This window comes from Mycobacterium sp. ITM-2016-00316, from assembly GCF_002968335.2.
GTDB lineage: Bacteria > Actinomycetota > Actinomycetes > Mycobacteriales > Mycobacteriaceae > Mycobacterium.
This window is the reverse complement of the sequence record NZ_CP134398.1, coordinates 3,533,675-3,591,345: the sequence shown is the minus strand read 5'-3', so window position 1 is coordinate 3,591,345 and position 57,671 is coordinate 3,533,675. Positions and strand designations below refer to the sequence as shown.

Genomic DNA, 57,671 nt, shown 5'->3' with positions numbered 1-57,671 from the left:
CGGCCGCGGCCTGGCGGACCAGTTCGGTCTCCGCGCCCACCCAGGTGGCCCTGAGGGCTTCGTCGTACACCGGCCAGCGTGCCCCCAGCGGCACGATGACGTCAAAGGCGGTGGGGTCGGGAAAGTCGACGGCGACGGCCGGGTCGGCGGTCCGTGACGAAGGCACGACCTCGAAGGTGTGCACGTCGTAGCCGGCGTCGGTGAACGCCTCGCCGAGCATCGCCTCGGTGGCGATGGGGTCGTTGTAGAGAAAAAGAACTGTCGGGGCCACCGGACAAATCTACTTCGGCGCGCCCGGCGGTGTCGGGGGAGCGTCGTCGGGGGCCAGTTCGGCCCCGACCGCACGGAACAGCGCCTCGGCCGCGTTCGGATAGTCGCCGGTGTCATCGAACGCCTCGGGCAGATAGGTGACCGCGATCGCGATGGCGATCTTCTTCGCCGGCAGGTACGCCGCGACCCCGGACTGGCCGGCGAACAACGGGTTCTGCAGCAGCCAGCCACCGGAGATGACGATGCCGACACCGTAGGTGTAGCCCTCGGTCTGCGGTGCGCAGGTGGGGCAGCCCGGTAGGGCGAAAGTCTTACCGCGCAGGTCCGGCGCGGTCATCGTCTGATACGAATCGCGGGTCAGCAGCGTGCCCGAACCGATGGCGGCGGCGCCGGCCGCCATATCGTAGATGTTCGTGGTCTGCACGGCGCCGCGGGTGATCGTCCAGGACGGGTTCCAGAAGGTGGACTCTTCGTAGAACCGTGTGCCGCTGGGGATGCCGAGCGTTTCACGGCGTTCCGAGGTGAACGCGTGCAAGATCGGCGCGGGTATCTCGGCGGTGAACGAGTTGGCGGTGCTGGTCAGTCCCAGCGGGCCCAGCACCTCGTCGGCCAGCAGGTCGGCCATATCGCGGCCGGTGGCCTTCTCCAGCGCCAGCCCGAGCAGCACGTAATTGGTGTGGGCGTAGTTCCAGTTGGTGCCGGGCGGATAGTAGAGCGGCTTGGCGGTCGCGAACCGTAGTAGCTCCTCGGGCGTCCACTGCCGGAAAGGATTGTTGTAGAACGCTTTCTGGAACTCCTCATTGCCGATCACATAGTCGGCGTACCCGGAGGTCATGCGGGCGAGTTGACCCAGGGTCACCTGATCGGCGTGCGGGATGTCGGGCAGCCACGTCGAGAGTTTGTCATCGAGTCCGACCGTGCCCCGCTCGACCAGCTTCAACAGCACGGTGGCCACATAGGAGATCGCCACCGCACCGTTGCGGAAGTGCATGGCGGCAGTGGCGGGCACACCCGTCATGGATTCACCGAAGGCGCGGGTCAGCACCTCCTGCCCGTCCTCGGTGACCCTGATGAGCACGGCCTTGAGGTGCCCACGTGTCATTGCCTCGTCGACGATCCGTGCCACCGCATCGGCCTGGCTGGGATCGGTGCGGCGGTGAGGGCCGCCCGGGCCGGTCGAGCACCCGGTCAGCACAACAAGGGTGAGCAGCACCGCAGCCGCGCGCCGGATACTCATGGGTGCGTCAACCCGCGGTGCGGTAGCGGCGCTCGGGCCGGCCCACGCCGTACTGCAGACGCAGTTCCAGCGCGCCGGCGGCCAGATAGTGCTCCAGGTAGCGGCGGGCGCTGACCCGGGAGATCCCCACCAGATCGGCGCATTCGGCGGCCGAGACCTCGTCGGCCGCGCGTACCGCGTCGAGCACCAGGCGACCGGTCTCGGCGCCGAGACCCTTCGGCAGGACGTCGGGCGTGGCAGCCGTCGCGGGGCCGCCGAAAAGTGCGTCGATCATCGACTGGTCCGCTCCGCCGTCGGAGGCCAGCGCGTCGGCCCGGGCGGCGAATGCGGCCAGCTTGGTCTGCAACTGGTCGAACTCGAAGGGTTTGATCAGATAGTCGGCCGCACCGCCGTCCAGAGCGCCGCGGACGGTGTCCAGCTCACGGGCCGCGGTGATCATGATGACGCCGACGTGATCGCCGTCGGCGCGCAACCTGTGCAGGACCTCCAGGCCCGTCATATCGGGCAGGTACACATCCAGCAGGATCAGGTGCGGGCGGTGGGCCGCTGCCGCCGCGAGCGCCTCCGCGCCACTGCGGGCCACCGCGACCGGCTGGAAACCCTCGATGCGCTCCACGAAACGGCGGTGGATCTCGGCCACCATGAAATCGTCGTCGACGATCAGCACATCACGCACGAGCCGACTCGCTGCTTCCCTGTCGCTGCCCTCGCCCGGCCGCCAGCGCCGACTCCGGTAGCCGAACCACGAACGACGCACCGCCGCCGGGGGCGTCGTCGATCCGGGCGTGCCCGCCGTGCTGGGCTGTCACCAGCCGCACCAGGGCTAGCCCGATACCTCTTTTCTCGGCGGGCCCACCCGCACCCTCGGACTTCGAGGTGACACCGCGGGCGAACACCAGTTCCCGGCGTTCAGGTGGCACACCCGGACCGGAATCCGTGACCGCCATCAGCAGACCGTCGGTGTCATCGACGCGCACGGTCACCTGGGCGTGCGCGGAGCCCACCGAGACGTCGACGGCATTGTCGATCAGATTGCCCAGCACGGTGATCGCATCGGTGGCCAGCGCCGGCGGCAGCGCGCGCAGGTGACTGTCGGTGTGCAGGCTCAGCGTCACCCCGCTCTCGGCGGCCAGCGATGTCTTGGCGATCAGCAGGGCCGCCACCGCGGGGTCGGAAACCCGTTGGGTGACAGCATCGTTGATCTCGGCGCGGCGCCGGGTCAGGGTGCCCACCAGATCGTGCACCGCGTCGAACTCGCCCAGCTGAACCAGGCCCGAGATGGTATGCAACTGATTGGCGAACTCGTGGGTCTGGGCCCGCAGGGTGTCGGTGACACTGCGGTGCGAGGACAACTGCGCCTGCAGGGCCGCCAGTTCGGTGCTGTCGCGCATCGTGGTCACGGTACCGATACGCCGGCCCTGGCTGCTGGCCGCGCGCCGGTTCAGCGCCAGTACCCGGCTGCGGGTGGCGATGACGACATCGTTCTCGCCTTCGCCGGAGAGCAGGAAGTCCACCACCGCCTGCTCGAGGCCGACGGCGTCGGCGCGGCGGCCGACGCTGTCGGCGCCGATCTCCAGCAGTTCCTGCGCGCTGTCGTTGAGCACCGTGATCACCCCGTCCGGGTTCACCGCCACCACCCCCTCACGGATGCTGTGCAGCAAGGCCTCCCGATGATCGGCCAGGCCGGCGATCTCGGTGACCTCCAACCCGCGGGTGTGCCGTTTGATGCGGCGGGACAGCAGCCAGGAGGCCGCCAGCCCGAGCACGGCACCCAGACCCAGATAGACCAGCAGCCGTTCGCCGGCGCCGCTGAACAGCTGCCATACCGAGGGATAGCCCTCGCTGACCGAGGCGACCGCGAGCACCTCACCGTCACTGGACAGGATCGGGACCTGCCCGATGATGCTGTGCACCCCCGCCACGTCGGCGTCACCGAACCAGGCCCGGCCCTCGTCGGCCCGGCTCGGACCCAGGTCGGTCCGCACCCCGACGCGGGTGGGATCCGAGGACGCCCGCACGGCGCCGTCGGGTCCGAGGATCTCGGCCAGGCTGGCCCCGGACAGGGCCACCGCCCGGTCGACCTCGGCGGCCAGGAACTTCTCGGCGAACGGATCGGAGTACCGGTCCCGCACGATCGGCGTCGAGGCCATGTTCTCGGCGACGGCGATCATCCGCAGCCCGCGGACCTCGCGGAACTCGCGGGTCGACTGCGCCACCGATACCGCCGCCACGGCGACGAGCACCACCGCGACGACGACCAGCTGAAACACCAGGAACTGCCCGGCGAGGCTGCGGCCCCAGCTCGTGTTCTTAATGACCACTACTTCCTTTGCGTCCATATCAGTGACCTGAGTCACTACCGGGGTCCAGTATTGCTGAGCATCACAAACAAGTGATTGGGGACGACATGTTCGAACGGGGTCGGGTGACCACAGGCGTGGTCATCGCCGTGATCGCCGCGCTGCTACTTTCCGCGTGCGGGGTCACCCGCGGCGAGGAGACCGGGCTGCACCGCCTGCGCATGATGGTGCCCAACAGCCCCGGTGGAGGTTACGACCTCACGGCGCGCACCGCGGTCAAGATCATGGAGGACGACGAGATCACCGGCCGTGTCGAGGTGTTCAACGTGATCGGCGCCGGTGGCACCGTCGCGATGGCGCGCCTGATGAACGAGCGTGGCAACGGCGACCTCATGATGATGATGGGCCTCGGTGTGGTCGGCGCGGTCTTCACCAACGGATCGACCGCGCGCGCTTCGGATGCCACCGCGCTGGCCAAGGTCGTCGAGGAGCAGGAAGGCATCCTGGTGCCCGCCGACTCACCGTTCCAGACGGTGCAGGATTTCGTCGACGCGTGGAAGGCCGATCCGGCCAAGGTCACCGTCGGCGGGGGATCCAATCCCGGCGGCCCGGACCACCTGTTCCCGATGGAGACCGCCAAGGCGGTCGGTCTGGACCCGACGAAGGTCAACTTCATCTCCTATGACGGCGGCGGCGATCTGCTGACTGCTCTGCTGGGCAACAAGATCGCGGCCGGCACGTCAGGCCTGGGCGAATACGTCGACCAGATCGAGGCCGGCCAGGTGCGGGTGCTCGCGGTGTCCGGAGAAGAGCGGGTCGAAGGTGTCGATGCACCGACGCTCAAGGAGGCAGGCATCGACTTGACCTTCACCAACTGGCGCGGAGTCCTGGCCCCGCCCGGAATCTCCGAGGACGACCGAGCGGCGATGGTCAAGATCCTGGAGGAGTTGCACGCAACCGACGCATGGAAGGAGGCGCTGGTGAAGAACGGTTGGACTGATGCCTTCATGACCGGCACCGCATTCGAGGAGTTCCTCGACGAGCAGGATCGCCGGGTCGAGACGACGCTGACGGATCTGGGGCTGGTGTGAGTACCGAATTGGATATGGCCGAGAAGTCCCGGCCCGATTACGCGCAATATGTCGTCTGTGCGGTGATGGTCGCCGTCGGCGCCTTCCTGCTCTATGACGCGCTGACCATGCCGGGCGGATACGCCGAGGTGGATCCCGTTGGGCCGCGCTTCTTTCCGATCGTCATCGGCGCGGGGCTGCTGGTGATGTCCATCGTCCTGGCCATCGCGATCCCGCGTGGTCTCAAGGGTGAGGCCGATGCCGGTGAGGACATCGACCCGGATATGCCCAGCGACTGGCGCACCGTCGGGCTGCTGGTCGGCCTGTTCGTCATGCTCATCGTTCTGGTGAATCCGCTCGGGTGGACGATCACCAGCGCGCTGTTCTTCGCCGGGTGCGCCACCGTGCTGGGCAGCAGGCATTACGTGCGCAATATTGCGATCGGTGTGGTGCTGGCGCTGGCCAGTTTCTACGCGTTCTACTCCGGGCTCGGAATCCCGCTGCCCGCAGGCATTCTGGATGGGATTCTGTAAATGGAGAACTTCGACTGGCTCATGCAGGGGTTCGCCGAGGCGGCGACCCCGATGAACCTGCTGTATGCCGCGATCGGCGTGTTGTTGGGCACCGCGGTCGGCGTGCTGCCCGGTATCGGCCCGGCGATGACGGTGGCGCTGCTGCTGCCGATCACCTACAACGTCAGCCCGAGCGCGGCGTTCATCATGTTCGCCGGCATCTTCTACGGCGGCATGTACGGCGGGTCGACGACCTCGATCCTGCTGAACACGCCGGGTGAGTCGTCCTCGGTGATCACCGCGCTGGAGGGCAACAAGATGGCCAAGGCCGGCCGCGCCGCGCAGGCGCTGGCTACCGCGGCCATCGGGTCCTTCGTGGCGGGCGCCATCGGTACGGCGCTGCTGGCCGCATTCGCGCCGGCGATCTCCCGGTTCGCGGTCACCCTCGGGGCGCCGTCCTATCTGGCGATCATGCTGTTCGCCCTCGTCGCGGTGACCGCGGTGCTGGGGTCTTCGAAGATGCGCGGCGTGATCTCGCTGCTGCTGGGCCTGGCGATCGGCATCGTCGGCATCGACTCACTGACCGGACAACCGCGGGCCACCTTCGGTCTGCCCTTGCTGGCCGACGGCATCGATATCGTCGTCATCGCGGTGGCGGTGTTCGCGCTCGGTGAGGCGCTGTGGGTTGCCGCGCATCTGCGGCGCCGTCCGGCCGATGTCATACCGGTGGGCCGGCCGTGGATGGGCAAGGAGGACTGGAAGCGGTCCTGGAAGCCATGGCTGCGTGGCACCGCGTACGGGTTCCCGTTCGGTGCGCTGCCCGCCGGCGGCGCGGAGCTGCCGACCTTCCTGAGCTATATCACCGAGAAGAAGCTGAGCAAGCATCCCGAGCAGTTCGGCAAGGGCGCCATCGAGGGTGTCGCCGGGCCGGAGGCGGCCAACAATGCCTCGGCCGCAGGCACTCTGGTGCCGATGCTGTCGCTGGGTCTGCCGACCAATGCGACTGCGGCGGTGATGCTGACCGCGTTTGTGTCCTACGGTATCCAGCCCGGTCCGACGCTGTTCGACAAGGAACCGCTGCTCATCTGGACGCTCATCGCGAGCCTGTTCATCGGCAACTTCCTGCTGCTGGCGCTGAATCTGCCGCTGGCGCCGCTGTGGGCCAAACTGCTGCGCACTCCGCGGCCGTATCTGTACGCGGGCATTCTGTTCTTCGCCGCGCTCGGTGCGTTCGCGGTCAACCTGCAGCCGCTGGATCTGTTGCTGCTGTTGATCTTCGGATTGATGGGCCTGATGATGCGACGGTTCGGGCTGCCGGTGCTGCCGTTGATCATCGGGGTGATTCTCGGGCCGCGTATCGAACGGCAACTGCGGCAGAGCCTGCAGCTCGGCGGCGGTGACTGGGGCAACCTGTTCACCGAGCCGGTCGCGATCGTCACCTATGTGCTGATGGCACTGCTGTTGCTCGCACCCTTGGTGCTGCGACTGTTCAACCGCAGCGAGGAGAGTCTGTTGATCGTCGAGGACGACAAGGATCAGAAAGCGAAGGCGTCGCAATCATGACGATCGTCATCGGATACACCGCCGACCAGTTCGGGCAAGCGGCTCTCGAACACGGGATCGCCGAGGCGAAGCTGCGCAACACCGGCCTGCTGGTGATCAACTCGACATCGGGGGAGTCCTATGTCGACTCGCGTTTCGCCGATGCGGCCCAGGTGCACGATGTGGAAGCCCGGTTGGCCGACTGCGGGGTTCCGTTCGAGCTCGCCCAACCGGTCGGCGTCGACGCCGTCGAGGAGCTGTTGACGGCCATGGACCGCCCGGAGGCCGAGCTGCTCGTCGTCGGTATCCGGCACCGCAGTCCGGTGGGCAAGTTGCTGCTCGGCAGTGTCGCACAGAAGCTGATCTTGGAATGCCCGAAACCCGTTCTGGCGGTTAAGCCTTCCGAATTCTGACCTCATCCGTCATCGTTCCGTCCGTCGGTATCGGGTGGTGGGAAGAGTTCTTCGGGGTGGAAGTGGTGGTTGAGGGTGTCGGCGCCGGTGTCCATCAGTGGTGGTGGGTGCCAGTGCACGCGGCCGGTGACGGGGTCGATGGTGTTGGTCCAGCCCAGTTCGGCGAGCTGGTTGTCGGGTCCGCAGCCCAGGCCGAGGTCGGGTGCGTCGGTGAGTCCGCCGTTGTTCCAGCTGGGGTTGGCGTGGTGGGCCTGGCAGCGACATGCCGCTTGGGTGCAGCCGGGTCGGGTGCAGCCGCGGTCGCGGTTGTAGAGCAGTAGGCGTTGGGCTTTGGTGGCCAACCGTTTGGAGCGGCCCATGTAGAGCGGTTCGGCGGTGTGGTGGCGGTAGACGATCAGGTAGTGGTGGGCGTGTTCGGCCAGCCGGATCAGATCCCGCATCGGCATGAGGGTGCCCGATCCGGTGACCGCGATCCCGGCGCCGGCTTCGAGTTCGCCCAGGGTGGTGGAGACGACCAGGGTGACGGGTAGGCCGTTGTGTTGCCCGAGGCGCTTGGACATCAGGGTGTCGCGCAGGACCGCTTTGATGGCGTCGTGGTTGCGTTGGGACTGAGTGCGAGGGTCGCGCAGAAACTCGTCGGGGTCCCACTTCACCGGTGGGCCGGCGGTGTCGCACACCTCGGGTTCGGGTTCGGATACGTCGGACATCTCGGGTTCGGGTTCGGGTTCACCGTCACTATCGGCGCCGGCCTTGTCCTCGGGCTCGGCCTGGCCCCGGGCCGGCGGCTGGGGCTCCACACCCTCGTCGTCCACACCCTTGTCGTCCACACCCTCGTCGTCGACAACCGCGTCGTCCGCAGCGTCGTCGTCCAGTGGGTTGGGCACCGGATTCTGCTGGGGTTGCTCGTCATCGGGGTTGTTGATCCCGGGTCGTGCCCAGACGTCCAGGATGGTGCGTAGGTAGGCGGCGAATTCGGCGTCCACCCAGCCCGACACCTTGGCCATACCGTCGACGTCCTGGGGACCGATGCTCAGCCCGCGCCGGTGGCGTGCCGGGTCGGGGCCATCACCGTCGGGGTTGATCAGAGCCAGCGCGTGATCGGCGGCCTTCTGCACCGTTTCGGGGGTATTGGTGGTGGCGATATCGACCAGTGTGGATTCCAGCTGCCCGCGCGCGGTGGCATCCAGGCGGGCCGAGGCCTTGTTCAGCGTGGTGCGGATGATGGCGATGTGCCCGCTGGTGATGGCCCCGGCGGCCAGCGCGGCCGCGCACGCCGCCAGTACCGGTTCCAGGACTTCGCCGGTCATGGTGTGCCGGGGCCCGAGGTCGCGGGCGGCGGTGATGCGCCGGGCGGCTTCGGTGGCGCTGAGGCGGTCGCGGGTGGTCAGCACATCGGTCCAGGTTTTGCCGCCGATCTCGTGCGGGGTGGCCCGGTCCATCAGGGCGGCCAGGATGCGGTGATCGACGGCGGTGTCGGCGCGGGCCTGCTGCTCACGCTCAGAGAGCAGGCCCAGCAGTTCGGCGGTGTCGAACATGGTGAAGTCGGCGTCCAGCAGCGCTTTGACGGATGCGGCGCGGTCGGACAGCGCGTGTTGCACCGTGTCCCGGCCGCCGGCCACATCGCTGTTCATGACTCGAACATACGTGCGACCACCGACAAGAAACCCGAAAAAGTGACCGGTGTGATCAATGGGTCCAAAGAAAATTCTGGGACTGGACTGTCGCTCGAAAGTCACTGACAGCCGGGCACTTTCATGCCCATCCTGTTGACGCGACCGCGGCGTTGCGGGTGGGCGCTAGGGTTCGTCCATGACCAATCCGGATCTCACCGAAGCCACCGCCACCGCGGGAGCCGCCATCGAACAAGCGGTGGCGGTCTTCATGCTGCATCCCCAGACCTACGGCGAGAGTGTCGCCGCCGGCTACCAGAATCCGCTGGCCGGATACGTGGCCGGGCGGGGTGGCGTGCTGGGCGAGGTCACCGGCGCGACCGTCAGCGCGGTCTTCGCGGTCTTCGAGCCCAACGGCCTGTCGGCCATGTGGGATGAAGGTGTCGCCGTGCGCGGCGCTGCCGGTGCGTCCCAGGTGTATTGGCAACAGGCCGCCGAGTTCGGTCGCACCTATCTGGTCGGCGCGGAGGGGCTGGACCGTATCGCAGCGCTGGGGGAGAAGCTCATCGCGATAGCGCCGATCGCCGCCTCGCCCTTGTTCGCGGGCTGGCGGGCCATGCCGCTGGCCGACGACGCGCCCGCCCGCGCCTTGCAGGTGATGTTCGTATTGCGGGAGCTGCGGGCCGGACTGCACTTCAATGCGCTCAGTCTTTCGGGTGTCGCTCCCATCGAGGCGCACATGCTCAACAAGGGCCCGCGCTACGCGGCGATGTTCGGCTGGCCCGAACCGTTCGCCGACGGCGCGGACAAGAAGGACCGCTACGCCGAGGTCGAGCAGGCCACCAATCGCCGGATGGCCGAACTGGTCGGCGCCGCGCTGGATCCTGTCGAGGCCATCGAATTCGCGGACCTGACAACGGCGGCACTGGCCACCCTGAAGGCGAACGTTCCGCGTTGAGCAGTCCCGTCGCGCAGGCGATCCCGATCGACTGGTTACCCTGACGCATGCCCGCGGAAATCGCGATCCATTTCTTCCTCCAGCTCACCGTCATTCTCGCCGCATGCAAGTTGGCCGGACTGGTTGCTCAACGAGTGGGGCAACCGCAGGTCGTCGGCGAGATGATCGCTGGTGTCGTGCTGGGACCGTCTCTGCTGGGACGAATCGCCCCTGATCTACAAGGCGACCTGTTCCCGACCGGGACGCCGAACCTGGTGCTGTACACCGCCGCGCAGGTCGGGTTGGTGCTCTATATGTTCATCATCGGGCTGAACTTCGACGTCGAGCACGTCCGGCAGCGGGCCGGTACCGCGGCCGCGGTGTCCATCACCGGCACGGTTGCGCCGTTGGCCATCGGTGCACTGGCCGCGATACCGCTGCTGAGCGCCGGTGGTTTTTTCGGGGACGGCGTCACGCTGGGGATGGCCATGATGTTCCTCGGGGCCTCGATCGCCATCACCGCGTTCCCGATGCTCGCCCGGATCATCTTCGAAAAAAAGCTGACCGGAACGTCTTTGGGCACGCTGGCGCTGGCGTGCGGCGCGACGGCAGATGCCGTCTCGTGGTGCATCCTGGCCGCCGTGCTGGCCATCCACCGCAACAGCCCGATGCTGGCGGTCATCGCAATCGGTGGCGGTCTGCTCTACACCCTGGTGCTGCTGACCATCGGTCGACGCGGCCTGCGGCCCCTGGGCAGGATGGCCGAAGACAACCAGGGTGTCTCGCCGTCGATGCTCAGTACCGTGCTGATCCTGTTGATGGCCTGCGCATGGTTCACCGACATCATCGGCATCTACGCGATCTTCGGGGCCTTCCTGCTCGGCGTGGCGATGCCGTCTGGGTTCTTCGCCACCAATCTCACCGACAAACTGGAGCCGCTCACCACCAAGCTGCTGCTGCCCCTGTTCTTCGTCTACTCGGGTCTGAACACGCAGATCGGGCTCGTGAACACCCCGGCGCTGTGGGCGGTCACCCTCGGTCTCATCGTCGTCGCCGTCGTGGGTAAGGGCGTGGCGTGCGCGGTGGCGGCGCGGCTGAGCAAGGTGCCCATGCGCGAGTCGGTGGCGCTGGGTGCGCTGATGAACGCGCGCGGACTCATCGAGTTGATACTCCTCAACATCGGGCTCGAAGCCGGGATCATCACCCCCACCCTCTTCACGATCCTGGTGATCGTGGCGGTGGTGACCACCCTCATGACGTCACCGATCTTCGAAGCGGTGTACGGCCGTCACCAGCGTGTTGCGGCGAGTGTGTAGCGCGGGTTGCTGTTCTGCCCCCTACCGTTTCACGGCTGAACTCCACTCATTGTGGGTATGTTGAATTCATGCGGCCCCAACTCTCGCGACTCGATGCGCAGGCCCGGGCGGCCCTCGCGCGCAAGATCAGAAGCCAGCTGCCCGCGGCCGATGTTCCATCGACCGACCACGATGTGGCGATCGCCGGCGGCGGCATCGCAGCCATGGCGCTTGCGCTGGAGATCCGGAACGCGCGTCCGCAGACGCGCATCCTGATCGTCGAGCCGCACACCCATCCGGTGTCGGAAATCACCCATACCGTCGGCGAATCGACGGTGGAGGTGTCCGCGCACTACCTGCGTGATCGGCTGGGCCTCGGTGAGCACCTGCAGACGGCGCACATTCGCAAGATGGGCCTGCGAATGTTCTTCTCGCACGAACGCAACAGCGATATCGCTGCCCGGATGGAGCTGGGAGGCTCGACGTTCGTCCCGCTGGTCACCTATCAGATCGATCGGGGGCGGTTGGAGAACGAGCTGCACACCCGTTGTCTGGCAGCGGGTATCGGCTTCCGGCGTGGTCGCGTCGCCGGCGTCGCCCTCGGTCGTGACAGCAGCTCGCACACGGTGTCCGTGCAGACCGATGAAGAACGCACGGACACCACGGCCCGGTGGGTGGTCGACGCCTCCGGCCGGAGCCGGACGCTGCCCCGGCAACTGGACCTCAAACAGCCCAACCACCATCACTGCAATGCGGCATGGCTGCGGGTGGCCACCGAGATCGACATCAACGGCTGGAGCGACGACCCCGACTTCCACAGCCGTCTTGTCGAGGGCAACCGGGCCATGTCGACGAACCATCTGATGGGGGAGGGCTACTGGGTCTGGCTGATCCGACTGGGCTCCGGGGCCACCAGCGTCGGTATCGTCGCCGACCCTGCGCTGCATCCGTTCGACGGGTTCAACACGCTGGCCAAGGCCAGGGCGTGGTTGCGTGCACACGAACCGCAGTGCGCAGCGGTGCTGGACCAACATGAGGACCAGATCAGGGACTTCCGGGTCATGAAGAAGTACAGCCACGGCGCCACCAAGATCTTCGACGGTGCCGATCGCTGGTGCCTCACCGGAGACGCCGGCGTCTTCCTCGACCCGCTGTACTCATCCGGTCTGGATCTGGTCGCGATCGGCAACGGCCTGATCACCGACATGATCGTCCGCGACCTGGGCGGCGAGGACGTGCTGGCCCGTGCCCAGGTCAGCGACACACTGTTCCGGTCACTCACCGAGATGTGGCTCGCGGTGTATCAGGACCAGTACGTGCTGATGGGGACGCCTGCGGTGATGTCGGCGAAGGTCGTCTGGGACATCGCCTTCTACTGGGGATTCATCGGCCTGCTCTACATGAATGATCGGTTCGTGCGCATCGCGGATGACCCGGAGTTCGTGCCCCAACTGGAAGGCCTCATCGCGCTGAGCAATCGGGTTCAGCGCTTCTTCCGTGAATGGGCCGCGTTGGAGGGCCGTGGACCCGAGGCCGAGAAGGCCACGGTGCCCTTCCTGGACCTGTACGCGCCCCTGAACTTCATGGTGTCGCTGCACGCCGCGATGGTGGAACCCAGCCCGGACTTCGGTGCTCAGTTCGACACCAATGCTCGGTTGCTGCACCAGATTGCGGGTCAGCTTGTCGAGACGGTGCTGGCGGCAAAAGCCGTGGTGTTCGAGGACGATGAGGTCATGCGCCAGGTGCAGGCCTGGCAACGCGATCCGTTGCTACGCGAAGTGCGGGCGATCTACCGCCGGGATCAGGAGATCGCTCCCATCAGCGCCGACTGGATCGTCACCGGATCGCCGGTCCTGCAGCCGAACTGAACCCGACCGCATCAGCACGAAATTCATCAGTCCGGGATCCCATCCATTGTCGCTGCGGCTACGAATACCTCGCGAAGTGTGTAGCGCGACGAGAAAGTGCCGATGCCAGTGACCGAACCACTGCCCATAGACCGTGAACCGCTGGCGATAGTCGGGATCGGATGTAGATTCCCCGGCGGTGCCGATTCGGCGCAGGCCTTCTGGCGGCTGCTGTGCGATGAGGTCGATGCCACCGGTGACGTCCCTGCGTCACGCTGGGATGCGGGGCGATACCACGACCCGAACCCGGCGAAGATGGGCAAGGTCGTCACACGCCGGGGCGGGTTCCTGTCCGAGATCGACCAGTTCGATCCCCAGTTCTTCGGCATCTCGCCGCGCGAGGCCCATTCCTTGGACCCGCAGCAGCGCCTGCTGCTGGAGGCCACCTGGGAGGCGTTCGAAGACGGGGGGATACCCGCCGATCGGCTGGCAGGTACCGACGTCGGCGTGTTCATCGGCGGTTTCACGCTGGACTATCAACTCCTACAGAACCAGGGTCGCAGCAGCCGTTACCGGTTCAAGGCCCATTCGGCCACCGGGATGATGATGACAATGCTGGCGAACCGCATCTCCCACGCGTTCGACTTCCGCGGCCCGAGCATGACGATCGATACGGCGTGCTCAGCTCGCTGGTCGCCGTGCACCTTGCGGCGCAGAGCATCTGGAACGGCGAATGTGCAGTGGCGCTCGCCGGCGGTGTCAACATCATGGGCGGTCCCAACACCGCCATCGCCGAATCGCGGAGCGGATTCCTCAGCCCCGAGGGGCGGAGCAAGGCCTTCTCCGATTCAGCGGACGGGTACGCACGGGGTGAGGGCGGCGCAGTCGTCATCATCAAATCGCTCGCGCAGGCGCTGACCGACGGCGACGACGTCTACGCGCAGATTCTCGGGACCGCCGTCTCGCAGGACGGGCACACCGACGGCATCACCGTGCCGCGCGAAGAAGCGCAGGAAGCGGCGATCCGAACGGCGCTGCGGCGCGCCGGCGTCGCACCCACCCAGGTCGGGTATGTGGAAGCGCATGGGACGGGTACGCCGGTCGGCGACCCCATCGAGATGCGGGCGCTGGCGCACGCACTCACGTCAGAGCGGTCGGCCACGCAGCCCCTGCTGATCGGTTCTGTCAAGACGAACATCGGTCACCTCGAAGCCGGGGCCGGAGTGGCCGGGCTGATCAAGGCGGCGCTGGTCGTCAAACACGGATATGTGCCGGCCAACCTGCATCTGCAGAACCCGACCACGCACGTCTCGGTCGATGAACTCAAACTCGAGATCCCCTCCGCGGGAAGGCCCTTTCCCGAGACCGACCGTCGGGTGGTCGGGGTCAACTCGTTCGGATTCGGGGGCACCAATGCCCACGTTGTCCTTGCCGAACCCCCGGTCGCGCGGCGGGACACCGCAGCACACACCGAGGCGCTGCCGCTGACCGTGCTGCCGATCTCCGGGCGCAGCGAGCAGGCGTTGATTGCGTCGGCCGCTCGGTTGGCCGACCACCTGGACCGCCATCCCGACATCACGCTGCCCGACCTCGGTCACACACTCGCCCGGCGGCGGGCGCATCTCAGCCATCGGCACACACTGATCGCCGAAGACATCGCCGACGCGCGTGAGCAATTGCGTGCCGTCGGCAACGGCGGTGACATCACCACCGGCCGAACGGCATCCACCGCGCCCAAAGTGGCTTTCGTCTGCACCGGCATGGGTCCGCAGTGGTGGCAGATGTGCCGGGGATTGTTGGACGTGTTCCCGGTCTTCACCGCAAGCATCCTGCGCAGCTCGCGAGAACTGTCGAAGTACGTGGACTGGTCGCTGATCGAGGAACTGCGACGTGACGAATCCGCTTCCCGGATGGGGGACACCGAATTCGCGCAGCCTGCCAATTTTGCGATCCAGGTGGCGCTGGCCGAACAGCTCGCCCACTTCGGGGTCACACCCGACGCCGTGATCGGCCACAGCGCAGGCGAAGTCGCGGCTCACCACCTCGCCGGGTTGCTCTCTTTCGAGCAGGCCATCGAGGTGATCCATCACCGCAGCCGTCTGCAACAGCGCACCAGCGGTCAGGGCCGGATGCTGGCCGTCGGCCTGGACGCCGAAACCCTCATGCAGACTCTCGACGAAAAGATGATCGACGAATTCGGCCGCCGGGTGTCGATCGCCGCCATCAACAGTCCGGCGGCGGTCACTATCGCAGGGGACGGTGATGTCCTGGAAGACATTGCCCGCCAACTGGATGAGTCGCAGATCTTCAACCGGTACCTCGCGGTGAAGGTGCCGTACCACACCCACTACATGGACGCGATCAAGGACGAGCTCTACGGCGCCCTCTCGTCTCTGTCGTCGAAGTCCGCGAATCTGCCGCTCTATTCGACGGTCACCGGTGAACTGTTGACCCGTTATGACGCCGGCGCGGCCTACTGGTGGCAGAACACCCGGGCCACCGTTCTCTTCGAACCGGCGCTTCGCCGGATGCTCGACGATGGTTACACCCATTTCATCGAGCTCGGACCCCACCCGGTGCTGGCTGCTTCCATCATGGAAATTGCGGGAACGCAGCGGGTCTCGGTCACAGCTACGCAGCGGCGCGAGGACGACGATGTTCGCACGCTGCTGAACTGTGTCGGCGTGCTGCACAACGCCGGCCACGATATCGCCTGGGACTGCGTGCATCCTCGCGGCGACGCTCGGTTGCTGAAAATTCCGAGCTATCCATGGCAGACCAAACGCTTCTGGTACGACAATTACGAAATCGAAGAGACGTTGTTCTACCGGCCGGTGCATCCGTTGCTCGGTCAGCCCATCCGCGGGGTACATCCGACCTGGGAAGCCGAGATCAGCACCGCCACCCTTGAGTTCCTCGCCGATCACCGGGTGCAGGGCAGCGTGGTGGTTCCCGGAGCGGTGTACGTCGAGATGGCGCTGGCCGCAGCCAGGGAAACCTACGGATCCGACCACAGCATCGACAATCTGGTGCTGCACCGTGCCGTCATCCTGGATGACACCTGCGATCCCGTCATCAGGACCACCCTGAACAAGGACGACGGCACACTGGAATTCGCGTCCTTCACGGTCACTTCGGACGGTGATCTCAAGTGGGCGATCACCGCGACCGCCGAACTCGGCACGCTTGCGGCGCCGACCGATCTGGGCGGTGTGCAGGAGGTGGGCCCGCGCGCAGAGATGGACTGTGAGCAGTTCTACCGCCGCACGAGTGACCTCGGGTTCGACTACGGCGATGCGTTCCGGGCGGTATCCGGTGTGACAGCCGGTCACGACTGGGCGGTCGCCGAGCTGACGATACCCGCCCGGGTCGCCGCTGAGGTCGCGCAATACCGCTTCCACCCGGCACTCATCGACGGGGCCTTCCAAACTCTTTTCGGCGCACCGTTCTCCGGGCAGGAGGAGAACGAGGACCCATACCTGCCCACCCGCATACGGCACTGCGCCGTCTATGGGCCGCCTGCCGCGGACATGAGGGTGCAGGTGCGCGTGGTCTCGGCGACCAGAGATGCGGTCGAATGCGATATCTCGATCACCGATGACCGGGGTGGTGTGCTCGCCGTGTTCGACGGGTTCACCGTGCAATCGCTGAGCTCGTCCTCCCGGATGTCGGTCGAGCACATCGACAAGGGACTGTACGAGTTGCACTGGTCCGAGATGACCGACACCGCAACGGAAACCGTCGCAGAATCCGGCTCTGAAGCCCTGTGCTGGCTGGTGCTGGCCGACGATTCCGGTATCGGAAAGGCGCTCGCCGACGACATGCGGTCACGCGGTCACCACGTCGACACCGTGCAGTACCCGGCTGACGGCGTCGACTGGAACGCGCTGATCGACGGACTCGCCAGCGATGATCGTGGACTTGCCGGAATCATCGATTGCTGGCCGTTGGACATGTCAGCGGACGCCGGCGACTCCGACGACATCGGCCCTTTCACCGTTCTGCGACTGGTGAAGGCGCTGGCCGAGGTGAAGGCCGGGAACCCGAGACTCTTTCTGGTGACCGCCAACTCGCAGGCGGCACCCGGCACCACGCTGACCGGCGCAGAACAGGCCTCGATATGGGGTCTGGGCCGCGTCATAGGGCACCAGGAGTTCTCCGGGTACTGGGGCGGCCTCATCGATGTGGACAGCGCCGACAACCAGGTGGAGATCGCGAAGCGAATCTCCGACCACGTGCTCGGTGACGGCAGCGAAGATCAGATCGCGATCAGGGGCGCCAAGACGTTCGTCCCCCGCCTCCGGCTGTGCAAGGAACTGACCTACCCGTTCCCCACCAAGCTTTCCGCCGATGCGACCTACGTCGTCACCGGCGGGGCAGGTGCGCTGGGCAGGGTCGTTGCCACCTACCTCGCCGAACGCGGTGCGCGCCATATCACCCTGCTCGGGCGGACTCCGGTCCCGCCGAGATCACACTGGGCCGCGCTGGCCGATGGCGATCCGCACTTCGAGACCGTCACCGCACTCCGGATGATCGAGCGGCTCGGAGCTCAAGTCGAAACGGCCAGCGTCGATGTCACGGTCGCCGATGACGTCACCTCGTGGCTGGCCGACCATCGTTCGCGGGGCGGGCGGCCGGTGCGTGGAATCGTGCATGCCGCCGGTGCGGTGAGCGACCAATTGCTGATCAACATGCGCGAAGAGGACTACGCGAAGGTAACCGCACCCAAGATCACCGGCGCCAAGGTGCTGCACCATGCCTTCGAGGGGCAAAATCTCGACTTCTTCGTCATGTTCGGGTCCGCGGGTTCGACCATCGCGGCTCCGGGGCAGGGAAATTACGCCGCCGCCAACGCCTTTCTCGATGCCTTCGCGTACCAACTTCGGGGGCAAGGACGTCCGGCCATCACGATCGGCTGGGGACCATGGTCGGTCGGAATGGTCGAAGAACTCAAGCTGGAGAAGGTGTACGCGCAGCGGGGGATCGAGCTCATCACGCCCGCCGTCGGCGCTCGAATCCTCGACAGGCTCATCAAGCAGACAGTGCCCAGTGTCGTGGCGATCACCGTTGATTGGACCCGGGCCCGCCAGGCAGGAATGGGCGGGCCCCTGCCCGCGATGTTCGGCGAACTCGAATCCGTCGACACGGGCGCGGCGCAGGACGCCTCGGGATCGTCGATCCTCGACGTGCTCGCCGCGACCCCGGCGACCGGACGCGCGGCCCTCATCTCCGAGCGTGTCCTGGAGGTCGTGGCCGACGTATTCGACTGCGGCGTCACCGATATCGACACCGGCGCCATGCTCGACGATATCGGTCTGGATTCGATGATGGCCATGGAGTTCCGGGTCCGCATCAACGCGAGCTTCTCGATCGATGTCCCCGTGCTGGAGATACTGCGTGGCGTCAGTGTGAACTCGCTGTCCGAGCGGATCCTCACCGAGTTGCAGGCGATTCACGGTGATGCGCCCGTCTCGGACGAGGCGTCGGCCGACGACCAGACCGGTGCGGACCTCGACGATGTCGACGTCCTGCTGGACGATCTGTCCGAATCAGAACTGCGAGCGCTGTTGGCGGAGATCGAGGCCGACGGCGCACAACCGGATGCCGGAAGACTCCAGTCGTGAGCGGTGCGGCCCCCGCCCGGGCTGTCCAGGTGCGGGGTCTGTCCAAGTCGTACGGAGCGCTGCGGGCGGTCGACGATCTCGACCTCGATGTCGACTACGGGGAGATCTTTGCGATTCTCGGGCCGAACGGCGCAGGCAAGTCGACGACCGTCGAGATCCTGGAGGGAAACCGCAGGCGCGACGCGGGACAGGTGAGCGTGCTCGGAGCAGACCCGGGAACGGCGGGCAGACAGTGGCGCGCACGGATCGGGATCGTCCTCCAAGAGGTCAGTGATGCCGGGATGCTCACCGTGGGCGAAACCGTGCAGATGTTCGGTCGTTGCTACGGTGCGGCCAGGGAACCGGCAGAGGTGCTCGATCTCGTCGGTCTCGCACCGGTCGTCGAGGCGAGGGTCGGGACCCTGTCGGGCGGTCAGCGCCGCCGCCTCGATGTCGCCCTCGGCATCGTGGGCCGGCCCGAATTGCTGTTCCTGGACGAACCGACCACCGGATTCGACCCCGAAGCCCGGCAACAGTTCTGGGAACTCATCAGACTGCTGGCGGCAGACGGCACGACGATCTTGATGACGACGCACTACCTCGAAGAGGCGGCCGCGTTGGCAGACCGGGTCGCCGTCGTCGCCGGCGGGTCGGTGGTCGCGGTCGACTCACCGGCCCGGCTGATCGAACATGTCGACACCGCTGCGACTGTCCGGTGGATGGACGGCGGCCGGGAGCGGGTGGAACGGACGGCGACACCCACCGAATTGATCCGCCGCCTCAGCAGCGGTGGCGCCGAACTGGATCGCCTGACGGTGACACGCCCGACCCTCGAAGACGCCTATCTACAGCTGATCGGGCATTCGTGAGCACCGCCGGGCAGCACACCCGCGCGCCGCTCCCGTCGGTGCTGCGCATCGGGTGGTCCCGGGTGGTCCCGGAACTGAAGATGTTCTACCGCAGACCCGAGCAGGTGGTGTTGACCTTCTCGATGCCGGCTGTGATCTGTCTGCTGCTGGGGTCCATATTCTCGGCGGAGTTGCCCTACGGCAACGTCAGTACCGGCGCGGTGATCGCCGCAAGCATGCTCGCCTACGGCATCCTTTCGACGTCGTTCGTGAACCTGGGCATCAGTATTGCCGCCGATCGGGAGACCGGGGCCCTGCGCCGCCTGCACGGAACGCCGACGACGGCAACGTCCTACTTCATCGGCAAGATCATGTTGGTGTTCGTGGTCAGTCTGGCCGAGGCGGTGCTGCTGCTGGTGGTGGGTGTGCTTGCGTTCGGACTTCGGCTGCCCACCGACGTTTTCGGGTGGTTCACCCTGACCTGGGTGTTCCTGCTGGGCGTCATCAGCTGTTCGTTGCTCGGCGTGCTGATCAGTAACGTCGCCAGCAGTGCGGTATCGGCCGCCGCCATGACCAACGGTCCGGCGGTCGGTCTGCAGTTCGTGTCGGGGACCTACGTCCCGATCATGGTGCTCCCGACGTGGATGCTGGTGATCGGCTCGCTGTTCCCGGTCAAATGGATGGCGCAGGGTTTCCGATCGGTGCTGCTGCCACCCGAGATGGCGGCCATCGAACCGGCAGGCAGCTGGGAGCACTGGCGGATCTTCTTCGTGCTGGCGGCATGGAGTATCGGGGGACTGATCGGTTGCCTCACCGTCTTCCGGTGGTCGGAATCACGCTGATCTTCTGGCATCCTGAGGTCATGACGGATCCGCAGTCGTACGGGGGCGACCCGGGCAGTTTCCCACCGCCGGGCTACCAGCCGCCGCCCGGCGGTGCCGGTTACCCGCCACCCGGCCAGCCGGGTTACCCGCCACCGCCCCCGGGTGCGTACTTCGATCCGCTGGCCCCCTACGGGCGGCATCCCATGACCGGGGAACCCTATTCCGAGAAGTCCAAGGTCATCGCCGGCCTGCTGCAGCTGCTGGGGTTGTTCGGCATCCTCGGCATCGGACGCTTCTACCTGGGCTACACCGGACTGGGTGTGGCGCAGCTGCTGGTCGGCATCTTCACCTGCGGAATCGGTGCCATCATCTGGGGCATCATCGACGCAATCCTGCTGCTGACCGACAAGGTGCGCGACCCGCAGGGCCGCCCGCTGCGCGATGGCACCTGAGAGCGCGACCGCCCGAGCCGGGCTGATCGGCGCCGGGGTGGCCGTCGCCGGCGCCTTGGCCTATATCGGCCTGGCCGACCCGCACCGGCCCGGGTTCCTGTTTCCCGGCTGCCCCTTCAAGGCGCTCACCGGCCTGGATTGCCCGGCGTGCGGCGGGCTGCGGATGACGCACGATCTGCTGAACGGCGATCTGGCGGCCGCCGTCATCGACAACGTCTTCCTCCTGGTGGCGTTGCCTGCGTTGGCGGTGTGGCTGGTGGTGCGGTGGCGGCGCGGCCTGACGCTCATGCCGATGGCGGCCACCGTCACGGTCGTGGTGGCCGCGGTGGCATGGACCGTGGTCCGGAACTGGCCGGGGTTCCCGCTGGTCCCCACTGTTCTCACCGGCTGAATATCGCCGGGAAGTAACACGTTCTCGCTGATACACTGCAGCTTCGGGCCGATGCAGTCCCTCCTATCGTCACGGAGACTGCGGAGGTAGATTCGCTTGCTGTTCTCGGCACTTCCCAAGGCCCAAGGCTTATACGACCCGGACAACGAATCGGATTCCTGTGGCGTCGCCATGATCGCCGATATCGGGGGTCGACGCTCACACGGCATCGTCTCGGACGGACTCACCGCGTTGGAGCACCTTGAGCATCGCGGCGCGGCCGGCGCCGAGCCGAACAGTGGTGACGGCGCCGGAATTCTGATCCAGCTGCCGGTCGAGTTGTTGGCCGCTGTCGTCGATTTCGATCTACCGCAGCCAAATGCCGCCGGCGCCAACACCTTCGCCGCCGGAATCTGCTTCCTGCCGCAGGATCCGGACGCCCGCGCCGCCGAGTGTGCACGAATCGAGGCCATCGCCGCCGAGGAGCACCTGGAGGTCCTGGGCTGGCGCGAGGTGCCGATCGATCCCGACGGCGCCGAAGTGGGGGCCACCGCGGTGGGCTGCATGCCCTACATGGCACAGCTTTTCGTCACCTCCTCCGGCGGCTGCGGCGGCATCGACTTGGACCGCCGGGTGTACCCGCTGCGCAAGCGGGCCGAACAGGGTGCGGTCTACTTCCCGTCGCTGTCCAGCCGAACCATCGCCTACAAGGGCATGCTCACCACCATGCAGCTGCCGCAGTTCTTTCCGGATCTGCGCGACGATCGCTGCGTGAGTGCCATCGCCATCGTGCACAGCCGCTTCTCCACGAACACCTTTCCGTCGTGGCCGCTGGCGCATCCGTTCCGGTTCGTCGCGCACAACGGCGAGATCAACACTGTCCGCGGCAACCGCAACCGCATGCATGCCCGCGAAGCCAAGTTGAGCAGCACGCTCATCCCCGGTGACCTGAGCCGCCTCTCGCCGATCTGCCCCAGGGACGGGTCGGACTCCGCGTCGTTCGATCAGGTGCTGGAGCTGCTGCACCTGGGTGGTCGCAGCCTGCCGCACGCGGTGTTGATGATGATCCCGGAGGCCTGGGAGAACAACGCCACCATGGACCCGGCCCGGCGTGCGTTCTGGCAGTTCCATGCCTCGCTGATGGAGCCGTGGGACGGCCCCGCCTGCGTGACCTTCACCGATGGCACCGTCGTCGGTGCGGTTCTGGACCGCAACGGATTACGGCCCGGTCGCTGGTGGCGCACCATCGACAACCGCATCATCCTGGCCAGTGAGAGTGGTGTGCTCGACGTGCCCAGCGCCGAGGTGGTGGCCAAGGGGCGCCTCGAGCCCGGCAAGATGTTCCTGATCGACACCGCGGCAGGTCGCATCGTCTCCGATGACGAGATCAAGGACGAACTCGCCGGTGCGCACGCCTACGGCGAATGGCTGCACGCCGGGTTGCTCGATCTCAAGACCCTACCGGATCGCGTTCGCGTGCAACCCAATCACGAATCGGTGGTGCGCAGGCAGGTGTCGTTCGGCTACACCGAGGAAGAACTGCGGGTGTTGCTGACGCCCATGGCGGCATCCGGGGCCGAACCGCTGGGCTCGATGGGCACCGACACCCCGATCGCGGTGATGTCGCAACGATCCCGGCTGCTCTACGACTATTTCGTCGAACTGTTCGCCCAGGTCACCAACCCTCCGCTGGATGCCATCCGGGAAGCCGTCGTCACCTCCATGAGCCGGGTGATGGGCCCCGAGGAGAACCTGTTGGAGCCGACAGCGGCATCGTGTCGCCAGATCAGGCTCGGCTGGCCGGTGCTCGACAACGACGATCTCAACAAGATCGTGCACGTCAACGACGACGGCGAGCAGCCCGGTCTGCGCACCGCCGTTCTGCGCGCCCTCTACGACGTGGAACGCGGCGGGGAAGGCCTGGCCGAGGCGCTGGAGGAGCTGCGCATTCGCGCGTGCGAGGCGATCGCGAAAGGCGCTCGCACCCTGGTGATCTCGGATCGCGACTCCGACCACACCAAGGCTCCGATACCGTCGCTGCTGGCCGTCTCCGCGGTGCACCACCACCTGGTGCACACCAAGGAACGCACCGGTGTCGGGCTGGTGGTGGAAAGCGGTGATGCCCGCGAGGTGCACCATATTGCGATGCTGATCGGTTTCGGCGCCGCAGCGGTCAACCCGTACCTGGCCTTCGAATCGATCGAGGACCTGATCCGCGAAGGGGAGCTCACCGGTATCGAGCCGGCCACCGCGGCGCGCAACTACCTGACTGCGCTCGGCAAGGGCGTGATGAAGGTGATGAGCAAGATGGGTATCTCGACGGTGTCCTCCTACACCGGCGCCCAGGCGTTCGAGGCGATCGGGCTGGACCGCGCCGTCATCGACGAGTACTTCACCGGCACCCCGATGCAACTCGGCGGCATCGGCTTGGACGTGCTGGCCCAAGAGGTCAGGTTCCGGCATCGTCGCGCCTATCCGGAGAATCCCACCGAACGTGCCTACCGGCGGTTGTCGGTCGGCGGGGAGTACCAGTTCCGCCGCGATGGCGAGTTGCACCTGTTCACCCCGGAAGTGGTCTTCCTGCTGCAGCATTCGACCCGCACCGGACGCCACGACGTCTTCGCCAAGTACTCCGAGGAGGTCAACAGGCTCTCCCGTGAGGGTGGCGCGTTGCGCGGCCTGTTCGGCTTCAAGACCGGAGTACGCGCACCCGTGCCGCTCGAGGAAGTCGAATCGGCGGAAGCGATCGTGACGCGGTTCAACACCGGCGCCATGAGCTACGGGTCCATCTCTGCCGAAGCGCACGAGACGATGGCCATTGCGATGAACAAGCTGGGCGGACGCTCGAACTCCGGTGAGGGCGGCGAGGACGCCGACCGGCTGTATGACCTCAGGCGGCGCAGCGCCGTGAAGCAGGTGGCGTCCGGGCGGTTCGGTGTGACCAGCGACTACCTGGTGAATGCCACCGATATCCAGATCAAGATGGCACAGGGCGCCAAACCCGGTGAGGGTGGCCAGCTTCCGGGGTACAAGGTATATCCCAATATCGCCAAGACCCGGCATTCCACTCCGGGAGTGGGTTTGATCTCACCGCCGCCGCACCACGACATCTACTCGATCGAGGATCTGGCGCAGCTGATCCACGACCTGAAGAATGCCAACGACCAGGCCCGTATCCACGTCAAGCTGGTCAGCTCGGTGGGTGTCGGTACGGTGGCTGCGGGCGTCTCGAAGGCGCACGCCGACGTCGTGCTGATCTCCGGGTATGACGGCGGCACCGGCGCGGCGCCGCTGACCTCGCTCAAGCACGCCGGGGCACCCTGGGAGATCGGCCTGGCCGACACTCAGCAGACACTGATGCTCAACGGCCTACGTGACCGCATCACCGTGCAGTGCGATGGCGGGATGCGTACCGCCCGCGATGTCATGGTCGCTGCGCTCCTGGGTGCCGAGGAGTACGGATTCGCGACCGCGCCACTGGTGGTCGCGGGCTGCATCATGATGCGGGTCTGCCACCTGGACACCTGCCCGGTCGGGGTGGCCACCCAGAATCCGGAACTGCGCGCGCGGTTCAACGGCAAACCCGAGTTCGTGGAGAACTTCTTCCAGTTCATCGCCGAGGACATCCGGACGATGCTCGCCGAACTCGGCTTCCGCAGTCTCGACGAGGCGATCGGCCGGGTCGAGATGCTCGACACCGCCGAAGGTGTCGCGCACTGGAAGAGTCACGGCCTGGACCTCAGCCCGATCTTCGCGGTCCCGACGGATGCGCACGGCGCCGAGATCACTGCGCGCCGCAGGTCGCGCGATCAAGATCACGGTCTGGCCCAGGCACTGGACCAGACGCTGGTGGCGCTCGCCGACGGCGCTCTGGAGGACGCACACCCGGTCCGGCTGGAACTGCCGGTGCGCAACGTCAACCGCACGGTGGGCACGCTGTTGGGGTCGGAGGTGACCCGTCGCTACGGTGCCGACGGTCTGCCGGATGACACCATCCATGTCACGCTGACCGGTTCGGCCGGGCAGTCGCTGGGCGCATTCCTGCCCCCGGGTGTCACCCTGGACCTGATCGGTGACGCCAACGACTATGTGGGCAAGGGCCTTTCGGGTGGCCGCGTCATCGTCCGACCGCCCGATGATGTGCTGTTCCTGCCCGAGGACAACGTCATCGCCGGCAACACCCTGCTGTTCGGGGCCACCTCCGGCGAGGTCTTTCTGCGCGGCCGGGTCGGGGAGCGCTTCTGCGCCCGCAACTCCGGTGCGTTGGCCGTCGTCGAGGGCTGCGGCGACCATGCCTGCGAATACATGACCGGTGGGCGGGTGGTGGTGCTCGGCGACACCGGACGCAACATGGCGGCCGGGATGTCGGGCGGTATCGCCTTCGTGCTCGGCCTCGATCCGGCGAAAGTGAACACCGAGATGGTGGATCTGCAGCGCCTCGACCCCGAGGACCTGACCTGGCTGCACGACGTGGTGGCGCGGCACGCGCAGGCCACCGGGAGCACCGTTGCGGGCTCGCTACTGGCGGACTGGCCGCGCCGCAGCGCGCAGTTCACCAAGATCATGCCGACCGATTACGAGCGGGTGCTGCGCGCCACCCGGATGGCAAAGGCCGAAGGGCGAGACGTGGACACCGCGATCATGGAGGCCAGCCGTGGCTGATCCGAACGGTTTTCTGAGGGTGCGCAAGCTGGACGCGGCCAAGCGGCCGGTCGACGAGCGGGTCGGCGACTGGCATGAGGTGTACGAGAGTCAGGATCCTCACGAGCGGGCCGGCGAGGTATCCCAGCAGGCCCGTCGCTGCATGGACTGTGGAATCCCGTTCTGCCACTCGGGAACTGCGGGTTGCCCACTGGGCAATCTGATACCGGAGTGGAACGATCTGGTGCGTCGCGGGCGGTGGGACGCAGCCAGCGACCGCCTGCACGCAACCAACAACTTCCCGGAGTTCACCGGCAGGCTCTGCCCGGCTCCGTGCGAGGCGGCCTGCGTGCTGTCGATCGCCGAGGAGACCACCGGCGGCAGCGTCACCATCAAACGGATCGAACAGTCCATCGTCGACCACGCCTGGATGACGGGTTCGGTGGAGCCGCAGCCGCCGGCCATCACGTCGGGACGCAGTGTGGCCGTGGTGGGTTCGGGCCCGGCCGGGCTGGCTGCCGCCCAGCAGCTCACCCGGGCCGGGCATCATGTCACCGTCTACGAACGTGACAACCGCATCGGCGGGCTGATGCGCTACGGCATCCCGGAGTACAAGCTGGAGAAAGCGACGCTGAACCAGCGGCTGTCCCAGATGCGGGCCGAGGGAACGCGTTTCGTCACCGAATGCGAGGTCGGCGTCGATCTTTCGATCGAGGCGCTGCGGGCCCAGCACGACGCCATCGTGCTGGCCGTCGGTGCGCTGAAGGGCAGGGACAACGACGTCGAGGGGCGCGAACTCAACGGTGTGCATCTGGCGATGGAACATCTGGTACCCGCCAACAAGGAATGCGAGGGTGACGGCCCCGCCGAGCTGACCGCCGCCGGCAAGCACGTCGTCATCATCGGTGGCGGCGACACCGGCGCAGACTGCCTGGGCACCGCGCACCGGCAGGGCGCCATCTCGGTGACCCAGCTGGACTACAACCCGGCACCGCCGGAGGCGCGCGACGACGAGCGCTCGCCGTGGCCCACCTGGCCGCTGCTGCTGCGCACCTCGCCGGCGCACGCCGAGGGCGGGGCCCGGCGCTTCGAGGTGGCCGTGCAGCGGTTCCTCGGCGACGAGCAGGGCAACGTGCGGGCCATGCAGATCGCCGAGGTCAAGGTCGAGCGGGACGGTCTCGGCCGCCGCGTGATCACCCCGGTCGGGGATCCCATCGAACTGCCGTGTGACCTGGCGCTGCTGGCCATCGGGTTCGAGGGTGTCGAGGAGATGGCGCTGCTGGATGGTCTCGGGCTGCGGCGCAACGGCCGCGGCACGCTGTCCTGCGGATCGGACTGGCAGACCGAGGAGCCCGGAGTCTTCGTGTGCGGCGACGCGCACCGGGGCGCGTCGCTGATCGTCTGGGCCATCGCCGAGGGCCGCAGCGCCGCCCAGGCGGTGGACGCCTACCTCATGGGGGACTCCGACCTGCCGGCACCCGTGCGGCCCGGTGCTCTCCCTCTGGCCGTCATCTGAATCGATTAACGACTATGCTCATGCGACGTGAATAGACGCGGAAAGATCGTCTGTACCCTCGGCCCGGCAACCTCCACCGATGAGTCGGTACGTGCCCTGGTCGAGGCGGGCATGGACGTCGCACGACTGAACTTCAGCCACGGCGACTACGCCGACCACGAGGAGTCCTACCGGCGGGTCCGGGCGGCCTCCGATTCCACTGGTCGGGCCGTCGGCATCCTCGCTGACCTGCAGGGACCCAAGATCCGGCTGGGGCGCTTCGCCGACGGCCCCACGGTGTGGAAGAACGGTGAGACCATCCGTATCACCGTCGAGGACTGCGTGGGCACCCACGACCGGGTGAGCACCACCTACAAGCGACTGGCCAAGGACGCCACGCCCGGCGACCGTGTCCTGGTCGACGACGGCAACGTCGGTCTCGTCGTCGAACACATCGACGGTGACGACGTTGTGTGCACCGTCACCGAGGGCGGCAAGGTCAGTAACAACAAGGGCATGTCGCTGCCCGGGATGAACGTCTCGGCGCCCGCGCTGTCGGAGAAGGACATCGAGGACCTGGAATTCGCGCTGCGGCTCGGCGTCGACCTGGTGGCGCTCTCGTTCGTGCGCTCGCCCGCCGATGTCGAGCTGGTCCACGAGGTCATGGACCGGGTGGGGCGCCGGGTCCCGGTGATCGCCAAGATGGAAAAGCCCGAGGCGATCGAGAACCTCGAGGCGATCGTGCTGGCCTTCGACGCCATCATGGTGGCCCGCGGTGACCTGGGCGTCGAGCTGCCGCTCGAAGAGGTGCCGCTGGTGCAGAAGCGCGCCATCCAGATGGCGCGGGAGAACGCCAAGCCGGTGATCGTCGCCACCCAGATGCTGGAGTCGATGATCGAGAACTCGCGTCCCACCCGTGCGGAGGCCTCCGATGTGGCCAACGCGGTGCTCGACGGCGCCGACGCGGTGATGCTGTCCGGTGAGACGTCGGTGGGCAAGTTCGCGCTCGAAGCGGTGCGGACCATGGGCCGCATCCTGTCGGCGGTCGAGGGGAACTCCACCGAGGCGCCGCCACTGACCCACGTGCCGCGCACCAAGCGCGGCGTCATCTCCTATGCCGCCCGCGATATCGGCGAGCGGTTGGAGGCCAAGGCGCTGGTCGCGTTCACCCAGTCCGGTGACACCGTGCGCCGGTTGGCCCGGCTGCACACGCCGCTGCCGCTGCTGGCGTTCACCGCGCTACCCGAGGTGCGCAGTCAGCTGGCGTTGACCTGGGGCACCGAGACGTTCATCGTGCCGCACATCGACACCACCGACGGCATGATCCGGCAGGTCGATCAGTCGTTGCTGGACCTGGGCCGCTACAAGCGCGGTGACCTGGTGGTCATCGTCGCTGGCGCGCCGCCTGGCACAGTAGGCTCGACCAACCTGATCCACGTCCACCGGATCGGCGAGGACGACCACTAGAGACCGGAGCCAGACTTGTCGGCGGAGCATCTGCAGGAACTGCTGACGGTTCTCGATCTCACCCGGGTCGGCGAGGATGCGTTCACCGGCACGCATCCGAGCCGCAACCCGGTACGCACCTTCGGTGGGCAGATGATGGCGCAGGCCTTCGTGGCCGCGAGTCGCACGGTGCCCGACAACCTGCCGCCGAGCACGTTGTCGATGCATTTCATCGCCGGTGGCGACACCGAGAAAGACCTCGAGTTCGAGGTCGTTCGCCTGCGCGACGAACGGCGGTTCACCAATCGCAGGGTGGACGTCACCCAGGACGGCGCGCTGCTGGGCACCGCGCTGGTCTCGCATCTTGCCGGTGGCCGTGGGCTGGAGCACAACATCGCCGCACCCCAGGTACCCGCCCCGGACTCGCTGCCCACCATCGATGAACTCCTGGTGGGCTACGAGGAGACGGTGCCGCATTTCGTCAGTGCGCTGCGGCCCATTCAGTGGCGCTACACCAATGACCCGGCCTGGGTGATGCGGGACAAGGGCGGTCAACTCGACCACAACCGGGTGTGGCTGACCGCCGACGGCCCGATGCCCGATGACCCGGTGCTGCACGCCGGCGCCCTGGTCTACTCCTCGGACACCACGGTGCTCGATTCGATCATCACCACGCACGGCCTGTCCTGGGGTTACGACCGGATTTTCGCGGTGACCATGAACCACACGGTGTGGTTTCACCGACCGATCCGCTTCGACGAGTGGGTGCTGTACTCGACGTCGTCGCCGGTGGCTGCCGCCTCGCGCGGACTGGGCGGCGGACACTTCTTCAATGAGCGCGGCGAGGCGCTGGCGACGGTGATGCAGGAAGGGATCGTCAAGTATTTCCCGGCGCGTTAGCCGCCGGAGAGACCGTATTCCCGCTCGACCCGCTCGCGGAAGGTGTTCTCGCACTGTCCCTGTGCGGTGCGGTCGGCGCCGGCCTGCTCCATGCACCTGACGTAGTCGCCCATGCCGGCCTCGGTGAAGAAGCCGATCCAGACCGGGACGAAGGCCACCCCGACGATGACGGCCAGTGCGCCCAAACCGATCCCGGCGTTCGCGATGGGGCCGTTGTCGGCCGCACCGCGCGTCGCCCGGCCACGCCCGGCGAATCCCAGCACCACCGCGATCGCGCCGCCGACGACACCGCCGACGATGCTCCACGAGAACAGCAGCGCCAGCACGGCCAGCCCCAGTGCCCAGGTGCCCAGCTGGTTGCGGGGTCCCATCGGCGGATGGCCGGGGTACGGCGGATATTGCGCGGGATAGGGCGCGTGCGGCGCGGGGTACGGCCCTGGGGAGCTCATGACGGTCCAGACTACCGGGCTGGGCCTCTCTCCGAGCCGAGCCGGATCGCCGGGCAATCCAGTTCGGCGGGCAGATGATGGGTGGCGACGACGACGGTCCGGTCGGCGGCCAGCAAGCCTCCCGGGGCGAGCAACTCGGTGATGAGGCGATCGCTGTCGGCGGCGTCGAGATGCTCGGTCGGCTCGTCGAGCAGCAGGATCGGGAAGTCCGAGATGAGCGCTCTGGCCAGCAGCAGGCGCCGGCGCTGCCCGGCCGAGACGGCGGCGGCTCCGCCCGTCAGCATGGTCGACAGCCCGTCGGGCAACCCGGCCAGCCACCCGCCCAGCCCGACATCGTGCAGCGCCGTGGTCAGCTGCTCGTCGGTGGCGTCGCCGCGTCCCACCAGCAGGTTGTCCCGCACCGTGGTGTCGAACAGGTGTGCATCCTCGGCGAAGAACGCTGCGGTCAACGGGCTCTCGGGGTAGCCGGCGGCGATGGACATCAGAAGGGTGGTCTTCCCGCATCCGCTCGGGCCGAGCACGGCAAGCCGGTCACCGGGGGACAGGTTCACCTGGCCGATTTCGGGCCGGTGCCGGGTGGGCGACACCGGCGCGGTCAGGTCGGTGAGCCTGCGGGCGGCGATCCGGGAGCGCACCAGTTGGGCGGCGGCTGCGGGCAGCGCCGCGGTTGCCTCGAACGCCGACAACGGCACCAGCATCAAGATGGCCAGCGACATCGGGCTGGTGTGCCCGGCAATCATGATCCCGACGATGACGGCACCGAGCACCGAAATCCCGACCGCAGCCGTGGACACCGCGCTCGCGGACGCGGCGGGCGCCGCCGCGCGGTCCTGAGCGCGCCCCAGATCGTGGTGTTCCCGGGCAGATTCGGCGATCACCTCATCGAGGCGACCCGACACCCGTAGTTCGGCCGCATGCTCCAGCGCCTGCACGGTCGCCGTGTCGCGGGCGCTGTGGTGTCGGGCGGCCAGCGCTTCGGTGGCGGCAGCGGCCCGCGCCGACAGCCACGGTGCGGCCACGCCGGCCAGCAGCAGACTCACCGCCAGGATCGCCGCCGCCGGCGGTGAGATGACCGCGATGATGATGACCGCCGCGCCGGAGAGCACGGTGGCCACGGCCATCGGCAGGATGGCGCGCACCAGGACATCGGCGAGGTCGTCGACCGAGGCGCCGACCCGGGCCACCAGATCGCCGCTGTGCCAACGCAGCGCGGTCTCGGGAGGCACCTCGATCAGCCTGCGGTACAGGCCGACCCGGGTGGTACCCGCGGCGCGTAATGCGGTGTCGTGGATGGCAAGTCGCTCGCAGTAACTGAACACCCCGCGGGAGATGCCGAGTGCCCGGACCGCCACGACGGCCACCGTCAGGTCGAGCACCGGCGGCATCTGCCAGGCTCGGGTGATCAGCCAGGCCGCGACGGTGGCCAGCGCCAGCGCGCTGCCGAGCGCGAGGGTGCCGAACAGCACCGCGAGCAACAGGCGCGCGGCGCGGGGCTGCAGGAGCAGCCACACCTCACGGAGAGACATGTGCACCGTCCAGTCGCACGACATCGTCGCCGATGGCGAGGACCGGTCCGCGGTGGCCGACCACCACGACGGTCGCACCGGCCGCGGCCCGGGCGGAGATCGCCGACAGCACACGTGCTTCCGCGTCACCGTCGAGGTGCGCGGTCGGCTCGTCGAGGAGCAGCACCGGCGCGTCGGACCCCAGCGCCCGCGCCAGCCCGAGACGCTGGCGTTGCCCCAGGGACAGTCCGGTGCCGCCGCGCCCGATGACCTCGTCGAGGCCGTCGGGCAGGGTGGCCAGCACCTCGTCGAACGCCGCCGCCCGGCAGGCAGCGTCGATATCGGCCAACGGGCCGAACATCTCCAGATTGCTGCGTACGGTGCCCGGCAGCAACGCCGGGCGCTGCGGGAGCCACGAGACGCGGCGCCACCAGTGCGCCAGATCGACATCGGCGATGTCGACACCGTCGATCAGCACCCGGCCCGAGGTGGGTTCGGTCAACCCCAGGATGGCGGCCACCGCGGTGCTCTTCCCGGCGCCGTTGGGTCCGGTGAGCACGGTGACGCGGCCGGGCGCCATGGTGGCGCTCAGGTCCTCGGGTGCCAGGCCGTCCCGCCCGGCGACCGACAGCCCCTGCAGACCGATCCCGATATGCGCGGCGGCCGGCACCCGGATCCCGGTGCGGTGCCGGGGTTGGGCGTCGAGCAGTTTCAGGGCGGCGCCGGCGGCCGCCTTGCCGTCCTGAGCGGCGTGGAACTGCACGCCGACCCTACGCAACGGCCAGAAGACCTCCGGGGCCAGCAGCAGCGCCGTCAGCGCCGCGACGAGCGTCATCTCGCCGAACACCAGCCGCAGGCCCACATTGACCGCGACCAGGGCGACACCGAGGGTGGCGATCAGCTCGAGCACCGCCGCCGACAGGAAGGCGATGCGCAGTGTTTCCATCGCCGACCGACGGTGTGCGGCACTCAGTTCCGAGATACGGTGCGCGGGCCCGGATGCCCGGCCTAGCGCCCGCAGGGTCGGTATCCCGGCGACGAGGTCCAGCAACCGGGACTGCAGGGTGGTCATGGCGGTCAGCGCAGCGGCAGACCGGTCGGCCGTCAGACGCCCGATGAGCACCATGAACAACGGGATGAGCGGCAGGGCGACGGCCACCACAGCGGCAGCCTGCAGATCGGTGACGGCGAGCACCACGACGGTTGCGGGGGTGAGAATCCCGGCCGAGATGACCGCGGGCAGGTAGCCGGTGAAGTACGGCCGTAGCCCGTCCAGGCCACGGGTGACCACGACGGTGGCCTCGTCGCGCACCTCCTGCAATCGCTGCGGCGGCAGCGCGGTCACCGCACGCAGTACGTTCGTGGACAGCTCTCCGATTGCCGCGGTGGCCGCTCGCTGGCTCAGGCCGGCCTGAAGGCGTTGTGCGACAACCCGCGCCGCCCACACACCGGCCAGCAGCGTCAGCTCGGTGGTCCAGTGCCCGAGCGCGCGGGTGCCGGGGTCGGTGATGACCCCCGCGACCACCCGGGCCAGCACGCACGCGCCCGCGATGGTGGCCGCGCTGATCACCGCGCCGTACAGCACCGCCGCGGCGAGGTAGCGGCGCATTCCGGGGGAGTTCTGCCACTGCTGGGGCGAGCGCAGCGACGGGGAGACACCGGATCTCACGGTATCCGCGGGGACAGCCCCGCGGGATCCGGTATCCGTTCGGCCGAGATGCGTTGCCGGAACACCCAGTACGTCCAGCCCTGGTAGACGAGAACCAGCGGGGTGACCAGCACCGCGGCCCAGGTCATGATCTTCAGGGTGTAGTCCGAGGAGGACGCGTTGTCGATGGTGAGGCTCCAGGCCGGGTCGAGCGACGACGGGATGAGATTCGGGTACAGGCAGCCGAAGATCAGCACCACCACGGCGATCACCACCGCGGCGGTGGAACTGAACGCCAGGCCGTCACCGCCGTCGGTGAACACCAGCATGACCACGCTCAGCTGACACACCACCGCGAACCCGAGCACCAGCCAGGTCCAATGGGTGCCGTAGGCCAATTGCGTCCACAGCCCGAAGACGAGCAGCGCCGCGGTCACCGGCAGCGCCAGCCGTCGCGAGTAACGGCGGGCGTCGGTACGCACTGCACCTTCGGTCTTCAGTGTCACGAACACCGCCCCGTGCAGCAGGAACAGTCCACACGTCGACAGCCCGCCCAGGATTGTGTACGGGTTGAGCACATCGCCGAACCGCAGCGAGATCTGTTGCTCGGCATCCACCGGCAGGCCGCGCAGCAGCGCCGCGAAGGTCACGCCCCAGAGCACCGCGGGCACCCAGGATCCGACCGCGATGGCGATATCGGCCCGGCGGCGCCACGTCGGATCGTCGACCTTGCCGCGCCATTCGATGGCGCAGATGCGCACGATCATCGCCACCAGAATGGCCAGCAACGGGAAGTACAACCCGGAGAACAGGGTGGCGTACATCGCCGGGAACGCGGCGAACATGGCGCCGCCGGCGGTGATCAGCCACACCTCGTTGCCGTCCCAGACCGGGCCGATGGTGTTGAGCACCGCGCGCCGCTGCTTCTCGGGGTCCCGGGATGTCGCGGCGGCGCTGCGGCCGAAAATGGCCATGAGCATCCCGACCCCGAAGTCGAACCCCTCCAACACCAGGAAGCCGACGAACAGCACTGCCAGCGTGACAAACCAGAAGATCTGAAGATCCATGATGCGCCTCCTAGTACGCGAACGAGAGCGGTGCGACCTCGTCCTCGCCGGGCGGGCTCGGTGGGATGGGTTCGGTGTCGTGCTCGAGCGGTCCTTCGACGACATAGCGCCGGATCAACCAGAACCAGATCACCGCCAGCACCGCATAGATCGCGGTGAAGATGATCAGAGAGGTCAGCACCATGCCCGCGGAATGGTTCGACACACCTTGGGACACGGTGAGGCGCAGCACCGGATCGCCGGTCGGGTTGGGGGCGACCACCCATGGCTGGCGGCCCATCTCGGTGAACACCCAGCCGGCGCTGTTGGCCAGGAACGGTGTCGGCAGCGTCGCCAGCGCGAACACGGCGAACCAGCGCTGCCGGGGTATCCGGCCGCCGCGGGTGAGCCATAGGGCGGTCATGGCGAAAAGCATTGGCACCGCGAGGAAGCCGATCATCGCCCGGAACGACCAGTAGGTGACGAACAGGTTGGGGCGGTAGTCGCCGGGGCCGAACTTCTGCTCGTATTCGGCCTGCAGATCCTGCACGCCCTGTAGCTCGACGCCGCTGAACTTGCCCTCGGCCAGGAAGGGGAGCACGTAAGGCACCTCGATCAGGTGCGTGACGCTGTCGCAGTTGTTGTGCGTGCCGACGGTGAGGATGGAGAAGTCGGGGTCGGTCTCGGTGTGGCACAACGATTCGGCCGAGGCCATCTTCATCGGCTGCTGCTGGAACATCAGCTTGCCCTGGACGTCACCGGTGTAGGACAGCGCGGCTGCGGAGACGAACGCGACCAGGCAGCCGAGGATGGCGGCCGGGCGGTGCATGGTCCTGGCGTCGGGATTGTCGGGGTCGCGCACCATCCACCACGCACAGATGCCCGCGACGAATGTCCCGGCCACCAGGAACGAGCCGGCCACCGCGTGTGGGAAGGCCGCCAGCGCAGTGTTGTTGGTGAACAATTCGACGATGCTTGTCAGTTCGGCGCGCCCGGTCTCCGGGTTGTACCGCGCACCGACCGGGTGCTGCATGAAGGAGTTCGCGGCAATGATGAAGAACGCCGAGGCGTTGACGGCGAGCGCGACGATCCAGATACAGGCCAGGTGTACCAGCCGGTGCAGCCGGGTCCAGCCGAAGATCCACAGGCCCAGGAAGGTCGATTCGAAGAAGAACGCGACCAGGCCCTCCATGGCCAGCGGTGCGCCGAAGACGTCACCGACGAATCGCGAGTACTCGCTCCAGTTCATCCCGAACTGGAATTCCTGGACGATCCCGGTGGCCACGCCGAGCGCGAAGTTGATCAGGAAGAGCTTGCCGAAGAACCTGGTCAGTCGGTACCAGGCGGTGTTGTCGGTGATCACCCACAACGTCTGGAACACCGCGATCAGCGGCGCCAGGCCGATCGTGAGCGGCACGAAGATGAAGTGGTAGACGGTGGTGATTCCGAACTGCCACCGTGCGACGTCGAGCGCTTCCATGTGCACCAACTTCTCGGCTGCGGGTCGAGCTCCATTGCTCGGCTACGACAGAGTGTAGTAGTTCCCTTGTCCGCTTGCCGGAATCGTGGCGCGGATTACTCAGCTGGTCGGCGCGGCCACCGCGGGCGCCGGTGGCTCGGTGGGCGGTGCCTCCGGCGCTGCGGGCGCGAGCTTCCTGGAGGCGGACCGGATGCCGAACGCCGTGACAACCTCCATGACGCCGATGATGATCAACGAGAGACCGGCGACCAAGGTCAGCGTGCCCAGCGATTCGAACGGCGCCGCCAGCACGATGATGCCTGCGATCAGACTGATCACGCCGACGAAGATGTTCCAGGCCCGACCCGGCAGTGTCGGGTCGCTGATCGCCGACATGGCCGTCGCCACACCGCGGAAGACGAATCCGACACCGACCCAGATGGCCAGCAGCAATACCGCGTCGGTGATCCGAATGAGTGCCAGCGCCCCGAGAACGACGGATGCGGCACCGCTGATGAACAGCAGCACCCGGCCGCCGGTCGACACCTTGAGGCTGAACGCCAGCACGATCTGGGAGATGCCGGTCACCAGCAGGTAGGCCCCGAAGAAGATGGCGGCCACCAGGATGGTCTTGCCCGGCCACGCGACCACGGCGACGCCGAGGGCAACGGCCAGCAGACCCGAGACCAGGGTCGCCTTCCACAGTTGCGGCAACAGGGTTGGGGCAGCAGCGGTTTGCATGGGGTGAGTGTCGCACAGGATGGGGTCCGCCGGTCCGTAATCCGGACCGCCGGGCAGGCCCGCGGGGGTGCGAAACCGCCCGCGACAGTAGCCATGTCCAAGCGGGAGGTACTGATTCCGCAGGCCCGTCGGGTGCGCCGCGGTCACTGCAATTTGATGAGGACTGTCGCGTTCTCCTGCTTGGAGGTTACGGCTCCACTACTGTTCCGTTACCGGCGCTGCGCGCTGGGCCATCGGTCGTTAACGTCCTTGGCTGGAGATGTCGACAGACGAGACTGCGACAACTCATAAAAGAAAGTAGAGGGATACCGTGTTTTCTGGAATCCAGGACCGGACCAAATTCTGGCGCATCGCGGCCGTGTTCGCCGCGACCGGCGCCTTGACGCTGTCCGGCTGTTCGAGTTCGGAGCCGAGCGGTGGTGAAGAGTCGCCGACCGCGGCCGCGCCGGCCGACAAGGTGGAGGAGATCGCGAACACCGTCCCGGAAGCGATCAAGGCCTCGGGCAAACTGATCGTCGGGGTGAACATCCCTTACGCGCCCAACGAGTTCAAGGACGAAACCGGCAAGATCGTCGGATTCGACGTCGACCTGATGAACGCCGTCGCCGGAACGCTCGGGCTGACCCCGGAGTACCGCGAGTCCGATTTCTCCAAGATCATCCCGTCCATCCAGGGCGGGACCTTCAACGTCGGCATGTCGTCGTTCACCGACAGCAAAGAGCGTGAGGAGCAGGTCGACTTCGTCACCTACTTCTCCGCAGGCACCCTGTGGGCGCAGCCGGCGGGCGGTGACATCGACCCGGAGAACGCATGCGGGAAGAAGGTCGCGGTGCAGGCGACCACCGTGCAGGAGACCGATGAGCTTCCCGCCCGAAACGTGAAGTGCACCGAAGCGGGCCAGCCGCCCATCGAGATCATTCCGTTCGACAGCCAGGACGCGGCCACCAACGCCGTCGTGTTGGGGCAGGCGGACGCCATGTCGGCCGATTCCCCGGTGACGCTGTACGCGATCAAGCAGACCAACGGCAAGCTGGAGCAGGCCGGCGAGACCTTCGATTCCGCGCCGTACGGCTGGCCGGTGGAGAAGGAATCCCCGCTGGCGCAGTCCCTCCTGCAGGCACTCGAGCATCTGATCGAGTCCGGCAAGTACAAGGAGATCGCCGCGAACTGGGGTCTGGAAGAGGGCATGATCGACAAGCCGGTGATCAACGGCGCGGTCTCCTAGGGGAATTCGACACCTATGAGTGATGCCGGTTCGCCGCCACCGTCCGATCCGGTGGAATCCACCCCACCGCAAGCCATCGACGCAGTCCCGCTGCGCCATCCCTGGAGGTGGGTGGCGGCAACCGTCATCATCATCGTGGTCGGCCTCTTTCTCTACGGAGCGGCCACCAACCCGGCATACGGCTGGTCCACGTTCGCCGAGTATCTGTTCAACGAGCGGATTCTGCTCGGCGTGTTCAACACCCTGCAGCTGACCATCTACGCGATGGTCATCGGTGTCGTGCTCGGCGTGATCCTCACGGTGATGCGGCTGTCGGCGAATCCGGTGCTCAGTTCGGTCGCATGGGTGTTCCTGTGGATATTCCGCGGCACGCCGGTCTATGTGCAGCTGGTGTTCTGGGGGCTGATGCCGACGATCTATCAGAAGATCCAGTTGGGCGTGCCCTTCGGCCCGTCGTTCTTCGAGATCGACCTGCAGAGTCTGTCGTTCCCGTTCGCGCTGGCGGTCATCGGCCTGGCCCTCAACGAAGCGGCCTACATGGCCGAGATCGTCCGGGCCGGCATCCTGTCGGTGCCCGAGGGTCAGCTGGAAGCATCCACGGCGTTGGGTATGTCCTGGGGGCTGGCGATGCGCCGTACCGTGCTGCCGCAGGCGATGCGGGTCATCATCCCGCCCACCGGCAATGAGCTGATCAGCCTGCTCAAGACGACGTCACTGGTGACTGCGGTGCCCTACGCATTGGACGTCTACGGCATCGCCACCCGCGAGATCGCCGCACGCATCTTCGAACCGGTGCCACTGCTCTTGGTCGCCGCCACCTGGTATCTGGTCATCACCAGCGTGCTGATGGTCGGCCAGTTCTACCTGGAGCGGCACTTCTCCCGGGGCGTGTCGCGCAAGCTGACCACCAAGCAACTCGAGGCGCTGGCGAAGGCGCAGATGGATACCCTGCCGTGACGACACCGGAGAAGGCCGCTCATCCCATGGTGAAGGCCGAACTGGTCTGCAAGGACTTCGGGGCCCTCAAGGTGCTCAAGGGCATCACACTGGAGGTGCAGAAGGGTCAGGTACTGGTACTCGTCGGGCCCTCGGGCTCTGGCAAGTCGACGTTCCTGCGCTGTATCAATCACCTCGAAACCGTCAGCGCCGGCCGGCTCTACGTCGACGGCGCGCTCGTCGGCTACAACGAGCGCGGCGGCAAGCTCTACGAGATGAAGCCCCGTGAGGTCGCCAAGCAGCGTCGCGACGTGGGCATGGTGTTCCAGCACTTCAACCTGTTCCCGCACCGGACCGCGCTGGGCAATGTGGTCGAGGCGCCGACCCAGGTGAAACGCGTCAACAAGAAACAGATGATCGAGCGGGGGATGGATCTGCTCGAACAGGTCGGGCTGGCGGACAAGGCCACCGCCTACCCGGCCCAGCTGTCCGGCGGGCAGCAGCAGCGGGTCGCGATCGCGCGGGCGCTGGCCATGAGCCCCAAGCTGATGCTGTTCGACGAGCCGACCTCCGCGCTGGATCCCGAACTGGTGGGCGAGGTGCTGGCGGTGATGCAGAAGCTCGCCTCCGAGGGCATGACGATGGTGGTGGTGACACACGAGATGGGCTTCGCGCGCGAGGTCGCCGACGAACTTGTGTTCATGGACGGCGGAGTGGTCGTCGAACGCGGGGACCCCGTCGACATCATGGGTAACCCCCAACACGAGCGGACGAAAGCCTTTCTGTCCAAGGTCATGTAGGCCGTGCCCGTACACCAGCCGGTCGACCCGGCCGCCCCGCTGTGGCGGGCCGCGCAGGTCTTCCGGCTGCTCAGTTGGGGCTACGCGGTGTACTTCCAGGCGTCGAAAAACGCCGAATTGGATCGTCCGGTGCTCGGCTGGGTGCTCTTCGGCGTGCTGACCGTGTGGACCCTCGCCTGCGGTGTGGCATACCTGCAGGGATTCGGCCGCCGCCGGGGATGGGTGCTCGCCGAGGCGGCGATGGTGGTCGCGCTGATGGCCAGCACCCTGCTCGTCGCGTCGGAACAGTGGGTGCTGGCCAACCAGTCCTGGCCGACGACGCTGTGGGCGACCAACGCGGTGGTGTCGGCGGCAATCATGGCCGGCCCGGTCGCGGGGATGGGCATGGGGCTGGCGGTGATGGCCACCGCCGCCGCGCTCAAGGGTGCCATCGCGGTGGACCTGGTGCGCAGCCCGACGATCCTCATCGAGCTCAGCGTCGGACTGGCCATCGGGATGGCCGCGAACACCGCGCGGCGTGCCCACGCGGAGGTGGAAAGAGCGGCCCGGCTCAGTGCGGCGCTGGCCGAGCGCGAACGGCTGTCGCGGCATGTACACGACGGGGTGATGCAGGTGCTCGCGATGGTCGCCCGGCGCGGCCGCGAGATAGGCGGTGAGACAGCGCAATTGGCAGAGGCGGCCGGTGAGCAGGAACGCGCGTTGCGCCGTCTGCTCAGCGCGGTGGACGTCGAACCGGACATGGCGGCGGCCGCCGACGGAGATCTCGGGTTGCTGTTGCGCCGCCATGCCACCGATCGGGTGTCGGTGAGTGTTCCCGCGGCCGCGGTCTACCTTGACCCGGTGGTGGCCGCCGAAGTCGAGGCCGCGACGATCAATGCGCTGACCAATGTCGAGCGCCATGCCGGTCCCGAGGCCCGGGCCTACGTGCTGCTGGAGGATCTCGGTGACGAGGTGGTGGTCAGCATCCGTGACGACGGGCCGGGCATACCCGCGGGCAGACTCGAGGCCGCGATCGGTGAGGGACGGGTGGGCGTGAGCAAATCGATTCAGGGACGGCTCGCCGCGCTGGGTGGGCGCGCGGAACTCACCGCCCCGGCCGGTGGGGGCACCGAGTGGGAATTCACGGTGCCGCGATGAGCGACCCGGCGACCACGGTGATGGTGGTCGATGACCATCCCATCTGGCGGGACGCAGTGGCCCGCGATCTCGCAGAGGCCGGTTTCGAGGTGGTGGCGACCGCCGATGGCGTCGGGTCGGCGCGCCGACGGGCCCAGGTCGTGCAACCGGGCGTGGTGGTGATGGACATGCAGTTGGCCGACGGCACCGGCGCGCAGGCGACCGTCGAGGTGCTGGCGGTCTCCCCGTCCTCGCGGATCCTGGTGCTCTCCGCGTCGGATGAGCGCGCCGACGTGCTGGAGGCCGTGAAGGCCGGCGCCACCGGGTACCTGGTCAAGAGCGCATCGAAAACCGAACTGGGCGAGGCAGTTCGGGCCACCGCGGCCGGTCGGGCCGTATTCACCCCGGGGCTGGCCGGGCTGGTGCTGGGGGAGTACCGGCGCATCGCCCAGCAGCCCGGCACGGTCCGGGCCGGAACTCCGGTGCCGAGTCTGACCGAACGGGAGACCGAGATCCTGCGCCATGTCGCGAAGGGCCTGACCGCCAAACAGATCGCCGAGCGGCTGTCGTTGAGCCACCGCACGGTGGAGAACCACGTGCAGGCCACCTTCCGCAAGCTCCAGGTCGCCAACCGGGTCGAGGCGACCCGCTACGCCATCGAACACGGACTCGACCGAGACGCCGATACCTAGAGCACAGACCCCCGCGTGCCAGACAAGTAGTCCTACTCATCCGTTCGGCGCCCTCATGGGCGACGATGTCAGGCATGACCGAACCACAGCAGGTGCTCGCGCGGCTGTCCGCCGACTTCGCGTCGATGTCGCAGCAGTTGACCCGCGCCTCGGCTGAACTGACGCAGCTGGCGGCCACACTGGGCGACGGCGCCGCCGCGGTGACCGCCGAGCCAGCGGCGCAGCCGCTGCCGTGGACCTATGCGCAGTATCAGCAGTACTACGCCCAGTACCCCCAGGCCCAGTACCCCCAGGCCCAGTACCCCCAGGCCCAGTACCCCCAAGCCCAGTACCCCCAGGCCCAGTACCCACAAGTCCAATACCCCCAGTACGCCCAGTATCAGCAGCATGCGCCGGCTCCCCAGCCGGCCGCCGCCGGGATTCCGGGGCCTTCGGCGGTGCCGCAGGCGACCTCGGCTCCCTCCGATTCCGAGGCGCCGCAGCAGCCTTCGCAGAACTGGATCGGCAAGGCACTGGCCGCCGTCGGGGTGGCAGTCACTCTGATCGGCGTCGTGTTGCTGGTGGTGCTCGCCGCGCAGGCCGGTCTGCTGGCCCCGCCCGTCCGGGTGGCCGCCGGGGCCGTGTTGGCCGGGGGCCTGATCGCGGGTGCCATCTGGCTGTCCGCGCGGCCGGACGGCCGCGTCGGGGCAATCGCGTTGGCGGCCACTGGTATCGCTACCGCCTATATCGATGTCATCGCCGTCACCACCATCTATCTGTGGTTGCCTGCGGCGGCCGGACTGGTGATCTCGGCGGTGATCGCCGGCGGCGGGCTGACGCTGGCCCGCCGATGGGATTCCGAACACCTCGCCCTGCTCGTGCTGGTACCGCTGACGGTGCTGGCGCCGGTGGTCGTCGGCGACATCACGCTGCTGCTCATCGGTTTCATGCTCGCGCTCTCGGCGGCGACCCTGCCGGTGCAGCTGGGCCGGGACTGGAGCTGGATGTATGCCGCCCGCACGGCGGCGGGCAGCGGGTCGGTGCTGCTCGGTCTGATCGGTGCCGGCTTCGGATCGAGCCAGCACCCGTGGCTGGCCGGGGCCGCCGCCATCGCGGCGCTGCTGGCCATCGGTTCGGCACTGATCCTGCTGCCGCACAGCGCACACCGGACCGGTCTTGCGCTGCTCGCCGCGGCAGGCGCGTTGCCCGTGCTCGGGGTGTCCGCGGCGGTCGATCGGGTGCCCGCCGCCCTCATCATCGCGGCGTTGGCGGGCGCGCTGCTCGCGGTCGTGCTGCTGAGCGGAAGCTGGCCGGGCGTGACATCGGCTGTGCGGCAGGTGTGGTCGGCGCTATCGGCGGTGGCCGCACTGGTGGCGGTCGCCGTCGCCTTCGATGGTGAGGTGGCCGGGCCGGTGCTGCTGGCGCTCGCGGTCGTGGTCGCCGTCGCCGGACGGCACAGTGTTCCTGCGCAGTGCGCGGCCCTGGGCTTCGGCGCCATCGGCAGCCTCTACTTTCTGGCACTGGCCGCACCGCAGACACTGACCACCGCCACGGTCATGGCCACCACCGAGGCGGTCTCGGTGCTCGTCTCCAGCGTGCTGCTCACGTTGTACGCGTTGGCGCAGACCTGGTCCCTGAGCCGGCGCCGCGACGCAGATACCGGACGTGTGCTGATGGCGGTCGCGGCGGTGGTCATCGCCTATGCGGTGACCGTCTTCACGGTGACCGCCGGCGTGCTGATCGGTGGCACGGGCGGCGGGTTCCTGGCAGGGCACATGACCGCCACGATCTGCTGGATCGTGTTGGCGGCCGGTCTGTTCGGATATGCCGCGCGGCTGCATCGGGCGGATCGCTCGGTGCCGATCGGCGGGGGTATGGCTCTGGTGGCCGCCGCCGTGGCCAAATTGTTCCTCTTCGACCTCGGCACGCTGGACGGCATCTTCCGGGTGGCGGTGTTCATCGTCGTCGGGCTCGTGCTGCTGGGTATGGGCGCCGGGTATGCCCGGCTGCTCACCCAGCAGGATCAGCAGCGACAAGAACCCTGATTCTGGAATGATTCCAGAAAATTGGTGGTTGGACTGAGCATGACTACCTCACTCACAGCTGGCAAGCGTCGCACCGATACCGATGTCCAGGGCTTCCAGGCCTCGCCGGAGTTGCAAGCGAGTCTGCAGCAGGTCCTGGTCGACGTGATCGAACTGCACCTGCAGGGCAAGCAGGCCCATTGGAACGTCGTCGGGACCAACTTCCGCGATCTGCATCTGCAACTCGACGAACTGGTCGATTTCGCCCGGGCGGCCAGCGATACCGTCGCCGAGCGGATTCGTGCCCTGCGCGCGACGCCAGACGGCCGCACCGACACCGTGGCCGCCGAGACCACGCTGCCCCAGTTCCCGCCGTACGAGCACGGCACCGCCGAAGTGGTGGATCTGATCTCCACCCGGATCTACGCGACCGTCGACACCCTGCGCGGGGTACACGGCGCGGTGGATGCCGAGGATCCCACCACCGCCGACATCCTGCACCAACTGATCGACGGGCTGGAGAAGCTGGGCTGGCTGATCAGTTCGGAGAACCGCAAGGTGTGAACCCGGCGCTGAGCTCGGCCGGCTTACGGCCGACGAGATACCAGGTGTGTATGGGTCCCTTGCCCTTCACGTCGACGTCGCCGCGCTCCTCGAACAGATAACTGCCGTTGATGCGGTCATAGACGTCCTGGGGGACCTGAATGCGGCCCTCCACGTCCGTGCTCTCCATCCGAGAGGCCACATTGACCGCATCACCCCAGACGTCGTAGAAGAACTTGCGTGAGCCGACCACGCCGGCCACCACGGGTCCGGCCGCGATGCCGATCCGCAGCGGCACCTCGCGGCCCTGCTGATCACGCAGCCCGGCGACGGCATGGGCCATGTCGAGAGCCAGGCAGGCCAGGGACTCCAGGTGATCGGTGCGGGGATTGGGCACCCCGCTGACCACCATGTAGGAATCCCCACTGGTCTTGATCTTCTCCAGCCCGTGCCGGTCGACCAACCGGTCGAAGTCGGTGTAGAGCTGATTGAGGAACAACACCAGGTCAGCGGGGTCAGTGTCACTGGCGCGTTGGGTGTAGCCGGCGATATCGGCGAACAGGATCGAGGCGTCGTCATACCCGTCGGCGATGATCGAGTCGTCGCGATCCTTGAGCCGGGTGGCAATGCTCTCCGGAAGGATGTTGGCGAGCAGCGCCTCGGATTTGGCGAATTCCTGCTTCAGCGCACTTTCGGCATGGTCGATCCGGCGCATCGCCGACCCGACCACGATGATCATCATCAGGCTTGCTGCGGCCACCGTGACGCCGAAGCTGATCCGCATGGCGGACTCCGAATACACCCCGGTATTGCGGGGGATGAGCCATTCGAGCGCCACCGCCAGCACGGCCCCGGAGGCGGCCAGCACCGACGCAATGATCATGTGGTCGCTGCCGATCACGAGGATGATCAGGGCCGCGCCCACGAAGAAGTAGAACTGCAGACCGCTGTCGGTGCCGAGCTGGCTGCAGACATAGACGGTGAAGAGGTACGCGGCGATGACGAACGCCGTCGCGGCGACCAGCGGACCGAATCTGTAGAGCAGCGGAGTGGCCATGAAAACCGCTGCGCTGGCGAGATTTATCACCCCGATATGCGGTACTTCCGGTATCAGGATCAGCTCCGCGATGCCGTAGATGGCCACTATTCCGGCCGCAATCCGGGTGCTGATGATCAGTGTTGCGCGTCGCCTACTGGCCGCATCCGAGTAGTCCCGACGCCCTTCCGGAAGGTCGGGCAGGCACCCGCGGGGCCCCGTGACAGCCACCAACGGAGCGTACCTCCGGACCCCCGGGCCGAAGGGCTCGATTTTGTGGATCTGCGCGCGCGACGGGCAGCGCTTGTCCAAAAATTGACGGATGCGTCATGTCCACCGATCGGTGGACAGGGCGACATATTAGCTAACGATTGCGTCAATATTCGCTAACCAAACCCCCGGCGTGTCGTGATCTTGAACCGTCGGCGCGAAATCCGTGCTCCCGTCAGCAAACTGCTGTGACTCATGTCACAGGCCGGTCTCGGTTCGATCCCGATCTTGTTCCGGCAATTCTTTGCCAGTTCCGCATTGAACCGTCTCAATCCGAATTCAACAGTCCCTGACACGAGTTTGCTAGAAATGGCTAATGGCGCGTAACAAAATGGGTCTAAACAGTACTTTCGAGTAAGTTTCGCAATTTGCTGTCGCATGGGTTAATTTCAAGCAGAGTGCGAGGTCAATGTCCGAACCTGCGCCGTTAGAGGGGAAGTCGCCATGTGGGATCAGATGCGTAAACCCATCCGCCGCGTTGCCGTCCGAGGAATGATCGCTTTGGTTGCTGCCTCACTTTTTGCGGCTACCGCAACCCAACAGGTCTTGCCACTGACCAAGCAGCGGTCATACAACGTGATGCAGGTCGCGCAGATTGACGAGGCTCCATCCACGATCGGCATCGCCGATTCCGAGCTGTACCTCTCGGCATCCCTGGAGGAGATAAACGCCAGGTTGGACCTCATGCAGTCACTCGGGGTGACCAATGTCCGGATCATGGTGCCGTGGGCGGGTGTGCAGCCCCTGCACCCGGACACCCCGTTCGGTCTCGGCGCACCCCGGTGGGACCAGCTCGACAAGGTGGTCAACGCCGCCGCCGAGCGCGGAATGGGCATCCTCGGGGTGCTCAACTCGACCCCCATGTGGGCCACGAACAGCACCCCCATCAACGGTCAGCCGACCAACTTCGACCGGTTCGCCGCCTTCGCGAAGTCCGTCGCGCTGCGCTACGGCGACAAGATCTCGGCCTACGAGGTGTGGAACGAACCCAACTCCATCCAGTTCTGGAACACCCTCGACCCGGCCGCGTACACGGAAATGCTGAAGAAGACCTACACGGCGCTCAAGCAGGCCGCGGCGCAGATCGGCAGCGATATCACCGTCATCGGCGGCGTTGTCGGTGCGGGTAAGACCTGGCCCGGCCTGACGATGAATCCGGTGGACTTCGTCCGTCAGATGTACGAAGCCGGCGCCCACGGCTACTTCGACGCGCTGTCCTTCCATCCCTACAACTTCGAATGGAAGTTCTCCGTCGGCGAGGACCTGGCGTGGAAAGAGGGCATGCCGCTCTACCAGCTGAACAAGATCCGCGAAATGATGGACTCCTTCCTCGAGGAAGGCCAGGAGCAGGTCAAGATCTGGATCACCGAGTACGGCCTGCCGACCAACAAGGTGTCCGAGGCCACCCAGGCCGCGTTCGTCCGTGACCTCATCGAGTTCTGGCAGACCATGCAGGGTGCCGGCCCGATCTTCCTGTACACCATCAAGGACTGGCTGAATCCGCCCACCAACAACGATGAGGCCAACCTCGGCATCTTCCGGCCGGACGGCACCATGAAGCCGGTGGGCCAGGTCATCAAGGAGCTCATCGCCTTCCTGACCAAGCCGCCGACCGACCCCGGCACCGACCCGGGCACGAACCCGGGCCCGGGAGCGGGAGCGCCCCCGACCAACCCGGTGGCGGCCTTCTTCAAGGCGATCTCGCAGGCCTTCAGCGGAATGTTCAACGTGTTCCCGAACCTGTTCACCGCCTTCGGTTCCATCTTCTCCAACCTGCTCGGCGGCCTGTTCGGCAAGAAGCCGACGACGGCGAAGACCACGGCGCTGAGCGCCAGGACCGCGAGCGCCGGGGTCGAGGGGCTGCAGGAGCCTGTCGAGAGTGCCGAAGGCGTCGAGGAAGTCGTGACCGAACCCGGCGAGGCTGTCGAAACCGGCTCTGAGGCAGTGCAATCGGTGCAGCAGGTTCAGCAGGCCACCGGCGGGGAAGCGGTCACCGAGGAGCTGCCGGTCGCCGAGGCGCCGGTCGCCGAGGAGCTGCCCGTCGTCGAGGTGCCGGTCACCGAGGAGCTGCCGGTCACCGAGGAGGCCCCGGTCGGGGAGGTGACCGACTCCGAGGAGACGGTGACCGCACCGGCCGAGGAATCCACGGAATCCACCGAGACGGTGAACGACACGGTCACCGAAGGATCCGAGGCAACCGATAAGCCCCTGGCCGGCAACCACGACCTCGCGGTCGCGGAGAGCGCGGACACCGTGGGCCCCGAGGTCCGGAAGGTCGCGGTGCCCAACCTGAAGGCGCGCCAGACGCTGAGCACGCGGACACCGCGGGGACCGCGCGTCGCGGCGCGGGCCAACAGCGAAAGCGGCCAGGGCGGGTCCGCGCCCACCCGCCAGCGCGCCTCTGCCGGGTCACCCTCGGGCGGTGACCGCTAAGACTCGGGAGGGGGCGAGAGGATCTGCCGCTGTGGGAACTCGGACATTCCCACAGCGGCAGATCCGCGTCTGGAGTCGGTCACGAGGCGAGCGGTAGCGTGACCTGCACGATCAGCCCACCGTCGGGGCGCGACGAGGCTCGCACGTGCCCTCCATGGGCATTGGCGACCGAGCGCACGATGGACAGTCCCAGCCCGGTGCCGCCCGCGCTCGTCGCGGTGCGTGTCAGCCGGCGAAATGGTTCGAACAGCCCATCCACGTCGGTCGGGCCGACAACCGGGCCGGTGTTCTGCACGGAAAGCACGGCCAGTCCGCCGCGGAGGCTCACGCTGACATCCACCCATCCGTCCTCGACGTTGTAGCGGATCGCATTGTCGACGAGGTTGCCGACGAGTCGCTCGAGTAGCGCGGGATCACCTCGAACGACGCAGGGATCCAGGCTGATTCGCAGTTCGACGCCGGCGCTGTGAGCCGCTGGTTCGGCAGCCCGGAGCGCACGACGCGCGACCTCGGCGAGATCGACGAGCTCGGGTGTCTGCAGTTGCTGATCGCTGCCGGCCAGCACCAGCAGGCCGTCGATGAGACGCTCCTGACGCTGATTCACCGCGAGCAGCGTCTCGCCGAGTCTGCGGGTCGAGTCCGGAGTGTCAGGATCCTCCAGCGCGACCTCGATGAGGGTGCGGTTGATGGTCAGCGGCGTGCGCAGTTCGTGGGATGCGTTGGCCACGAAGCGGTGCTGGCTGTCGAACGCGCGGTCAAGGCGTTCGAGCATGGCGTCGAAGGTGTCGGCGAGTTCCTTGATTTCGTCGTCAGGTCCGTGCAGCGCGATCCGCTCGTGCAGGCTGCGCCCGGCGACGCGTCGTGCGGTGGCCGTGACCTCTTGCAGTGGGTGCAGTGCCCGGCCTGCCAGCAGCCACCCTGCGCCGCATGCGAGCACGCTGACCACCACGAGAGCGGTCAGTGACCAGCGCAGCATGCCGTGCATGAGCGCCTGCCGCTGCTGCTCGGCTTGATTGGTCACCGTGGTCAGCAGGTTGTCCAGACGCGGGAAACTGCGCCCGCCGCGCTGTTCGGCGAAGTCGCGGATGGTTGCCTGCAGAGCCGTGCCGGGACGATGGTCCAGAGACTGTTCCAGATAGAAGTAGATCAGCCCGATCAGCAGGGCGCCGGCCAGGAACAGCGCGCCCGCGTAGAGCACGGTGAGACGGGTCCGGATCTTCATCTCAGCCGGTACCCGACGCCGGGCTCGGTGTCGATCACCGAAGGGTCCCCGAGCTTACGACGCACCATCATGATCGTGTATCGCACCACACCGGTGAACGGGTCGGCGTGCTCATCCCATGCTTTCTCCAGCAGCTGCTCGGCCGACACCACTCCGCCGTCGGCCAGCAACAGTTCGGCGAGCACAGAAAACTCCTTGCGTGACAGTGCTATTGGCACACCATCACGGGTCACCGTGCGTTGATGGGGATCGAGTCGGATGCCGCCACGCTCCAAAACGGGTGGACTCGCGGCTCGTGATCGCCGGGCGAGCGCCTGCACGCGCGCAACCAGTTCGGCGAAGGCGAACGGTTTGTAGAGGTAGTCGTCCGCGCCCAGGCCGAGGCCGGCGACCCGGTCGGCCACCGTCCCCGCGGCCGTGAGCATCAGGATGCGAGCAGTTCCTCCGCCTTCTGTCAGCCTGGTGCAGACGGTGTCGCCGGACAGCACCGGCAGATCGCGGTCGAGTATCACGACGTCGTAGTCGTTGACGGTGGCGTATTCCAGCGCCATGGCTCCGTCGTAGACCACGTCGACTGCCATGGCGTGCCTGCGTAAACCGTCGGCGACGGCGTCGGCGAGGAGGTGTTCGTCCTCCACCACGAGTATTCGCACCCCACCATGGTGCCTGCGAGCACGTTTGGTCGCCGTGAGGTTGTTGCGTTCGGCGACGGCGCCCCGCCGGGGAGGCGGGGCACGCGTCGCCGCACCGGCCTAGTAGTTGTGGCAGGTTTCGGCGATCCGGTTCAGTTTCGCCACCGTTTCCTGGCCTTCCGGGGTGGACCTGCGCCTCTCGACGGCTGCGCGGACATCCGGATTGCGGTCGAGGAACCCCTGAACCCGCTCGCGGCGCTCGGGAACCGGAAGTGCCAGCAGTTCTTGCACTTTCGACTGCGCCTCGGGTCGGCTGTGCAAACGGTCCGCCAACTGCGGTGCCTCGGCCTGTAGGGCGGCATCGACTTGGGCGTAGCTGCAGGTGGTCTCGATCAGCTTGCCGGAGGGTTCGGCGGCCGCCGAGGAGGCGAGCGCCAAGGTGACTGCGGTTGCCGCGGTGAACCCGGCGAGCACGCGTACTGCGGGATGTGTGAGCGTCATATCTGTTGCTCTCTTTCGGGTCGGGATGGGCGTGCACTTCACGTCCTCGGACCATTGGAGCAACAGTGGTGTTTGGCGCATGTGAGGTCGAGCGCCCAGGCGCCGGGGCGACAGCTTGATCGGTGACGGTAATTTGAGGGCGTACGTGCCCGATGGCGATAGCCGTTGTCCCCGAGAGGAAGAACTGTTGCGTCGGTGGATCGTGCTGGGGTCCTTCAGCCTCGTGCTGCTGTTGGCGGCCTGTTTTGCGACATACGGCCTTTCCCGTTCGCGCACCTACCAATTGACCGGTGATCTCGTCAGTCGGGTGGCCACTGCCGAGAAGGTAGTTGCATTGACCTTCGATGACGGACCGGGCGACTCGACGCCTGAGATCCTGGACATGCTGGCCGCGGCCGGCGTCTCGGCGACGTTCTATCTCAATGGTGCCGACGTGGACCGTCACCCGGAGTACGGAGCGGCGATCGCACGAGCCGGGCACGAGATCGGCAACCACACCTATACCCACCGCCGCATGATGTTCGTGGCACCGGGCACCGTCGCGAGGGAAGTCGAAACAACCGACGCCGCGATCGCGCGAACTGGATACCGAGGTCCCATCACGTTCAGACCTCCGTATGGCAAGAAACTATGGACCCTGCCCCACTATCTGGCGGAACGTGAGCGCACCACCGTTATGTGGGACGTGGCGCCGGACTCGGCCGGCACTCCGGACACTGGCCGGATCGTCGACGAGACCACGGCGAACGTTCGCCCAGGATCGATCGTGCTGCTGCATGTCATGATGCCGAGCCGGTCCGCGTCCAGGGCCGCTGTGCCTCGGATCATCGAACGACTCCGGGCCGAGGGATACCGATTCGTGACGGTGAGCGACCTGCTGTCCTACCGGCCGTAGCGGCACGGCCCACTGTCTGGTGCCCGTGGTGCCCTCGGTGAGATTCGAACTCACACTGCACGGGTTTTGAAATGGTCTGAACAGGCGTTTTGTAGATTGAGCTGTTTTCGGTGATTTACGACATTGTTGGTCTGAACTGCGATTTTCGGTTGACGATTGACGACGGTTTACGGCGGGTTGTGAGACTCCTGCGGGCTGTGTGCGGGCTGGCGACATCAAAGTGATCGAAGCGCGGGAGAACTTGATCCGCCGCGCCAGCACCTGACTGTTATCCCCGCTGCCTTGGGCAAGCCGGTTGTCATACCCCGCTGCCAGAATCAGCCCATGTCGCTGATTGCCCATAGCCCATATGCGCGGGATGTCGCACTGTGGGTCGCGGGCGGCGATCAGGCGGCGTTCACCTCGGCGCTGTCCACACACGAGAGGGCCGCCTGGACGTGTGGCCACACGGGCGACGTTGATGAATCCATGTGGACCTTCGACGACCGGGAGTGGTGGATTGCCCGTTGCCTCGCACGCCAGGGACACAACGTCATCGCATTACCGCCGCGGCCAGTCGCCGGGCTGCGCTCACCCGACGCCGCTGTGAGCGGCCTGTTGGTGGAGTTCAAGACCTACAGGGGCATGGATCCGCGGCAACTGCTCCGCAAGGTGGGCGAAGCGCGGCCGCAGGCTGACCGCGCCGTGATCGGCGTTGAGGCGCAGTGGGATCCGGCAATGGTGCGCAGTATTTTCCGCGCGGCCATCCACTCAGCCATCCGGTGCAGGATGCGGGCAGTGATGTTCATCGGCGACGAGTTCCAGTTCGAGTGGGGCGACTGGAACCCGTGCTTCACGCCCCCGGAGGAGAGCGTCATGGGGGCACTCGCTGCGGCGCCGTGCCACCGGCCCGTCCGACGCCTACAGCCGTGTCCCACACCGCCGCTCAGCTTGAGAACCTGATCGTGCGCTGCACGCTTTTACCGATGTCGACCAATTTCGTGCTCGATGCCGTCGACATGTCGGCACTCAGCTCTACGCTTCACCAGTGACGAGCAAACCCAGCCGACCCCGCAAGGCGCAGCCCAAGGCACCGACCGGCCCACATCTTGCACCTGAGCTGTTCACCGAGCTGAACGCGACCTTCTACCAGGACGATCCGAGCGAATATCTGCTCACCAAGATCGAGGCGCTGACCCTCATGTTTGCCCCCGACGAAGCCCTCGCTCCTGCGTACGCGGCGGACCGCCGCATCGGCGTGACCCACCTCGGCGGAATGGCGGTGGCGTCGAAGGAGGCCCGTGATCGCTACGTGCGGACCGAGTGTGTGCTGGTCCTGCACCACGCCTGCGAGATGCTGCTCCGGCTGTTCTTCGCCCACGCCGAGAAGCAGGACTGCCCGTGGCTCGGGATGGCCGCATCAGTGAGTTTCGCGGAGTTCAAGGAGAAGGTGAGCGCGGCGCTGCGGAACGGGTTCAATCGGGATGCCGTCTCCGTCGTGTTCCTTGGCGGCACTGATTCGCGTGACGCGGTGATCCGCGCGGAGGACGACGAGTTCGATGATGGAGTACACGCGGTGCAGCTTCTTCTGGCGTTCTCTGCGCAGACCGTGCTCGCCGAATCGTTCTTGTACAACGCTGCCAAGCACGGCCTCACCGTCGTGCAGACGGACGAAGCCACGAAGACATCGCTTCACCCCGATGGTGCTGATCCCCTGCAGTTGCACGCAGGACCGCAGTTCGCGTACCTGCACAAGCCGCAGTTCCCGAATGCACCGAAGAATAAGGGACTGCCGGAGTGGCACATGTCGCTCACGAACACCCTGCCCGACCAGGACATAGGAGTAGCGCTGCTTATTCAGCGTGCGGTGTCCTCGCTGTGGGACGTTGCCCGCCGCCGCTACACGGGGGAGAGCGGCCAGGTGCACGTGATCCCCACCGCCGCGGTGCACGACATCATCAGCGGTCCAGCCCGCGCGTCCGGGCAGCAGGTGCGCACGCACACGCTGGAGCTGGCGAAGAAGGACGCCGCCGGGAACTTCCTTGGGGTCGATGTCCGGTTATCCTCGCCGCGGCTTCCCGGTGATGGCGAGTGGGAGCCGGGAGCTTCGGCGAACGCTCCCACGTCACGCATCGTCGATCTGCCTGCGCGACAACGCGACCGCCAGCTGGTGAGCACCTCCAACCGCCACCTGTTGCCCATATCGCCGTCGTGGTCGTCGCGGGTGTGACACCGCATGATCGCCTGCGCGTCCCTGGGCCAGGACGTATCGTTACCCAGCCGGCGTCTGCCGAACGGCCTGGAGCTGCCCGCGGTCCGTGACCGCGATTGCGACCGCGAGGACCGCGATCTGGTTGTCACCGCCGAGATAGTCTCGGGACACCCTGCTGCGAAGTGGCCAGCCGTGCGATGCTCCCGCCATGGCCGACACTCGCCTCGCCGAGATCCTCGACTTGCTCCGCCGCGCCGACTGCCACTACGGCGTCACGTTGCGTGATGAGGAGGCCGGGTTCACTCCAGCCGAGGCCGCCGCCAAGCGCGACGGAGTGAAGCTCGACCGGGTCGCCCACCGCGAACACTCCGGCACCGAAGAAGGTGGCCGGTCACCGCTACGGACCGAGCCACGGACAGGTGCGGCACCTGCGTCCCGACCGACGACCCCGATAAGCTGTCCAACATGTCGTTGAGTCCGACTGCGACGGACTGTGCGGCGCCGGTCTCGCATGTCATGCGTGAAGTGTTCGCCGAGTCCCGACCGGGTCGGCGCTTCGAGCCGACTCTGGAGCGCTCTCTCGACGGCGACCTCGTCACGCTTGCGATGCATCTTCCCGGCGCGTCCGAAGGACTGACCCTGGTCCGCGAGTTCCACGGTGGGCGTGGCATCGCCGACATCGTGGCGGTCACCCGATGGCAGGAAGACCTACAGCGGCGGATCGCGATGTCGATACCGTTCCTGCGCAACGAGACGGACTGCGCCGTGGTGTCGGCGTTCGCTCCCAACCAGACCCGCACGGTTCGCAGCGTCGGCAAGCGGCTCGGGATGAGCGGAGAGCAGGTCGCCCGCAGGGTGCGCTCCCTCGTTGAGACCGGGCATCTCGAAGCCCACGGCTCCGGGTTCAGGCGGGCCGACGGACTGGAGCCGATCGGGCGTGCGTACGCGCTCGAAGCGAAGGTCAACGACTGGCAGAAGGGCATCAGTCAGGCGCTGCGCTACTCGATGTGGTGCGACGCTGCGGCCGTGGTACTACTCAGACCCCCACGGGACCTCGGCGAGGTCAAGTCGCGGTGCTCGATGCTGGGTCTGGGGCTTGCCGTCGGCAGCCGGTGGGTCGTCCGGCCGCGGATCGGGCGACCCCATAGTGGGCTCCGCCTGTCGATGTCCGAGCAGTGGGCTCGGATCATGGTGGAGTCAGAGGCCCTCTGAGCTCGCGTACGCCGCCAAGACCGCAGAGGGATTCGACGCCCACGCCGTCTTGTCAGCTCCGCGGACGATCCGCGGCAGCGCGGCGATCAGGCTGTCGTAATCCGAAGCGGCAGCGTTATAGCGGATCCTGAGCTCGTCAACTCGAGCTGACCTGTCAGAACCGGCAGCGTCGATCTGCTGGACCGCGGACCGTAGCTGGAGCAGGTGGTGCATTCGCTGTGCCTGATCACTAGGGGGCATCTGCCCGCCCCGGATACGACGGGCCTGGACCGAGTCCCAGCGCTCGATCGCCTCCGCGGTGTCGCGGCGCAGGACCGAGTTCAGTCCGCCTTGTGTCACGTACGAGGCCGGGATCCTGATCCCCGGGTCCGAGTCGACGCGGAAAGCGAGCGGATCGAACGTCCTCTGGGCACGGTCCCAGCCGCTGCCCACGGTGTCGGCACCCGCAGCGACGGCCGGCAATGCGGCGAAGTCCCCATAGGCGATGATCACGCGTGACCGGAGGGACAACGAGTGGACGGTCCGGCACAGTCCGGCGAACGCCTCGGTCTCGGAGAGATCAGGGACATGGTCTACCACCAGCTCGTTCGCCAGGGTGATCATCCAGACGGGTGCTCGTAGCGCCGCCAGACTCCCCACGTAGGCGTCGAGCTGCGCCCCCGAGGCCCAGAACGCACGGGTTCCCACAAGCGACTGCCAGCAGTCCCGGTCGAGCCCGCGCGCGATCCGCGCGATGTCGCGCGCTACCAGCGCTTCGGTTGACTGAGGAGACTTCAGTTGAAGCGTCGGAGCCAAGGATGGCGCTCCGACTCGACTCTGACGGTCGAAGACACGCTCAACATGAGCCAACTGCTGTGCCTGGTCGGCGAGAGTCGGACCAGCCGGATCCCACAGCTCCCAGGCGTCGTAGAAGTCACGCTTGTTGGTCCCCTGAAGGAACAGTGCATGGGTCATGGCGTCGAAGATGACTTCGCCATTCGCGGCCCGGATGTCCGAAGCGAGATCCGCGGCGCTTGGATGCCGCGGCTCGGCAACACGAGGCGTGGCAAAGGGGTTGAGCACCACACCGTCCGCGCTGCCGCTGCCGATCGCGTCGACGGACCACTTGCGGTGGCCGACGCGGCGGCCGTCGTGGATCAGAACGCCGCTCATCGTGCGGCCCTCGCTGCGTCGAGAGCAGCCTTCAGCTCAGCACCGTCCAGATAGCGCCGCGCCTGTTGTCGGCTCAGGCACGTGTCGATCACCTCGGCGAGCTCGTCGGACAATCCGGGCAGGAGGGTGGAGATCCTCGGTGCCTGTTGTTCCGCGAGCGCGCGGTCGTAGGCGGCGGCGTCGCCGTTCGGGTCGATCGGAAACTGACAAGTCAGCGCGTAGAACGCGAGGATGCCCAGCGCGAAGATGTCGCTCGCAGGCATCGGGTTGCCGCCGGCGACATGCTCAGGGGAGCGCCATCCCGCGGTACCAGGCTGAAACCCTCCCGTGAGTGCTGTCTTCTCGAGGTGCCTGGCCAGCCCTGGATCCATCAGTACGAAGTGCCCGTCGGGCATGCGCCGCACGTTGGCCGGCGATAGATCCCGGTGCACGACGTCGAGGTCGTGGCAGGCCGAGAGCGCCTCTGCCAGGTCTTCGAGGAGTGTCCAGACCGCCGACTCGTCCCACGCCGCGTTCAGGTGATCAGAAAGATCCGCCCCGTCGAGATACTCCTCTGCCCAACACACCGCGGTGGGCGGATCACCGATCTCGACGGCATCAGTAAGAACCTTCACGACCCGATTCGAATCGACAGCTGATAGCAGCTCAACTTCGCGATGTGCTCGTTGGAGCGTGATGCCACCGTTCGGGCCTGGCGACAACACGACTATCTTCGCGACTGCGGGTGCGCCACTCAGGGTCCCTTTGAGGACGAGCTTTTGTCCTCCCTGCCGGAGTGGTTGGGCGTCCTCGAAGCCCAACGCCGAGCTGACGTCGTCGATGAGCTGGACCACATTCACGTTTTCACACAGTAGGCGGTTGCCCGGCTGATCGGGCATATCTGCAAATGCGGACGACTATGCCGCTTGCCTCAGCTATCGACGCGGAGGTTGGCGCCCGACATCTTCATATGTCGATCCGCCGCCGCAGTTCCTTCCGCGCCTTAGCCTCGCTCACCGCCCCAGTTCCGCGCAGTAGCCGGTGCCAGGGCCGTTCGCCGGCCAAGAACTCCTCGACGACGGTCGGCAGCCTCGGCCCATCCAAATCCTCTGCGTACTCGCTCATGCCTGGATTAGACGCACGCCGCAGGTCCACGGTTCCCTGCACCCCTCCCGCGTAGCGTCCGCCCCATGACAGGAAATACAACGAATCGCACGTCAGGTGCTCCTCTGGAGCCGTACTTGAAGCTCGCCGACACCATCCTCCGCTTCGCCGACGCAGTGGAAGCGCTCATCAAGAAGGAGCTCGCCTACCCCTTCTCGGCGATTCTCAGCGTCGCGCTGAGTGACCGGGCCGCGGACGGCGAGCACATCGGTACCCGCACCAAGAACGTCTTCAGCCGTCTGGCGACGGACCAGGTCTACGACGTCGCGGTGCAGCTCGATCTTCACCGCGGGATGGCAGGGGTTCTGCCGGCGATGGGGGTGTACTTCGCGCCGTACCCGTTGGCGCGGACCTGTGTGGCGACGGCCGCGAAGGCGTGGTTCATCCTCGAAGGCGCCACCCGCGAGGAGCGACTGCAGCGTTACCTGAACGAGGAGCTGGGCGCCCTCTACGGTGCCCCGTGGGACTTCGGCGACGAGGCTTCGCGAGCTGACATCGCCGCGTTGGCTGACGATCTTGTAGCGGTCGGTGCGACCGCCGGCCTTCGAGACTCGCGCACGGCGAAGGCAATGGCGAAGGACTGGCAGGCGCCGCATCTGGGTCCTTCCACACAGCGGAAAGGGGAACGGCCGCCATCGGAGACCGACATCGTGCGGAAGATGTTCGCGGCGTCCGGTCTGGAAGCCAATCAGGCGGGCAAGCCGTACGCGTTGCTGTCAGCGGCGGTACATGCGCGCTTCAAGCAGTCGGGGGTCTCCGAGTCCTTCTACACCGGCCGATCCGAGCTCGGTGTACCGACGATGGCGATGTACTCGTCACCCGAGACGACGGCGAAGGTGACGGTACTCGCCGCCATCGCGACGCGGACGCATCTGCTGTTGCTGGCGCGGTACGCGAACGTGCCGGAGGCCGGGGTGCTTGACCGCCTGGGCGAACCGCTCGCGCAGTGGTGCGAGATGGGTAAAGTTCCGCTCCCGGAGTGAGCGGCCTCAACGGTTGAACCTGCCAACGAGCGACCGTCGCCCGAGCCCATCGACGACGTCTTGACCCTCACACTGACCGTGAACGGGGACGTTTAGGAGATCGGCCGTTACGCGTCGTTCGGCAGCTCTTCCAGAGCCAGCCCATTGCACGCCAGCAAGGAAGACGCAAAGGCGTGCGTCGTAGTCGTTGCGAGCTAGGTAGTGGTCGGGAGGCGGACCGTCGGCC

46 protein-coding genes and 1 pseudogene (1 of these 47 cut by a window edge) are annotated in these 57,671 nt (G+C 66.9%); 30 read left to right on the top strand and 17 right to left on the bottom strand.

The window, feature by feature from the left end; genetic code table 11:
• The 4 genes in view from C6A86_RS17305 to C6A86_RS17290 are tightly spaced (at most 9 nt apart) and all read right to left on the bottom strand, a layout consistent with a single transcriptional unit that may run on beyond the window.
• Window positions 1-271: the 5' end (the start) of a type 1 glutamine amidotransferase gene (locus C6A86_RS17305; protein WP_105365646.1), read on the bottom strand. Its footprint begins 458 nt before the window's first position; 271 of the gene's 729 nt are visible here — the first part of the coding sequence; it begins with the start codon at window positions 269-271; its stop codon lies off the left edge, out of view.
• 9 nt (window positions 272-280) lie between these two features.
• Window positions 281-1,507, bottom strand: coding sequence for a serine hydrolase domain-containing protein (locus C6A86_RS17300; RefSeq protein ID WP_105365647.1), 1,227 nt, complete (start codon window positions 1,505-1,507; stop codon window positions 281-283).
• Window positions 1,508-1,514: 7 nt separating this feature from the next.
• The gene (locus tag C6A86_RS17295; protein WP_105365648.1) at window positions 1,515-2,183 is read right to left on the bottom strand and encodes a response regulator; all 669 of its coding nucleotides are present in this window, start codon (window positions 2,181-2,183) and stop codon (window positions 1,515-1,517) included.
• Window positions 2,176-3,846: an ATP-binding protein gene (locus tag C6A86_RS17290; protein ID WP_105365649.1), complete on the bottom strand. Its 1,671-nt coding sequence runs from the start codon at window positions 3,844-3,846 to the stop codon at window positions 2,176-2,178. The genes C6A86_RS17295 and C6A86_RS17290 overlap by 8 nt, the downstream gene beginning before the upstream one ends.
• 68 nt (window positions 3,847-3,914) lie before the next feature.
• On the opposite strand from C6A86_RS17290, the gene C6A86_RS17285 reads away from it, so the two are divergent.
• From C6A86_RS17285 to C6A86_RS17270, 4 genes are read left to right on the top strand one after another with little or no spacing between them, the layout of a single operon-like run.
• Window positions 3,915-4,898 carry a tripartite tricarboxylate transporter substrate binding protein gene (locus tag C6A86_RS17285; protein WP_105365650.1) on the top strand — a complete coding sequence of 328 codons (984 nt, stop codon included), beginning with the start codon at window positions 3,915-3,917 and terminating at the stop codon, window positions 4,896-4,898.
• 14 nt (window positions 4,899-4,912) lie between these two features.
• Window positions 4,913-5,410 carry a tripartite tricarboxylate transporter TctB family protein gene (locus C6A86_RS17280; protein ID WP_105365651.1) on the top strand — a complete coding sequence of 166 codons (498 nt, stop codon included), beginning with the start codon at window positions 4,913-4,915 and terminating at the stop codon, window positions 5,408-5,410.
• Complete coding sequence (locus tag C6A86_RS17275; protein WP_105365652.1) at window positions 5,411-6,952, top strand: tripartite tricarboxylate transporter permease; 1,542 nt, start codon at window positions 5,411-5,413, stop codon at window positions 6,950-6,952. It abuts the gene before it with no gap.
• Window positions 6,949-7,344 carry a universal stress protein gene (locus C6A86_RS17270; RefSeq protein ID WP_105365653.1) on the top strand — a complete coding sequence of 132 codons (396 nt, stop codon included), beginning with the start codon at window positions 6,949-6,951 and terminating at the stop codon, window positions 7,342-7,344. The genes C6A86_RS17275 and C6A86_RS17270 overlap by 4 nt, the downstream gene beginning before the upstream one ends.
• A 2-nt stretch (window positions 7,345-7,346) precedes the next feature.
• Here the strand turns inward: C6A86_RS17270 and C6A86_RS17265 are convergent, their stop codons facing one another.
• Window positions 7,347-8,975, bottom strand: coding sequence for a DUF222 domain-containing protein (locus C6A86_RS17265; RefSeq protein WP_311100806.1), 1,629 nt, complete (start codon window positions 8,973-8,975; stop codon window positions 7,347-7,349).
• Window positions 8,976-9,153: 178 nt separating this feature from the next.
• Here C6A86_RS17265 and C6A86_RS17260 point away from each other — a divergent pair, with 178 nt between their 5' ends.
• The 13 genes and pseudogenes from C6A86_RS17260 to C6A86_RS17200 all read left to right on the top strand — a co-directional run bounded on the left by C6A86_RS17260 (window position 9,154) and on the right by C6A86_RS17200 (window position 29,612).
• Window positions 9,154-9,912 carry an SCO6745 family protein gene (locus C6A86_RS17260; protein WP_105361457.1) on the top strand — a complete coding sequence of 253 codons (759 nt, stop codon included), beginning with the start codon at window positions 9,154-9,156 and terminating at the stop codon, window positions 9,910-9,912.
• A gap of 47 nt (window positions 9,913-9,959) precedes the next feature.
• A complete protein-coding gene (locus C6A86_RS17255; protein ID WP_311100805.1) occupies window positions 9,960-11,207 on the top strand; it encodes a cation:proton antiporter in 1,248 nt (415 codons plus the stop codon).
• 68 nt (window positions 11,208-11,275) lie between these two features.
• On the top strand, window positions 11,276-13,054 hold the full coding sequence (locus tag C6A86_RS17250) for an NAD(P)/FAD-dependent oxidoreductase (protein WP_105363701.1): 1,779 nt from the start codon (window positions 11,276-11,278) through the stop codon (window positions 13,052-13,054).
• Window positions 13,055-13,156: 102 nt separating this feature from the next.
• A pseudogene (locus tag C6A86_RS29210) lies at window positions 13,157-14,664 on the top strand (type I polyketide synthase); the annotation flags it as partial.
• Between the two features lie 129 nt (window positions 14,665-14,793).
• On the top strand, window positions 14,794-18,657 hold the full coding sequence (locus tag C6A86_RS17240) for an acyltransferase domain-containing protein (RefSeq protein WP_396835346.1): 3,864 nt from the start codon (window positions 14,794-14,796) through the stop codon (window positions 18,655-18,657).
• Window positions 18,654-19,505, top strand: a complete 852-nt coding sequence (locus C6A86_RS17235) for an ABC transporter ATP-binding protein (protein ID WP_105363703.1) — start codon at window positions 18,654-18,656, stop codon at window positions 19,503-19,505. Before C6A86_RS17240 ends, C6A86_RS17235 begins: the two co-directional genes overlap by 4 nt.
• Window positions 19,502-20,326: an ABC transporter permease gene (locus C6A86_RS17230; protein ID WP_105363704.1), complete on the top strand. Its 825-nt coding sequence runs from the start codon at window positions 19,502-19,504 to the stop codon at window positions 20,324-20,326. Before C6A86_RS17235 ends, C6A86_RS17230 begins: the two co-directional genes overlap by 4 nt.
• 20 nt (window positions 20,327-20,346) lie before the next feature.
• Entirely contained in the window at window positions 20,347-20,760 is a 414-nt protein-coding gene (locus C6A86_RS17225; protein ID WP_105363715.1) for an NINE protein, read from the top strand.
• A complete protein-coding gene (locus C6A86_RS17220) occupies window positions 20,750-21,151 on the top strand; it encodes a DUF2752 domain-containing protein (RefSeq protein WP_105363705.1) in 402 nt (133 codons plus the stop codon). Before C6A86_RS17225 ends, C6A86_RS17220 begins: the two co-directional genes overlap by 11 nt.
• 96 nt (window positions 21,152-21,247) lie before the next feature.
• Window positions 21,248-25,792: a glutamate synthase large subunit gene (gene gltB / locus C6A86_RS17215; protein ID WP_105363706.1), complete on the top strand. Its 4,545-nt coding sequence runs from the start codon at window positions 21,248-21,250 to the stop codon at window positions 25,790-25,792.
• Window positions 25,785-27,287, top strand: a complete 1,503-nt coding sequence (locus C6A86_RS17210) for a glutamate synthase subunit beta (protein ID WP_105363707.1) — start codon at window positions 25,785-25,787, stop codon at window positions 27,285-27,287. Before gltB ends, C6A86_RS17210 begins: the two co-directional genes overlap by 8 nt.
• Before the next feature lie 27 nt (window positions 27,288-27,314).
• Window positions 27,315-28,733, top strand: coding sequence for a pyruvate kinase (gene pyk / locus C6A86_RS17205; RefSeq protein ID WP_105363708.1), 1,419 nt, complete (start codon window positions 27,315-27,317; stop codon window positions 28,731-28,733).
• A 15-nt stretch (window positions 28,734-28,748) separates the two neighbouring features.
• Window positions 28,749-29,612: an acyl-CoA thioesterase II gene (locus C6A86_RS17200; protein WP_105363709.1), complete on the top strand. Its 864-nt coding sequence runs from the start codon at window positions 28,749-28,751 to the stop codon at window positions 29,610-29,612.
• Here C6A86_RS17200 and C6A86_RS17195 read toward each other — a convergent pair.
• The 6 genes from C6A86_RS17195 to C6A86_RS17170 form a co-directional block, all read right to left on the bottom strand.
• Window positions 29,609-30,061 carry a DUF4190 domain-containing protein gene (locus C6A86_RS17195; RefSeq protein WP_142406995.1) on the bottom strand — a complete coding sequence of 151 codons (453 nt, stop codon included), beginning with the start codon at window positions 30,059-30,061 and terminating at the stop codon, window positions 29,609-29,611. The two genes, C6A86_RS17200 and C6A86_RS17195, sit on opposite strands and share 4 nt — an antisense overlap.
• An 11-nt stretch (window positions 30,062-30,072) precedes the next feature.
• Window positions 30,073-31,587, bottom strand: coding sequence for an ATP-binding cassette domain-containing protein (locus tag C6A86_RS17190; RefSeq protein ID WP_105363711.1), 1,515 nt, complete (start codon window positions 31,585-31,587; stop codon window positions 30,073-30,075).
• A complete protein-coding gene (gene cydD / locus C6A86_RS17185; protein WP_105363712.1) occupies window positions 31,574-33,175 on the bottom strand; it encodes a thiol reductant ABC exporter subunit CydD in 1,602 nt (533 codons plus the stop codon). The genes C6A86_RS17190 and cydD overlap by 14 nt, the downstream gene beginning before the upstream one ends.
• A 56-nt stretch (window positions 33,176-33,231) precedes the next feature.
• Entirely contained in the window at window positions 33,232-34,281 is a 1,050-nt protein-coding gene (gene cydB, locus C6A86_RS17180) for a cytochrome d ubiquinol oxidase subunit II (protein WP_105363713.1), read from the bottom strand.
• Between the two features lie 10 nt (window positions 34,282-34,291).
• Window positions 34,292-35,740 carry a cytochrome ubiquinol oxidase subunit I gene (locus C6A86_RS17175; protein ID WP_311100803.1) on the bottom strand — a complete coding sequence of 483 codons (1,449 nt, stop codon included), beginning with the start codon at window positions 35,738-35,740 and terminating at the stop codon, window positions 34,292-34,294.
• 99 nt (window positions 35,741-35,839) lie between these two features.
• Window positions 35,840-36,460, bottom strand: coding sequence for an HdeD family acid-resistance protein (locus C6A86_RS17170; RefSeq protein WP_105361613.1), 621 nt, complete (start codon window positions 36,458-36,460; stop codon window positions 35,840-35,842).
• A gap of 310 nt (window positions 36,461-36,770) precedes the next feature.
• Here C6A86_RS17170 and C6A86_RS17165 point away from each other — a divergent pair, with 310 nt between their 5' ends.
• The 7 genes from C6A86_RS17165 to C6A86_RS17135 all read left to right on the top strand — a co-directional run bounded on the left by C6A86_RS17165 (window position 36,771) and on the right by C6A86_RS17135 (window position 43,796).
• Window positions 36,771-37,685 (top strand): ABC transporter substrate-binding protein, encoded by a 915-nt coding sequence (locus C6A86_RS17165; RefSeq protein WP_105361614.1) that lies wholly within the window; start codon window positions 36,771-36,773, stop codon window positions 37,683-37,685.
• A 15-nt stretch (window positions 37,686-37,700) separates the two neighbouring features.
• Complete coding sequence (locus C6A86_RS17160; RefSeq protein WP_105361615.1) at window positions 37,701-38,642, top strand: amino acid ABC transporter permease; 942 nt, start codon at window positions 37,701-37,703, stop codon at window positions 38,640-38,642.
• Between the two features lie 26 nt (window positions 38,643-38,668).
• Entirely contained in the window at window positions 38,669-39,421 is a 753-nt protein-coding gene (locus tag C6A86_RS17155; protein WP_105361616.1) for an amino acid ABC transporter ATP-binding protein, read from the top strand.
• 3 nt (window positions 39,422-39,424) lie between these two features.
• Window positions 39,425-40,558: a MacS family sensor histidine kinase gene (gene macS / locus C6A86_RS17150; protein WP_233212845.1), complete on the top strand. Its 1,134-nt coding sequence runs from the start codon at window positions 39,425-39,427 to the stop codon at window positions 40,556-40,558.
• On the top strand, window positions 40,555-41,229 hold the full coding sequence (locus C6A86_RS17145; protein ID WP_105361617.1) for a response regulator transcription factor: 675 nt from the start codon (window positions 40,555-40,557) through the stop codon (window positions 41,227-41,229). The genes macS and C6A86_RS17145 overlap by 4 nt, the downstream gene beginning before the upstream one ends.
• 74 nt (window positions 41,230-41,303) lie before the next feature.
• Complete coding sequence (locus tag C6A86_RS17140) at window positions 41,304-43,253, top strand: DUF2339 domain-containing protein (RefSeq protein ID WP_311100802.1); 1,950 nt, start codon at window positions 41,304-41,306, stop codon at window positions 43,251-43,253.
• Window positions 43,254-43,292: 39 nt separating this feature from the next.
• Window positions 43,293-43,796 (top strand): Dps family protein, encoded by a 504-nt coding sequence (locus C6A86_RS17135; RefSeq protein WP_105365145.1) that lies wholly within the window; start codon window positions 43,293-43,295, stop codon window positions 43,794-43,796.
• Here the strand turns inward: C6A86_RS17135 and C6A86_RS17130 are convergent.
• A complete protein-coding gene (locus tag C6A86_RS17130; RefSeq protein WP_199196337.1) occupies window positions 43,771-45,042 on the bottom strand; it encodes an adenylate/guanylate cyclase domain-containing protein in 1,272 nt (423 codons plus the stop codon). The genes C6A86_RS17135 and C6A86_RS17130 overlap by 26 nt on opposite strands.
• A gap of 585 nt (window positions 45,043-45,627) precedes the next feature.
• Here C6A86_RS17130 and C6A86_RS17125 point away from each other — a divergent pair.
• Window positions 45,628-47,514, top strand: a complete 1,887-nt coding sequence (locus C6A86_RS17125) for a cellulase family glycosylhydrolase (protein ID WP_311100801.1) — start codon at window positions 45,628-45,630, stop codon at window positions 47,512-47,514.
• 79 nt (window positions 47,515-47,593) lie between these two features.
• Here C6A86_RS17125 and C6A86_RS17120 read toward each other — a convergent pair whose 3' ends face one another.
• The 3 genes from C6A86_RS17120 to C6A86_RS17110 form a co-directional block, all read right to left on the bottom strand.
• On the bottom strand, window positions 47,594-48,736 hold the full coding sequence (locus C6A86_RS17120) for a HAMP domain-containing sensor histidine kinase (protein ID WP_105365147.1): 1,143 nt from the start codon (window positions 48,734-48,736) through the stop codon (window positions 47,594-47,596).
• Window positions 48,733-49,389, bottom strand: a complete 657-nt coding sequence (locus C6A86_RS17115; RefSeq protein ID WP_105365148.1) for a response regulator transcription factor — start codon at window positions 49,387-49,389, stop codon at window positions 48,733-48,735. Before C6A86_RS17115 ends, C6A86_RS17120 begins: the two co-directional genes overlap by 4 nt.
• A 99-nt stretch (window positions 49,390-49,488) precedes the next feature.
• Entirely contained in the window at window positions 49,489-49,869 is a 381-nt protein-coding gene (locus C6A86_RS17110) for a hemophore-related protein (RefSeq protein ID WP_158263307.1), read from the bottom strand.
• A gap of 187 nt (window positions 49,870-50,056) precedes the next feature.
• On the opposite strand from C6A86_RS17110, the gene C6A86_RS17105 reads away from it, so the two are divergent.
• The 4 genes from C6A86_RS17105 (at window position 50,057) to C6A86_RS17090 (ending at window position 54,167) form a co-directional block, all read left to right on the top strand.
• Window positions 50,057-50,764, top strand: coding sequence for a polysaccharide deacetylase family protein (locus C6A86_RS17105; RefSeq protein WP_105365150.1), 708 nt, complete (start codon window positions 50,057-50,059; stop codon window positions 50,762-50,764).
• A gap of 324 nt (window positions 50,765-51,088) precedes the next feature.
• Window positions 51,089-51,706, top strand: a complete 618-nt coding sequence (locus tag C6A86_RS17100; RefSeq protein ID WP_105365151.1) for a hypothetical protein — start codon at window positions 51,089-51,091, stop codon at window positions 51,704-51,706.
• A gap of 85 nt (window positions 51,707-51,791) precedes the next feature.
• Window positions 51,792-52,973 carry a hypothetical protein gene (locus C6A86_RS17095; RefSeq protein WP_105365152.1) on the top strand — a complete coding sequence of 394 codons (1,182 nt, stop codon included), beginning with the start codon at window positions 51,792-51,794 and terminating at the stop codon, window positions 52,971-52,973.
• A gap of 447 nt (window positions 52,974-53,420) precedes the next feature.
• Entirely contained in the window at window positions 53,421-54,167 is a 747-nt protein-coding gene (locus C6A86_RS17090; RefSeq protein ID WP_105365154.1) for a hypothetical protein, read from the top strand.
• On the opposite strand, the gene C6A86_RS17085 is transcribed toward C6A86_RS17090, so the two are convergent.
• Together C6A86_RS17085 and C6A86_RS17080 are read right to left on the bottom strand one after the other, a co-directional pair.
• The gene (locus C6A86_RS17085) at window positions 54,153-55,319 is read right to left on the bottom strand and encodes a hypothetical protein (RefSeq protein WP_105365155.1); all 1,167 of its coding nucleotides are present in this window, start codon (window positions 55,317-55,319) and stop codon (window positions 54,153-54,155) included. The genes C6A86_RS17090 and C6A86_RS17085 overlap by 15 nt on opposite strands.
• On the bottom strand, window positions 55,316-56,197 hold the full coding sequence (locus C6A86_RS17080; RefSeq protein WP_105365156.1) for a serine/threonine-protein kinase: 882 nt from the start codon (window positions 56,195-56,197) through the stop codon (window positions 55,316-55,318). The genes C6A86_RS17085 and C6A86_RS17080 overlap by 4 nt, the downstream gene beginning before the upstream one ends.
• A gap of 342 nt (window positions 56,198-56,539) precedes the next feature.
• On the opposite strand from C6A86_RS17080, the gene C6A86_RS17075 reads away from it, so the two are divergent.
• Window positions 56,540-57,445, top strand: coding sequence for a hypothetical protein (locus tag C6A86_RS17075; protein WP_105365157.1), 906 nt, complete (start codon window positions 56,540-56,542; stop codon window positions 57,443-57,445).
• The last annotated feature ends 226 nt before the right edge of the window (window positions 57,446-57,671 follow it).

Excerpts from the sequence above, each read along its gene's own strand:
- cydD (WP_105363712.1), bottom strand. The coding sequence starts at position 33,175 with ATGCGCCGCTACCTCGCCGCGGCGGTGCTGTACGGCGCGGTGATCAGC.
- C6A86_RS17265 (WP_311100806.1), bottom strand. The coding sequence starts at position 8,975 with ATGAACAGCGATGTGGCCGGCGGCCGGGACACGGTGCAACACGCGCTG.
- C6A86_RS17220 (WP_105363705.1), top strand. The coding sequence starts at position 20,750 with ATGGCACCTGAGAGCGCGACCGCCCGAGCCGGGCTGATCGGCGCCGGG.
- C6A86_RS17175 (WP_311100803.1), bottom strand. The coding sequence starts at position 35,740 with ATGGAAGCGCTCGACGTCGCACGGTGGCAGTTCGGAATCACCACCGTC.
- C6A86_RS17140 (WP_311100802.1), top strand. The coding sequence starts at position 41,304 with ATGACCGAACCACAGCAGGTGCTCGCGCGGCTGTCCGCCGACTTCGCG.
- C6A86_RS17285 (WP_105365650.1), top strand. The coding sequence starts at position 3,915 with ATGTTCGAACGGGGTCGGGTGACCACAGGCGTGGTCATCGCCGTGATC.
- C6A86_RS17120 (WP_105365147.1), bottom strand. The coding sequence starts at position 48,736 with ATGAAGATCCGGACCCGTCTCACCGTGCTCTACGCGGGCGCGCTGTTC.
- C6A86_RS17300 (WP_105365647.1), bottom strand. The coding sequence starts at position 1,507 with ATGAGTATCCGGCGCGCGGCTGCGGTGCTGCTCACCCTTGTTGTGCTG.
- C6A86_RS17280 (WP_105365651.1), top strand. The coding sequence starts at position 4,913 with ATGGCCGAGAAGTCCCGGCCCGATTACGCGCAATATGTCGTCTGTGCG.
- C6A86_RS17250 (WP_105363701.1), top strand. The coding sequence starts at position 11,276 with ATGCGGCCCCAACTCTCGCGACTCGATGCGCAGGCCCGGGCGGCCCTC.
- C6A86_RS17090 (WP_105365154.1), top strand. The coding sequence starts at position 53,421 with ATGTCGTTGAGTCCGACTGCGACGGACTGTGCGGCGCCGGTCTCGCAT.
- C6A86_RS17275 (WP_105365652.1), top strand. The coding sequence starts at position 5,411 with ATGGAGAACTTCGACTGGCTCATGCAGGGGTTCGCCGAGGCGGCGACC.
- C6A86_RS17195 (WP_142406995.1), bottom strand. The coding sequence starts at position 30,061 with ATGAGCTCCCCAGGGCCGTACCCCGCGCCGCACGCGCCCTATCCCGCG.
- C6A86_RS17290 (WP_105365649.1), bottom strand. The coding sequence starts at position 3,846 with ATGGACGCAAAGGAAGTAGTGGTCATTAAGAACACGAGCTGGGGCCGC.
- C6A86_RS17240 (WP_396835346.1), top strand. The coding sequence starts at position 14,794 with ATGGGTCCGCAGTGGTGGCAGATGTGCCGGGGATTGTTGGACGTGTTC.
- C6A86_RS17100 (WP_105365151.1), top strand. The coding sequence starts at position 51,089 with ATGTCGCTGATTGCCCATAGCCCATATGCGCGGGATGTCGCACTGTGG.
- C6A86_RS17225 (WP_105363715.1), top strand. The coding sequence starts at position 20,347 with ATGACGGATCCGCAGTCGTACGGGGGCGACCCGGGCAGTTTCCCACCG.
- C6A86_RS17135 (WP_105365145.1), top strand. The coding sequence starts at position 43,293 with ATGACTACCTCACTCACAGCTGGCAAGCGTCGCACCGATACCGATGTC.
- C6A86_RS17160 (WP_105361615.1), top strand. The coding sequence starts at position 37,701 with ATGAGTGATGCCGGTTCGCCGCCACCGTCCGATCCGGTGGAATCCACC.
- C6A86_RS17155 (WP_105361616.1), top strand. The coding sequence starts at position 38,669 with ATGGTGAAGGCCGAACTGGTCTGCAAGGACTTCGGGGCCCTCAAGGTG.
- C6A86_RS17270 (WP_105365653.1), top strand. The coding sequence starts at position 6,949 with ATGACGATCGTCATCGGATACACCGCCGACCAGTTCGGGCAAGCGGCT.
- C6A86_RS17255 (WP_311100805.1), top strand. The coding sequence starts at position 9,960 with ATGCCCGCGGAAATCGCGATCCATTTCTTCCTCCAGCTCACCGTCATT.
- C6A86_RS17145 (WP_105361617.1), top strand. The coding sequence starts at position 40,555 with ATGAGCGACCCGGCGACCACGGTGATGGTGGTCGATGACCATCCCATC.
- C6A86_RS17085 (WP_105365155.1), bottom strand. The coding sequence starts at position 55,319 with ATGAGCGGCGTTCTGATCCACGACGGCCGCCGCGTCGGCCACCGCAAG.
- C6A86_RS17080 (WP_105365156.1), bottom strand. The coding sequence starts at position 56,197 with ATGCCCGATCAGCCGGGCAACCGCCTACTGTGTGAAAACGTGAATGTG.
- cydB (WP_105363713.1), bottom strand. The coding sequence starts at position 34,281 with ATGGATCTTCAGATCTTCTGGTTTGTCACGCTGGCAGTGCTGTTCGTC.
- C6A86_RS17170 (WP_105361613.1), bottom strand. The coding sequence starts at position 36,460 with ATGCAAACCGCTGCTGCCCCAACCCTGTTGCCGCAACTGTGGAAGGCG.
- C6A86_RS17260 (WP_105361457.1), top strand. The coding sequence starts at position 9,154 with ATGACCAATCCGGATCTCACCGAAGCCACCGCCACCGCGGGAGCCGCC.
- C6A86_RS17190 (WP_105363711.1), bottom strand. The coding sequence starts at position 31,587 with ATGTCTCTCCGTGAGGTGTGGCTGCTCCTGCAGCCCCGCGCCGCGCGC.
- C6A86_RS17110 (WP_158263307.1), bottom strand. The coding sequence starts at position 49,869 with ATGACGCTCACACATCCCGCAGTACGCGTGCTCGCCGGGTTCACCGCG.